Origin of the sequence: Vibrio frigidus (assembly GCF_042465995.1) — a bacterium.
Lineage (GTDB): Bacteria > Pseudomonadota > Gammaproteobacteria > Enterobacterales > Vibrionaceae > Vibrio.
This window is the reverse complement of the sequence record NZ_JBCDMC010000009.1, coordinates 115,343-173,013: the sequence shown is the minus strand read 5'-3', so window position 1 is coordinate 173,013 and position 57,671 is coordinate 115,343. Positions and strand designations below refer to the sequence as shown.

The following is a 57,671-nucleotide window of genomic DNA, read 5'->3' as shown; positions in this document are numbered from 1 at the left end:
CAATACGATGAGAATGTGCGCTACGAAAGTATCGTTGACCAAATTCGTAATGACATGCGTCACTATATTAAGTTGATGGTAGAAGGTTCGAATATCTGTGATATCGGTCATAGAGATTGGGCCCCAGTCCCGTTGTTATCCTCATTTATCAGCGACTGCGTCGAGTCGGGTAGAGACATCACTTATGGCGGAGGTCGCTATAATTTTTCTGGAGTCCAAGGTATTGGCATTGCGAATTTGTCCGATTCCCTGTTCGCACTTAAACGCTTCGTATTTGAAGAAAAACGCCTGTCTTTTGCTGATTTCATTACGGTCCTCGATAACAATTTCGACGTAGAAAACGGTAAAATGATTCGTGCTCGCCTAACGAACAAATATGAAAAATACGGTAACGATATCGACGAAGTAGATGTTATTGGTGCTGATTTACTGCGCGTTTTCTGTAAGGAAGTGGAACAATATGACAATCCACGTGGCGGCCAGTTCACACCGGGTTCGTATACGGTATCAGCTCATGTCCCTTTGGGTGCAATGGTAGGTGCGACGCCAGATGGGCGACTTTCTGGCGAACAGTTAGCCGATGGCGGTCTTTCGCCTATGCTTGGTAAGGATCACCAAGGGCCAACCGCCGTGCTTAAATCGGTATCAAAACTCGATAACTACTTGCTCTCTAACGGCAGTTTACTGAATGTTAAATTTACTCCGTCAACACTAGATGGCGTAAACGGCCTGTCCAAATTGGGTGATTTTTTGCGCGCCTTTATGAAACTAAAACTGCAACACATTCAGTTTAACGTGCTCAATGCAGAAACATTGCGTAACGCGCAGGAAAACCCAGAAGATTATGCAGGATTAGTCGTACGTGTTGCAGGTTATAGCGCCTTCTTCGTTGAGTTGTCGAAAGAGATCCAAGACGACATTATTCAAAGAACATCTCATGAGTTGTAATTCAAGCATCAGGGCTGAGCAGTTGGTAGACAACGCATTACCTGTTGGGCATATCTTCAACATTCAACGTTATTCACTGAACGATGGAAAAGGTATCCGCACAGTCGTGTTCTTTAAAGGCTGCCCTCTTCACTGTCCATGGTGCGCCAATCCTGAATCACGCGCTCATCAACCACAGAAGATTCGCCGTGAAGCAAAATGTATTCACTGTGATACTTGCTCCATGGATGTAGATGAATGTCCAAGTGGCGCAGTTGAATTGGTTGGGCATGACATGAGCTTGAACGAGTTACTAAAAGAGATTGCCAAAGACGAAGTGTTCTACCGCTCTTCTGGCGGCGGAATTACCCTATCCGGTGGGGAAATACTTTCTCAGGCGCCTTTTGTTATTCAGCTACTTGGAAGACTGCGTGAATTGGGTTACCACACAGCAATAGAGACCTCAGGTCAGGGCAGTAATGCTCAGTTACAGAGGATAGGTAAACTGTGTGATGAAGTGCTGTTTGATTTCAAAATTATGGATCAGAAACTCGCGAAACAGGTGACTGGCATTAATCTCGAAAAGGTATTACAGGGGTTCACTCAATTGGTGCAAAGTGGAGTAAAGGTTATCCCACGCTTACCACTTATCCCAGGGTACACACTCAATATTATCAATGTGGATAAAGTGCTTAGCTTTATCCAACCATTTGGACTAGAAGATATCCACCTATTGCCGTTCCATCAATATGGCGCGAGTAAATACCAAACTCTACATATGGAATACGCTCTTGAAAGGGTGGCGGTTCCTACCACAGACGAGATCGCTTCTATACGCAGACACGTAGAGGCTCATGGTTACAACGTTACCATTGGAGGTTAATAATGAAAAAAAGAATTCTTATTACAGGTGCAAACGGCTTCTTTGGCACCCGGTTCATAAATAAATATCAGCATAAATTCGATATCATTGCGACAGATGTTGAGCGACTTGATATCACCAACGCGACACAGGTGAACAAGATTTTTTCAGATGAGAAACCGGATTATGTTATCCATGCGGCCGCCATTGCGGTAACGGATTTTTGTAACAAACACCCGGATGTGGCGTATCAAGTAAATGTTCAAGGTGCAGTTAATGTCGCAAAAGCATGTAAAGAAACGGGTGCCAAACTTGTGTTTATAAGTACTGAACAGGTATTTAATGGCAACCAAGAATCTGGACCCTACAGCGAAACCGATACACCAAATCCAGACACGGTTTACGGTCAGAACAAACTTGAAGCGGAAGCGGAACTCAAAAAGGTCTTAGATACGATGTGGATTCTTCGCTTCACGTGGATGTTTGGATTACCGGAACGAAACACTAGCATTAATCCGAATGTATTATGGAACACGCTTCAAGCCCTAATCAATGGGGAAAAAATGTCTGAACGTCGCAACGAGTTCCGTGGGCTTACCTATATCCACGAACTAATCGAACAGTTTGAGATGATATTTGACATTCCATATGGCATTTATCATACCGGCGCGCACAACCCAAACAGTCGTTATGACATTGCCGAACACATACTAACGGATATGGGGCAGTTGCCTCGACTCAATGAGTTATTGGAAGCCGCAGATGCACCAAAAACACGCGATGTGCGTTTAGATACGTCCAAATTGGCAGCCCAAGGCATCGTCTTCACCGAGAGTAAAGCCGCGATTACTCAATGCTTAAAAGAATTCGGTTTCAAAAAATAAAATCTATACAATTCAAACGGAGATATCAACATGATTTACTTTTTAGATACAGCCAACCTTGATGACATCAAACGCGCGGTTGATCTCTACCCTCTTGCGGGAGTAACAACAAACCCAACGATTATTTCCAAAGAAAATAAGCCGTTGAAAGAAATTATTCTAAACATCAGAGAAATAATAGGTTCAAACCGCTTACTGCACGTGCAGGTAATGGGAAAAACAGCAGAAGTCATGTTACAAGAAGCCGAAGCACTACGAGCATTTGACTCAGATTTGTATATCAAGGTTCCCGTGACACCTCAGGGTATCAAAGCAATAAAACTGATGGCTGAGAAAGCGATTCCGGTTACTGCCACAGCTATTTTAACACCTCAACAAGCGTTGATGGCCGCCGTTGCAGGGGCAAAGTTTTTAGCCCCTTACGTCAACCGATTAGACAACATTTGTACTGACGGCGTTCAGGTAGTGGCGGAAATAACGCAGCTGCTTAAAATCCATAATTTGAGCGCAAAAGTATTGGCAGCTTCGTTTAAAAACGTTCAACAGGTACATGGCGTCGCGAAAGTTGGCGGGCAATCAGTAACTATCGCACCGGATGTTTTTGATCTTCTTCTTAATCATCCATTGACAGATTCTGGCGTTGCCGGGTTCACTGCAGACTGGGAGTCAGTATACGGTGAAGGCAAGACGGTACTGGATGTGCTTTAATCCACAATGGCACAGACAAAATCTTACTAAATAAATCAGAACATTAAAAATAGAGGTATACTGGAGGTATATCTCTATTTTTTACGGATGAAAATGAATATAGTTGCAGTTACAGCTTGTATCAGTGGTGTCGCCCACACCTACATGGCGGCGGAGTTGATAGAAAAATACTGCCAGAAAAATGGCATCAAAATAGTCGTAGAAACACAAGGTGCATTGGGTACAGAGAACCTTCTTTCTGTAAACGCTATTCATGATGCAGACGTTGCATTGATTATTGCCGACATTAATATAGAGGGGGACGACCGCTTCATGCATACTCGCCAGATCCGTAGCAATATATCAACGTTTCTACGTAACCCAGATCGCATTTTTAGCCTGTTAAATAAGGCGTATAACTCACCACCAGATACCGTTATTTCACTTTAGTGAAGAATAAATGAATAGCGTTTCAACCGTAAATAGTGCATTAACTGTGGCTACGATATTGAGTCCTATAATCAGACGGTGAGCGAGCCGTTTGATTTCGAAATACACGACAGAAATAATTGCTGTCCGCAAACCCACAACGATGTGCCACCTCTTTTACTTTCATATCGTACTCTTTCAGAAGAAACTTTGCCCTTTCCAAACGAATATGGTTGAGATGTTCATTGAACTTGATTTTCCCTTCTTTTTGAAAAAGCTGAGAAAGGTAATTAGGGGATATATAGAACTGTTCCGCTACCGAATCACGAGTGAGCGGTTCTTGGTATTTCTGTTCAACATAATCTCGTACCGCCTCAAATAGTGCCTTACTTCGTGAGAGGGTTTCAGGAGGATTAACTTTAAGATCGTTGATATGGCTAAGTAATGACGCAACCAATAATTTTGTTGTATGCTTGTCCTCCGTGTGTCGACGCAACTCTTCCAGCGACTGCAATATAAAAGTACCGGTTCTTGGTCCTCGTCGCTGAACGTTGTCCTTAAACACGGTATGAAAACTTTCGCCATCCCACCGCAACACACTTATTCCAAAGTTTTGCTTACCTACCAACACATTCAACATCGTCACGGGTTCAAACCAATGGGGTTTATTCCAACAATCGCATGGAATATACAAAACATCCCCACCCACCAGTGTATGTTTTGTTTCTAAGCCAGTGTCATTCCCCATTTCCATTACAATCGAGCCTTTAATCACCATTTCCAAACGCTGAAAATGTACCTGATAGGCCAATTCTGGTGGTTCGGGTAGGTTACTGGCGAAAAACACCTTGCCAATCTCCGTAGGCGAATTTGAATAATTTGACAGTAACTTGTCTAAAAACTGTGTTGGAAGTAGATGGTCTGGATTCATTTTAAACTTATGGATAAACCACTCAAAAGGACGGATTTCAGTTTACAGGAATTGTATATATTTCACTGCGTCAGGGAGCATAAAAAGCGATAAAGATTATACGGATATTAAAACCGATAAGAGATGCAAAGAGGGTAAACACTCTTGCATCTATGGCCTGTATCGACGGACATACTAGACGCAGCTATACTTCTAATAGCCACTTTTGGGCTGTCGTTAAGCGGCTTGATGTTAAGGATGTTAACCATTTCTTTTGATCCTGTTGTGCGATATCTTTTCTATCAATATAAAGTCCATGCAATACCCTCCTGCGAGTCCCTAGCGCATTCGTCGTTCCGCCATGCCATGTGTGCGCATTAAATATCATGACACTTCCCGCAGGGCATTCAAGAATCACTTCGTCAGGATGCGCGCCATTCACATCTTCAAGCACCTCATCCGGAAGATCGGGTCGAAGGTGGGTGCCAGGAATGATGCGAGGTGCACCATTTTCTTTGCTCAAATCATCGAGCGCCCATATTGAATTAACAAGATGCACATTTGGAAAGTCTGGTCTTGCCTTTTTCCAATCAGCGTGGAGAGGTTGATGACCACCATCCGCATGAGCTTCACGTGCGTTCAAACTCGATATTTTGAACGCACCCGAAAATATATGTTTGCACGCTGCCAGCACAATAGGATGTGTCCAAACCTTGTCCCAAACCGTTCCTTTATTAATAAGATTGGCGATTCGAGTTACCGTTTCTTCTTGATGATGCTCAATAGCGAGTTGGTCACCTTCCTTCTCTACCAAAGCGTCAAAGGTTCTACGCATCTCATCTAACCAGATTTCATCGATAACATTATGGATAACCGTAAACCCATATAGATCAAGTTCCTCAATCATCTTAGAGGTCAATACCATATTTGCACCAAGTGCATCGAGATAAGATTCTGCCGTATTGTTCATAATGTACCTGTAGAGTTTTTTATCATTGATTTATAAGACTGAACTCGCGACAAAAAGAAAAGCTATCGCGTAATAATAAAGTACTCAAACGGCAACGATAAAGAAGCAGGCATATTGTTCGATTTACTGGATATTTGTTGAGTTGTAAAGAAAATGTGAGGTAACAGTTCACGTTTCTGTAATGAGAAACTGGCTAGTAACCTCACTACCAGATGTTGTATTTTTTATTCACAAGAAACAGAATAAAAACCTGTGCACCTTATTCTATTTCCTTTGATTTTTTCACGATATAAAATTATCGAACTACAAGCTTTCAGACATTACTTGGTCGATGATTTGCATGGTTTGATTAAAATAAGGATTGTATGTCAGCCTTGCGTATACCTTACCTTCCTGGCGATAGCCCCATGCAGAAAACCAAACGTTCCCTCCATTTAAGCAGGATGCTTCTCCTTCTTCCGTTTGACCATTACTGCAAATACGCTTGTCTCCCTTGATTCCATAGTCAGGATTCTCGGGGGAGAAAAGCAGCCCCATATGCGAACCATTTGAGATCTGAGCGGTATCTAATTTCATCGTTAGTTGGATTGCACGGCTGTCTTTTAGAGGTGTTTCACCTTGCCAAATTAAACGATTATTCGGGTTGACCATTTTATTGGCAAAGGTTGCTTGTACATATTGGGTATCGATGACGCTGTCGCCTTCACTCATAATGATAAATACGGGTTTGGTATAAGCTGCGTCTTCTAAGTCATCTCGGACTGCTGTTGATGTCTGATAATACACCGCAGCACCATTCATCGGTACAGAGTTATATCGCAGGTAATTATCCTCAGGGTCTTGATCAGCCCAAGTGATGAAATGACTTGCAAACTCCGCGTATTTAACGACGGAAGATTTAGGTTGAAACGCGGGAGAGAAAAGCAATAGCCCTTTGATCGACGGGTCACTCATCGCTTCTGACGTAACTAAATTCGCGCCAGTCGAATACCCGCCAAGCCAAACTGAATTGTATTCTTGTTTAAGTAAGCCTATATGATGATCGACCACACCCTGCCAATCGGACAAACTAGGCAGAATCAGGTCCCCCACTTTACTTCCATGCCCGGGTAACAACACGGTCCGCACAACGTAGCCACGCTCTGCAAGATGTTTCGCTACATCGATAAAAGAATAGGGTGAATCACCAAGGCCATGTACCAATAAAACCGCCTGTCCATTCGGGTTTTCTGGTCTGATTTCATAGGGTGCATTGGCAAAAACCTCTTTGTCTTTATCATCGGTGACAAACACGCGGTTGTCATTAAGCCATGATTGCGTCTCTTCAACATACTGTTCAAAGCTCGATTGAGAATAGCTAGGCAATGACTCGGAGGTACTATAGCTTGGGTCACTAGGCGGATTCGTACAGCCCAATATAGTGACTGACGTTGCTGCACACAGTAAGAAAGCGAAATGAGTTATTTTAGGCATTTATTGTCTTTTCCCACATTATCTTTTCCTACACTGTTTCGCAATTGTCTTAGATGGTCGTTTATTTGGACAGTTTCTCTTCATATTCGCCTTCTATAATCCTTTCTGACGTCGGATTATAACCTTGATTTTTCATTTTTTTTTCGATTTGCTTACCTGCAATCAACGCGGCCACAGTTAATGGAACAACAAGGATTAAGCTACTGAGTAGAGCAATAAAGCCGGCCATTAATACAAACGCTGTTACGAATATTTTTTTCATATTTACCTCTCTATATCCTGTTTGTCAATATAGCTTACAAAAGATGAATGCAACATGAATGAAGTGTTTACCTTTCTGTTTTCGCATTTAGCAAATATGCGTAATGTTGTCTATGTTTATTGTAGATGTAACTTCAGTTGCATTAAAACTAAAATTATAAATATAACGTCAGGCTTAAACATTATGAATAAAACAGAAAAAATAGAATAGAAGAAGAAATAGAAATCTCCGAAAACGAAGAACTCGTCTCAACCACTGATAAAGAAGGCGTCATCACATATGCAAATAATGATTTTTGTAGAGTATCCGGATATCACATAAGTGAGCTTCTTAATAAAAATCACAATATGATACGTCACCCCGACATGCCCAAAGCGGCGTTTAAGGACCTGTGGGGTCACCTAAAGAATGGTCAAGCATGGAGAGGGGCCGTGAAAAACATCTGCAAAGATGGACGATATTACTGGGTTGATGCTTTTGTCACGCCTATTTTTGAAGAAAATAAACTCGTTGGGTATCAGTCGGTTCGTCGGAAGCTTTCAACTGAAGTAAAGCGTCGCGCCATAAAACTATATGCCGTGGCTGATAAGGGTCAGCACCTTACATCCAATATTCGTCTTACCACCAGACAAAGGATAATCTCGTTATTTTTTGTTACATTGGGGGCCGTAATTGCCGGATTTTATGTCAGCCCTCTGGCTACGTTAGTTATACCGTTTGCGACCATAACGGTGCTTTATCATGAGCTATTTGTTCGTCAGAAGTTCTACGATGAGCTGAAACGCGATTATGACAGTATCTCCCGTCTCGTCTTCTGTGATGACCAAACCAATTACGCAGAATACCACCTCAAAATGCAGCAAGGTCGAGTCCAAACGATCATAGGTCGCACGCAGGATAGCAGCAGCAGTTTACTAAAACAGGTACATTCCTTAGAGAACGCCTCTGAAAGTACGCATATCAATATCGAAAAAGAAACACTTGAAATAGAGAATGTGGCTTCCGCCGTTGAACAGATGGTCGCGACGATAGAAGAAGTTGCTCGCAATAGTGCCACCACGCTGGATCAAGTCCTTTCAGCAAACAACACCTGCCAAGAAGCGGACACGTGGAGCAAAAAAACTCAACATCAGGTATCTGCGCTTGTCGACGAGGTAGAAACGTCATTCGAGTCTGCTGAAAATCTGTCCAAGAAACTGACCAGTATTGCCGCCATCATGTCAGAGATTCAGAGCATTGCTGAGCAAACGAATCTACTTGCACTGAATGCTGCAATAGAATCTGCTCGTGCCGGACAATATGGACGGGGATTTGCTGTCGTGGCCGACGAAGTAAGAACACTAAGCCAACGCACTCAAAAAGCGACCGAAAATATTCAGGATTCAATGGGGAGCGTGATGAGCTCTGTTGCCGAACTTTCTGAAACCATGAAACAAGGTCAAAGTGTCGCTCAAGTTTGCATCGAATACACGTCCAATACACAAAGCAAAATTGGCGTACTATCGAATGTAATGCAGCATATAGAAGATGCGGCAACCCAGATATCCACGGCCACCGAACAGCAGTCGGTCGTCGCAAATGATATAAGCCAAAACGTCGCGGCTATCCGAGACTCTTCACAGTGTAACTTAAAAGAGGTGAACGAAGTGGCTGGGCTTACTCGTAATATTAAAGGTAAAGCACAACAACTTGCATCGTTGGGGTTATCTTTTCAAAAATAGCCTACCAATACGGTTGTTTTAGAAGTAGAACTCAAGTACGAATTGTTCCTAATGAGGGTACTGTCAACTTATGTGATTGTTGTTAAGTTTTCAGTACCTTAAATGAAATTTATTATTCCCTATAAACCTTTTATCGTTTAGGTCATGTGTCAATAAGAGAATAAAATTTGTAGGGGAACTATTGCTACTATTTATTTTACTCGCTCTTCAAACCATACGTTTTAAATTTATCTAACACTATTTTCATTTCTTCAGTTGATAATTCGGGAACATCCGACTGAATAGAAAGAACGTGCAGATACAGCTTCGCTAACACCTCGACCTCATTTGCCAACCACAACGCTTTTTCTAAGTTAACTTCCATGGCTAACATGCCGTGATGCTGCATCAAAAAGGCTTTACTCTCTTGGATTCCTAATGCCACATTATCGGCTAACTCTTGAGTACCGAAGGTTGAATACGGTATGCACGGAACATGGTCTGTCCCTGTCACAGCGACCATGTAATGTATTGCGGGTATGGCACGGTTTAATATCGACACCGCCGTCGCATTAACCGCGTGATTATGCACCACGGCATTCAGCTCGGGTTTGGCTTTAAAGCAAGAAAGATGAAAATGCCATTCACTCGACGGTACCTTATCAGCTTCCGCTTTACCGTCATTATCTACATACACAATCATGTTAGGCGTTAGCTTGTTATATGGAATACCACTTGGTGTTATTAGCATGCCTTTTTTATAACGGGCACTGACATTCCCTGATGTACCCTGGTTCAAACCAAGTGCTGTCATTTCTAAACACGTATCTATAATTTGCTGTGATAGCGTTTCACGGTTCATAACATTTCCTTAAAAGGGGCAGGAATGCCCCATGAAAAACTAGACATAAGTAGGTTGTTTAAGGTCAGCAAATAGTTCTGAGAGTGCCTTCTCGCTTGCTTCACAAACACCACGTTCGGTAATTAACCCCGTGACGTAACGTGCTGGTGTTACGTCAAACGCATAATTCCCACATTGCGTTCCCTTAGGTGCGGTATTAACCCAGCGACACTGACCGTCTGAATCCACGCCATACACATGAGATTGTTCTTCTCCTGAGCGCTGTTCAATCGGAATTTCATTGACGCCATCAAACACGGTAAAATCGATGGTTGGTGAAGGTAAAGCGACATAAAAAGGCACATCATTATCAAACGCAGCAAGCGCTTTTAAATAGGTACCAATTTTATTACACACATCACCATTTGCTGTCGTACGATCCGTACCGACAATGCACAAATCGACTTCTCCATGCTGCATCAAATGACCACCAGCATTATCGGCAATCAACGTATGGGGAACACCATGTGAACCTAACTCAAAGGCCGTGAGTAAACCTTGATTCCGAGGGCGTGTTTCGTCGACCCATACATGAATGTTGATACCCGCTTCATGTGCTTTATAGATGGGTGAAATGGCCGTTCCCCAGTCAACCGTCGCTAACCATCCTGCATTACAATGCGTCAAGACATTAACGACCGACCCAGCGGGTTTATTCTCGGCAATTTTTTTAATGATCGCCAAACCGTGCTCGCCAATTTGTTCACATAATTGAACATCTTCATCTGCAATTTCTGCCGCGAGTTTATAGGCAGCCTGCTCACGTTCGGTTGATACAATTTTGGAAAGGTGTCTGTTAACCCTGTCCAACGCCCATTTTAGGTTGATCGCCGTGGGTCGAGTGTCTATGAGCACATCATAACAGGCTGTTAAATTCTCATCGCTTGGGTCTTCCTTCATACCCAGAGCCATACCATAAGCGGCTACAGCACCAATAAGAGGTGCACCACGGACCCACATTTCTCTAATTGCCGTGGCAGCAAGCTTCATCGACGTTAATTGAATGGTTTCTAATTCAAATGGAAGTTTAGTTTGATCGAGTATTTCAACTGTTCGACCATCTTCTGCCATCCAGACGGTTCGATAATGTTGACCATTAATCTTCATAGTGACCTCTTAACACTGTTCTGCGTAGGATTTAATAGATGCAAAATTTTGATAATTTTTCGCATTTAACATGAGTTCTCGCGCGAGCTTCAACGCCTTACGTTCACAGCAAGCTCGTTGCTCAGAATCAGGCAACTCTTTAAAGTCAGCCACACCAGCAAAGCCGATGATACGACGGTTTATTTCCATCCCTGCGTTTACAAATGTGTCTTCCAACAGGGTAGCCAAAAATTCGTTTTGAGCTGTCTCTAAAGCCTGTTGCCCTAAGCCGCTTTGATATAGCGCTACAGGGTAAGCTTCACCGTCTATTTGGTTATTCCACAGTTGTTTAAAGTGAGCCACAAAGACGTCCCACGTAATATCCATTTGTTGAATTAACCACTGTTGATATTCTGCACATTTTACTGGATTGGACTCCCAAGCAGGCCTTGCAAAATACGCCATGAATAAGTTGCCCATATAGTTACCGATATCAAAGGCCATCGGTCCCATAAAGCCAAACTCGGGGTCAATCACTTTCACGTCTGTATCTGTGACCATAATTGAACCAGAATGAAGATCGCCATGTAACAAGGCTTGAGATTCAGTCATGAATTTATATTTATAACGCATAGCAACCTGGATCATCTCTTGATCCTGCCAAACTCGTTTAACATCTTCATCGAGTTGTGGTGAGGTCCAGTTATTGCGTTCTGCGTCATAATAAGGTTCGGTGAAGATGAGATCTTCCGTGATTTTACACAGCTCATGGTTGAGCGAAAACTGAGACACTAATTCTTTTTTGTTCTTCGCATTCATCCCTAAGTCAGAAGTGTAAAACAGTGTTTTGGCCAAAAATAAACCCACGTTCTCAGCGAGACTTGGGAAACATTTTCCAGCGATGAGTTCTTTTCGTAATATGACGTGCGGTGTAAGATATTCCATCGCGAACACGGCCATATCAGGGTCATAAAAATACACTTCTGGGACAAGGTCATGGCTCGCAAAGCGAGCTTCAATTTCGAGCACATTAAATTCAAAGAATGCTCGTGTTAAAGATAGCTGCCAAGCTTCTCCCGCCGCGCGTACGTATGGCAATGCTTGTTTTACAATAATTGATTGCTCTAACCCTTCAACAATAAAGACGAGATTAAGGTTACCGTCACCCACTTCCTTAACTGTCCATTCGTTTGGTAGCCCACCTAACTGAATAGTTTCAGGCAGTTTTTTTTCTAAATAGAACGGTAATGACTCACAGTTCTGCGGTACATACCCTTCTGGTACGATATTCGACATAGCGACCATCCTTTAAAATTGTTGGTGTCAAAGTGGTGAATATCTCACCACTTATCAACCGTTTTTGTAACGCGTTAGCTTGTTGCAATGATTAATTTGGCATTGGCATCCAATCTGGAACCAGTACAGTAGACTTCGAGAATGATGGGATCTTGCTAACTAGGTCATCCATATTTTTGATATTTTGTTCGTTCAACATCTTTTGAGTGATTAATACTGGCGGTACAGTAACCTGTTTTTCTACCGATTCGCCCTTCATTAACATTGCTAAGGCACGTACGCTTACTTCACCCATTATCGATGGATTTGTCGCGACAGTGGCTACCCATGCGCTGTCTTTTTCTCTCATCGCTTGAATATCTGAGTTAGAAATATCAGCACTGTAGATTTTTATCTTGTCTGACAAACCGCCTTCATCAACCGCTATTTTTATCCCTTTTGCAAATTCATCATAAGGTGAGAAAGCGACCGTGATCTCTGGATTGGCTCTAAAAACCGCCGCAGCTTGGTCAGCAACCTGGTTAGGGATAGGATTGTTCATCGTACCAAAACGAGCAACTTCAACGATGTTTGGATATTTATCTTTAAACTCTGTAAATACCTCATCTCTGCGGTCAAGTGGTGGAATACCAGGAACATAAACGTACGCGGCTTTCCAATCTTGTCCGTTGTCTTGAACTGCTTGCTCTAATGAAAGACGAGCAATTAGATAATCATCCTGATTGATTTGAGGAATCTCTGGGTTGTTTACATTGACATCAAATGCCACAACCTTAATACCATTTTGCACGGCCAAATCGGCAAGATCTTTGATTGAATCAGTAAAACCATGTTGTAAAACAATACCGTCGTAACCTTTCATGATGGCCTGTTCTAATTGGTTACGCTGTAAAGCGGCATCCTGTCTTGCATCATAAACATCAACCTTAAGACCTAATGCCTGCGCTTGACGTTTTACCCCTTTTAGATAAAGTTCTGGAAAATCACCTTGAGATAGGTAACGAACATGAGCAATCTTCATCTCTTTTCCTTCAAAAGGAGACGTCGGTTCTGCATTAACAGCCGTGGTACCCAATGCCCCCATAATAGAGACAGCCAAAGCAATTTTTTGTAGGGTTTTCATTATAATTTCCTTATTTTTATGCACGTTTGTTGGATAGGCCGAAGGTAAACATTAATGCTGCTACCAAAACTAAGCCTTTTATAAAGTCTTGTGTGTAATAGGGAGTATTCATCATGGTTAAGCCATTAAGCAGCACACCAACAAAAAGTGCACCAATAGCTGAGCCCTGCGCATTAGGTCTTGCCGCACCTAACACTGCAAAGCCGATAAGCGCACCAGCAACGCCATCCATTAACAGTGAATTTCCGGAACTGACATCACCACGTCCGATACGAGCCGCCAATAAAATGCCACCGATTGAAGCGAAAACACCGGATATAACGTAAGCAACATAGCGATAGAGTTTTACTCGTGCTCCGGCAAGTTTTGCGGCTTGTTCATTAGAGCCAATGGCATACATCACACGGCCATGGCGCGTTCTTTCTAAAAAGAGATAGGTGATGACGGCCAGTATTAACATAATGATGACAGGAACAGGAATAATATCGAAAATTCTCGCTCGACCTAGGAACAAGAAGCTTTCAGAAAAAGAACCTGTCGCCGTTTCGCCATCGCCCAGGCTCATGCCCGCAGAAATAGACCGTCCTTGGGTAGGGATAAGTTGCAACCCAAGTAACAAAAACATCATGCCTAACGTTGTGAGTAGGTCCGGAACCTTCATCTGTACCGTCATAAACCCATTAATTAAACCAACCACGACCCCCACGCCAATGGCCGCAAGTATCGCCATTGTGGTTCCACCATCAAATACCACCATGACATAGCTCGCGGTCATCATCGAGAAGGCCGCCGTTGAACCAATGGAGAGGTCAAAACCATCAACTGCCAACGTTGCGGTAACACCCAACGCAAGAATCGCTACGATGGATACCGATTGCAGGATGATCATCATATTGATGGTGCTGAGAAATGCAGGTTCTGCCAGTGTGAAAATAACGAGCATTAGAGCAAGCAAAATCAAAAGACCATATTTAATCGCGAATTCACGCATATCTTTCATTGGTAATGTCCTCTGTTGAGTGTGGGGATTCATCATACGGTTCAGGCGCAGCAGCGATCTGGTTGATGAGGCTTGGCATGTGGATCTCATGAATAAGATGTTCACCAACCATATTGTTGTGGTTAAACACAATGATTCGGTCCGCGATTTCTAGTGCTTCTTCGACATCGGTACATACAGCAATAGTGGTTCGGTCTTTCGCAGTCGAACGCAAGAGCTGACCAATTTGGCGTCGAGAAGAAATGTCGACCCCTTGAAAAGGTTCATTCAGTAAAAGTACTTTGCAGTCATTCAGCATCCATCGAGCGACCATCGCCTTCTGTTGGTTTCCGCCTGACAACGTCAATATCAACTCTTCTTGATCAGTGTATTTTACTTTGGTCGTTTCTATCGCTTTACTTACCTGTTGCTTTTCAGCTTTTCGGCTTATAAACCCGAATCTGGAGAACGATTTTAGAAATGGCAAACTCACATTCTGTTCGATAGAAAAATCAGGAACGAGCGCGTTGTTCCCCCTATCCTCTTGCACCATGTAAACACCGCTATCAATTGCATGATGAGGACCGATAGGTGACCATGGTTTCTTTTCTAACTTCAATTGGCCGCTGACAAACGAATTCATTCCGAAAACACCTTCAACGACAGATGCACAGCCAGAAGAAAGCAACCCTGTCAGTACGACAATTTCACCTGTTTTAAAATGCAGGTTAAAAGGAAGCGATTTTGCGTCGAGTTGGACCCCTTCGAGATCAAGCATCGCTTTGTCACCTGCTACGTAGGAATGGCGAACCTCGCCAACGGCGTGACCAAGCATCGAATCCACAGCACCGTCATAATCAAGTGGTGGTTCAAACCAACCAACAATTTTCCCTTCTCGCAATGCGGCAATTTGGTCGGCAAGCAAACGGATATCAGACATTCTATGTGAGATATACACAATCGCGACGCCTTGCTCTCGCATTGTTTTGACCGCTTCAAATAGTTTGACGGCCTCTGTCTCTGACAAACTCGATGTCGGCTCATCCAAGATCAGTAATTTGGGTTTATCGGAAATAGCCCGCGCAATCGCAACAAGTTGCCTGTCTGCCTGAGATAACTCGGAAACCTGTGTATCGAGAGCGACATCTAACCCGATCTTCTCTGCTAATGGTTTAGCCTGTTTATGCAGTTCTTTTTTAGAGATGAATGTTGAAAATCGTCCGTCGCAAAGTTTGTCTAAAAGTAAATTTTCCGCTATAGAAAGATCTTGAACAACACCGTCATTGATAATTTGATGGACCGTAATAATGCCCGCATCTCTCGCACTTTGAGGGTTACTTATATCAACGGTTTTACCATTAATGATTACTGTCCCTTCGTCCGCGTGATAAACGCCACTTAAGATCTTAACCAACGTAGACTTTCCGGCGCCGTTCGCGCCCAACAACGCCAGTATTTTTCCACCGTCTATATTAAAGCTCACATCATGTAAGACAGTATTACTACCAAATTTCTTTTTAATCGCTCTAATTTCAATTGCATTGACTACATTTGACATGGAGCACTCCATTTATCCGTGAATGGATTTAACAAAAGTAATCCTAACGCATCAAATGTAAAGTAAACTGTGACAAGACTAGCAGTTTAAAAAATGACCAATAAATAGAGCATTAATTGGTCATTTTTTTGAACTTAGTCAAATATTACGCCTTTTTGTAAAATGACACAGGCATAGGGCCGTAGATCATTGGTGGAAATAATCAACTGGCATTCCTTGCTTTTTTTATAAAACTCGTTCCGTTCAAGAAAAAGATGATTATGTTCTGACTCCTCAGACCGTTCGACTGTCTTTATAAAATCTTGTGCTGCATCAGTAAGTTGCCCACCATCATCTTGCGCCATAATGCGGACGGGTGTGGGAGTAAAAGCATCGAGTGGAACATGTTTCAAGATGGCTTCTAACATCTGTGAACAATCGACCCCCAGCATTGGAATGTGTTTAAACTGACTATTCGATGTCGCAGGGAAATTGGCGTCAACAATCGCCAACGTGTCTCCGTGGCCCATCGATTGTAAGCTATAGAGTAGATCTGCACTAAAAAGTGGATGAATATGTTTAAGCATTTTCTTTACCTTTGTATTTACAGAAATTCAAATGTATATTAGAGTCGTTATTACATCAAGTGGTTAACTTGTTTCTAAAATGATAAATTACTCACTGATAAAAGTCCGACCACGTATCGATATCCAAAATGAGAAGAGGTATAGCTGATGACAAGTTCAGAGTTAAACAATATCAGCGCATTTAATAGTGATCCCGTTCTCCATGCGACGTGGCTTTATTATCAAGAAGGACTAAGTCAAACCGACGTTGCCAAATTGATGGGCGTCTCACGTGTCACGGTTGTCAAATACTTACAGACAGCGCGTGAAAAAGGATTGGTGCAGTTTGATCTCGATTTAAAAGCATTTTCTTCCATAGAACACGCCTTAAAAATCAAAGAGAAATTCCAGTTAGACAGCGTAGTTATCGTGCCGGATGGCGAACAAACGACACAACATGAAGACTCCAAACTGATGCGTGAACGTCTAGCTAAAGCGGGCGGTATGTATCTAAACCAGACGATTGAAGATAACGACATTCTAGGCATAGCATGGGGGAGAACAATACATCAAATGGGAAATGTGATGACACCTAGGCAGTGTAAGAATGTCACTGTGTTGCAAATGCTCGGTTCGATGCCCTCTCAACCCGACTTTACTACCATTGAATCGTCTTCTCAGATTGCTAACAAACTTTCAGGAAAAGTCATCAGCTTACACGTACCCGCGGTTGTATCCAGTTCGCGTTTAGCCGTAGAACTGCAAGCCGAACCGATTATTCGCTCCAACTTCGAAGCCTTAACGAAATGCAATAAAGCGTTATTTGTTGTCGGTAACGTTTCGGAAGAGAACCCATTAATTCGAGTCGGCGTTATCTCTAAAAAAGAGATGCAAACATACCGTGAAATGGGCGCAGTCGGTGTTATCTGTGGTCGTTTTTATGACAGGTATGGACAACCTGTTGTTGCCGAGGTTGACCTAAGAGTTTTAGGCATAAATCTCGCACAGTTACGACAAATTCATAGCCGAATTTTTGTTGCCGGTGGTCAACGTAACTATGCAGCAACGCTTGGGGCTATTTTAGGGGGCTACGTGTCCGACTTGATGATTGACGAAGGGACAGCAGAGTACTTATTGGCCTGCGATGCTTCAATGGCATAATTCAATTAGAGACATTACGCCTTTCTTTGATATTGATGGATAGATACCATTCTAAAGATTTATGTATTTGGGTGCATTCTGAACACCTCCTTCCCGTACCAATGCAGCACAACTGCCGTAGAGTTATCAAGTATTACGATGAAATAGCCTATTCGTGTCATTCAATGTTTACGCCTTTCGTACTGATTGTCTCAATTCAGTACGACTTGATTCCCAAAAAAAGTTATTTTTATCCTTAATGATAACAGTCAGATCATAGTTATTGACACTATTATCGGATACCGAGTAACTAAGCTTGAAATAACTTTCATTTTAATTAAATATATCTGTCCTATTGTTTTGGTGAATGATTATGAGAGAGTTATCAGAAGTTGGGTCTTTTTTGGAGTTCCTTGGTGATGCTATTCTAATCGCCGATGACGCCTCTAAAATTGTCTATGCGAATTCAGCCTGCTGTGCGCTATTTGGTTATTCTCAATCAGAATTAACGTCAATGCGAATTGACGACCTAATACCTGCGTCCTCTGCAGAAAATCATAGGCATAAAGTTAAGCAGTACATTCATAAAAAATCGCCTGCTAAAGCGATGCGTTCTAGAGCTCTCTTGCCTTGTATCAACGTTAAAGGACAACAATTTCACGCCAAGATATCCATTGCCTATATTGAGATCAGCAATGAGCTTCACGGCATCGCGACGATACAAGATTATTCTGATGTTGAGAGTGAAATTAACGAACTAAAAAATAGTGCGAATACCGATGCTATCACTGGTTTAGCCAATAAAAGGTCTCTACAACACTTATTAGAAAATGACTATTTTTCCAAATGGTCATCAAATTCTATCGGTGTTGTCTACTTTGATTTAGACAAATTCAAAACCATAAATGATACATTAGGTCATCATATTGGCGACCTATTACTGGGTGAGTTGGGTTCAAGGTTAAATAGTATGTTGCGAGCAGATGACTATGTTTTTAGGGTCGGAGGTGATGAGTTTTTAATACTATTCAAGATCACCAACGGCTATGATCCTCTCTATGAATTAGAAGCCATTAGTAAAAAAATCCACAACGTTGTATCGCAACCTGTAACCATTGACAACATCAACAAGCGTCTTTCGGTTAAAGCAAGCATAGGTATCGGTGTGTATCCACAAGATAATGAAGACCTATCACTACTTATCTCATTAGCGGATAAAGCGATGTATATAGCAAAATCCACTGGAGCCAATTTTTCTCTAGTGAAAGAATTAGATACCGTAATAAAGAAGCGCTAATAAATAGCGCCACTCGTTCCCCTTTGTCACCATTTAAATTGACGGTACCATTCTCTGGTTGTTATTTAATTGTTCAGGGAGTCTTTATCCTTTGCCTCAATACTATGACCGGAATGGTTCAAGATTTTTGTGACTCCTTTTTGTAAAATCAAATTATTTGGATAGGTTATAATATTGCCATCCTCATGGCGAATAAGTACATGAAACATGGTGATATCTATGAGTTCTCCACTAACATCCGCATCTTTTTCAGCCACTTTAATCATGTCTCCTATTCGGTAAGGAAATACGAAAAAAATGAGAATACTCGCGGTTAAATTACTCAAAATAGACCATTGAGCAAAGAGTGCGACACCTAACACTGCGAAAACTGACGATAAGAAAAGAGAAATATCCCCAAAGCCGATACCTAAAAAGATCGTAAAAATCGCACCAAATAACCCTAATGAAGCAACATTAAATGATTTGATCACAAACTGTTTTCTTTGTAGAGAAACTCGCTTGTTATCCGCCAGTCTCTCCAGCCATTTTAGGGCAACCTTTCTTGCAATCCGAAAACTGACTAAAAGTAATATACCAATGACGACCTGTTGCAATAAATAACTATTTTGTATGTAATCAATCATTCAACTACCTAGATGTAAGACTTTGAGTGTTTATAAGCATAACGAATTATTGGTTTCTCGTCATGTATCAGTAGAACGCTATCTTCATGAAGGTATATCAAACCTAGATAATGCTTTGTATTTGACCCAAACTTTCTCAAGGCAAGAACGAGCTAATTTGGGGTTCCCAATCACTTGTACGAAATGTTCTTCTTCTAAGTTTTCAGGAAGGAGATACCCGACCTCTAGAGCGTACATTGTGTCTCCCCAATAGGTCAGCAACTCTTCTTCCGCATAAGAGAACGCACCTGACTCTGCAAATCCATCAGGGAATATCTCTTCGTCTTCGAAGCATTTTTCTCCCATTCTTAGCGTTATATGTCCCATAGCCCTATTATTAAGTTAGTAATTAAACAGATAACTAATAACAGTATTTCAACGAAAAATATAACAAAAGTTTTAAGTCAAGTTAATAGAAAAAATTTGTTAATCACCAATAATTAATTGACAAAAAATATTTATCTTTTTAATAAAAATAATTATTTGAAGTTTTTATTGGCGCGCATCAACTTAAGGAATAATATAAAAAAATCATAATCGGCCCATTCTCAAAATTTGAGAATGCTCCTTAATTAATTAATCAGTCTACCATCGAGTAATATGAGTAATACAAACGAAAAGATATTTCTTATCCTAGACCAAATAGCTTCCTATGAAAAAGAGGTCAGTATAAGAAGACTTAGCGAAGACTTAAATATGCCTTTGAGTAGTTTGTATCGCTATATAACCTTGTTAAAAGACTGGCGCCACATTGAAGAAAACCTGTACACAAAAAAAATTTACATTGGATCGATGTCCTTAGCTTTGGCTAGGAGTCATGAAAAAGCAAAATTGGAATATCGAGAGTATGAGAATGCTTTAGAGCGATTGAGTGTCGTTACTGGTGAAACGTGTATGTTTATGGTACCAGCGGGATACCACGCTTTATGTACCGTGTGTAAAGAAAGTAAAGAGGCGCTTAGATGCACATTTGAAGTAGGACAAACACAACCGTTAATAAAAGGGGCCTCGTCAAAAGTTCTACTCGCAAACTTGCCTAGAGAACGACAAGAGAAAGTGGCTACATATTATAAACTAGATACTTACGACCCCCATTGGAAACTATCTATCAAAAAAACCAAATATGACGGATTTTCAATAAGTAAGTCTGAATACAATACGGGTGTTATTGGAATTAGTGTCCCAATTATCCGCAAAAATACGTTAGTTGGCGCTATTACTGTTATGGCACCGAATGAGCGAGCGAGGACTGGTTTTGAACGAGTTATTCAAGACCTAATGAATGAAGCATCAATCCTGAATGGGAATAGATAATGTTTAAAAATATGGTTGAGCGCTTTATTAAAAGAAGATCTCACATCCGTAACAGGCAAATCGCACTTGTTGGTACTTGTTTCAAGTCTTCCGAAGAAGAAGATTTGCTATTTGAGGAAGCAGAAGAAGCCATTGAAAACACCTACCATTGGTATGCTAAAACCGATTTACCTTGCACGCTTCCGGTAAAAAATGGAGGGTACTTTCCTATCACAAATTCAAACATTATCGAAAGCATGGCGTTTTCTCAGTATATACATGCCTTACTTGAACAAAAGACCTTACCCGTCATTTTTTCAAATAGTTGTGAAAGTTTCATTGAATGCCTAGCCGCTTATGATACTGGCGATATTGGTGTCATCAACATCAACCACAGAGTAGACCTAGTCAATAAACTAAGCTTTATCCCGATGCAGGGGTATGCCTCCATTCTCACTCAAAAGTCTGATATTAATATGTTGAGTATTGGTGTATTTGAAGACTTTCATACAACACCAGAGCTAAATTTAGCGAAAAGTATGGGGGTTGAATGGCTCAACAGCACTGCTTTTTATTCAACGTCACCATCTATATACGAAGAACTCGATATCTTTCTCTTTAACCATAATGCTATTGCTTTAAACATAGATTTAAGAGCGATTGTTCGAGGAATGACTATAAAGCCACCTTACGCAATTGATTTAGATTTGTTGCTGTCAATTGTCAGCCGATGTATCCATTCAAACAAGGTCGTACTAATACAGCTGACAGGAGACAACGACGCACTAATTTTTGCGAAAGAAGTACAATCTGTATTAAATATCATAAGAAAAAAAATGGAACATGAATTCTACCCCGCATAAGAAAGATGAGTATGAACAATAGCAATATAACCATAGAAATTCTTTGTCGAAAAGATAGATATTATTTGCTTTCAATTATTCATTTTTGGCCTTATTTTCGCACCATATTCAATCCCAAATAGTTGGAAAATTAACATGCGTATTGCCATCTTATCTCGCAACAAATCTTTATATTCTACTCGTCGTTTAAAGGAAGCGGGCGAAGCTAGAGGTCACCAAGTCGATATAATTGACACATTGCATTGCTATATGGATATTACCAGTAGCAATCCTAAGGTTCGTTATCACGGCGAAAGTTTACCGCCTTATGATGCAGTGATTCCGCGCATTGGCGCGTCCATCACTTTTTACGGTACCGCTGTCGTCAGGCAATTTGAGGTGATGGGCACTTTTTGTATCAACGAATCTGTCGCGATAAGCCGTTCTCGTGACAAATTGAGGTCACTACAACTTCTATCACGTAAGGGGATTGGGCTTCCAAAAACAGGTTTTGCTAGCAAACCAGACAAAATCCAAGACCTTATTAAGAATGTCGGTGGAGCGCCTGTTGTTATCAAGCTACTTGAAGGGACTCAAGGTATTGGCGTTGTTTTAGCTGAGACAAATAAAGCCGCCGAGAGTGTTATTGAAGCATTTATGGGACTAAAAGCGAATATTCTCGTTCAAGAATTCATTGAAGAAGCCGGCGGTGCCGATATCCGTTGTTTTGTGGTTGGTAACAGAGTGATTGCTGCGATGAAACGTCAAGCTGGAGAAGGCGAATTCCGTTCCAATCTGCATCGAGGGGGCTCAGCTCAATTAGTACGTCTGACAAAAGAAGAACGTCTTACCGCGGTTAACGCAGCGAAAGCTATGGGTCTCAACCTCTGCGGTGTTGATATTCTGCAGTCAAACAGTGGCCCAGTCGTTATGGAAGTCAATTCATCTCCCGGTCTAGAGGGCATAGAAACCGCAACAGGAAAAGATGTTGCAGGAATGATTTTTGATTTTATTGAAAAAACGGCGAAACCAAATGCAAATAAAACTCGAGGAAAAGGGTGATGGCAAGCCGTCTATCGATAGCAGGTACTGAGATTTTAGCTGGTACAAAGTGCCAAATTAATATTCCAGTGGCCAAGTTATATACCAACACGGAGCTGTCCATTCCTGTTCATGTGCAAAGAGCTGTAAAGAAAGGACCAACTGTATTCGTAAGCGCGGCAATACATGGTGATGAACTAAATGGTATCGAGATCATTCGCAGACTAATAGAAGCAAACTTGAACATAATCCGAGGAACATTAATTCTCGTTCCAATGGTCAATGTATACGGTGTGCTTAATCAAAGTCGCTATCTGCCAGATAGAAGAGATCTAAATCGGTGTTTTCCTGGGTCAGCGAAAGGGTCATTAGCGGCAAGGCTTGCCCAAGATTTTATGCAAAATGTCGTAGAGCATTGTGATTACGGAATTGATATACATACAGGCGCCATTCATCGTTCAAATCTGCCCCAAATTAGGGCCGATTTGAGTGATGAAAAAACACTAGAGCTTGCCCAAGCATTTGGCGTTCCAGTGTTACTCAATTCTGTATTGAGAGATGGGTCTCTTCGAGAGGCCGCCACGAACAGAGGAACGCGTATTCTATTGTATGAGGCAGGGGAAGCACTGCGTTTTGACGAGCTGTCTATCCAAGCCGGGTTTAAAGGTGTTCAAAAAGTATTAATGGGGCTCGGACTCCTTCGAAAACGTCCGAGCAAACGGAAAATTGAACCTTACATCGCCAATAAGAGTGATTGGATAAGAGCCGCAGGTAGTGGGTTTGTTCATGAATTTGTGAAACTTGGAGAACAAGTGGAAAAGGGACAAATTCTTGCTGAGATTAACTCACCTCTAGGAGAGTTGATTCATAAGGCCGTATCTACGCGTTCAGGGATCATAATCGGCAAGCAGAATATACCTTTAGTACAAGAAGGTGATGCCATGTTCCATATCGCCTATTTTGGCAAAGACGAAAATGATGTCGCCGAACACATTGAAATGATGCACGACTCTATAATTTTGTAAGATACAAATATTGCTTAACAGGAAAACCAATGGACAGACTGATAATTGGAAACCTCGAACTATGTTGTTTGCCAGACCTAGGGATTTCAGACTTAGAGGTTCGTGTGGATACCGGAGCCAAAACATCCTCTATGCATGTAGACAACATTCGTCGGTTTCGCAAAAAGGGTCAACTCTATGTAGAGTTTGACCTACATCCGGATATCTACAACATGGAGAAAACGGTAAAAACATCCGCTCCGGTCGTCGACTCACGAAAAATAAAGTCTTCAAATGGCGAGTCAGAACAGCGAGTTGTGATTAGCACACTTTTCTCGATTGGAGGGCGTTCTTGGCCTATTGAAATAACACTAACCAACCGTAAAGAAATGAGTTACCTAATGCTATTAGGCCGCGAAGGCATGGGGGATCGCGTTTATGTTGATCCCAGCAGAGCCTTCACATTAGTAGACGATTCTGCTGACACAAAATCAGGATAAATTTAAGATGACCGACTTTAATCAATTGCAGATTACAGAGAATAACCCAGAGTTATTGGCTGAATTTATTAGCGCAATGGGATCGTCCGTTGACCTGAGTTTTCTTAAAAACTATCAGGATGCTGAGCTGGCCAATATATTGGAGTCTGTCAACCTTCAATACAGGCTACAAATTGTAGAAGTGATCCCAGCGGATCGATATTGGACAATTGTAAACTTCTTACAATACGATACTGCTAAGCATATCCATCAATCACTATCTGATGAACTTGCCGTTGAAAGACTTTCATGTATTAGCGAAAATGATGTCATTACTTTCTCCGACTTCTTGCCAAACGAGTTTGTTGATGAGTACCTTCTTACACAAAGTGAAGCAACTGTTGCCTATATTCAACAAGCATTGTCTTATGAAGACGACAAAGTCGGGCGATATGTTGAACCCTTTTTTCTGGTCGCTAACGCCAAGAATAGTGTTGGTCGGATCAAAAATGAGATCTTGAAAAGAACAGAAATACCTATCCGTCTTATCATAGTAAGGGATGCTTTAGGGATAGTTGGCACTGTTGAACCAGAGGTATTTTTAACTCAAGAGAATGAGACAAAGTTAAGAATATTGGCGGTTGTCACGCCCGTTCTCGAGGATACTCAAGATATTAAAGAAGTCAGTAAGCAAGTCTCTATTGATGGCAATACTCGTTGGTTTCCCGTTTTATCTGAAGGAAAGATTATGGGAATAATGTCTATGACCACTATTGCTCTCACCTTAAGAGAATTAAGCTTACAAGCGGTTGTCGCTGAGAATGTAAAAAGTGAAGAAGACCTCTTTACCCCTCTAAAAGTCGCGACAAGATTACGGGCATTATGGCTAGTTATAAATTTGGTCACCGCTTTTGCCGCATCAGCAATCATCGGTATTTTTGAAAACGTTGTCGAACAGGTCGTCGCTTTGGCTATTCTTATGCCAGTCGTTGCCAGTATGGGAGGGATTGCAGGAAGCCAAACTCTCGCCGTTGCTATACGAGGCATTGCACTGAATCACTTACACCAAAGCAATTTACGGCTACTTGTAAACAAAGAGGTGAAAATTGCACTAATTAACGGTGTGGTAATGGGGTCAGCTATCGGTGGTATTGTTTACTACGTGTTTGACTCAGTGGAGCTTTCATTGATCATCTGTTGTGCGATCTGTGTAAACAGCTTAGCGGCGGCATTGTCAGGAACCTTGATTCCTTTCACGCTTAAGAAGCTAAACATAGACCCTGCGGTAGCGGGTTCAGTGGTTCTCACAACAGTGACGGATGTCGTTGGGTTTCTAGTATTTCTCGGGTTAGGTGCTATCTTTTTGGTATAAAGTTATGTCTAATTACTACACTTTCAGTAATACGTAACGACATAAACCTAGAGAGAATGCAATAGTGGACGTTAGAGTACTAAATACATTTCTAGAATTGGCTCGTGTCAGACATTTTGGCCGAGCCGCAGAAAACCTTCATATTACCCAAGCAGCTGTTAGCGCAAGAATTAAACAGTTAGAAAGCTACTTTAGTACTGTATTATTCACCAGAGACAGAAACAATATTAAACTAACCTCTTCAGGTGAACGGCTAATTGGTTATGCCGAAGTCATGGTCAAAACTCTTCAACAGGCCAAGTATGAGTTATCTTTAGAAAGCTCTAAAGCACTCCAACTTACGATTGGTGGTACCCCCAACATTTGGGATGCCTATCTACAAAATTGCCTTAGTATTGTGACCGATGAGTTTCATGGATATGGTTTTAACGCGGAAGTACTGAGCAGAGATCAGATCAACAGAGGGTTAATTGAACGCACATTAGATATCGCGTTTGCATTCGATCCCTTAAAGGCCGAAGAACTAGAGTGTAAAAGAATCGCCGATCTAACTTTGGTTCTGGTCTCGACCATTCAGTGCGATGTCGAGAAGGCGCTTGCCGAAAGATACGTATACGTAGATTGGGGTACAGCGTTCTCTTCCGAACATGCTGATAGGCATCCCCATATAAATGCCCCCTACCTAAGAACATCAACAGGTAGAATCGCGTTAGATTTCATTTTAGAAAAAGGGGGCTGTGCTTACTTACCGGCATCGGTTGTTGAACCTTTTCTAAATTCTGGACAGTTGATACTGGTAGACAATAGCTTAAATTGGCATAGACCGTTATACCTAAGCTATAGAAAGAAAAGCACCTCTATCGAAGCCATTATTGCCGTCGAAAAGCTTATTCATAAAATTGAGCCTTCCACGGCCTATAGTTTGGTGCAGGCCGGAGAAGCAGAAAACATTGAAGTTCAGAGCGAATAATTTTTCGCTCTACCTGTTGATTTTAGACGACTTTCAATTTCTCATACCAGAGCGTCATAAAGCGCTCAGTGATTTTTTGTTCCAATGAATGCGCTTCTTCCGTTGGGCAAAAAATAGTAATTGAGATCACTTGGTTGGCCACATCGGTTGTATGAATATAAATAAACGGTTCAATTGATGTCGCTTCAATCTCTAATCGTTTACTGATTAAATTAGAGTAACGAGAAGCAACGTCTTGAAATGGGCTTATTAATTCTGCAATAGTTTCCATAATTGGTGTTTTAAGTTCGAATAAATTAACATTATTTTCACGTACTATGGAGAAACTGTGCATTACATACCTACGCATGAAGTTCAGGTTAACGACTGGCTGAATGAGTAAAACGCTATTCATTACCGTAATAGACTTACCTGTATATGTGTAGCCGTTTTCCAAATCTACCTCTAATAACCGGAATTTTATCCAATCGATATCAGACACCTCACCACAATGGCCGTTCACCTCAATCCAATCCCCTACTCTAAATGGACGGTTTGTCACCCATGAAAAGAAACCCAGAAAACACTGCAGCAACTCTTTCGTGGCAATGACAATTGCCACAGTGAATGCCGCGACAGAAATTGCAAAATTCTGTAGTTCAGAAAGCCAAACAACCGCTACGCCAATAACCAAACCAAGGTTACTCAAGTTTCTGGCAACACTGATCCAGTTTTTATGCCTCTCTTGTAAAGGACTATTGCGGTGTCGAATAGCCGCAATCCAGAGATATTTTAGTGACAACACACCAAATATCAAAACGAATGTAATAATCATTTTTGGCGGCATAGGGATTTCGGATATCAGCATTTTCAGGCTCAAAATATTAGGTTATTAGGTACAGGACGTAAACGCCGTGATTATAATTAAACGACTCGCATTGTCATCATAAAAAACCCTTATTTTCAATACTCTAAGTGAAAATATTTCTATTGAAACGATTGAAATATTTTGTCGATCATCGTCTTGATTGATGACAAAATATTTTTGTCGTCATGAGTTAAATTATTTGCTTTATTTTTATTGATATACGAAATATCGTTCACTCAACAGCACTGATTTACGATTTTCAAGGGCAAATAAATGATTGATACTGATATTAGAATTGGAGAGAAACGTTTTTATGATAACAACGTATTTTCTCGTGGATTTGGTAAATCTGGGGACTTCACTGTGGAGGAAGATTATCTTCTTAGTTCATATGGTCAAACATTGCTTGCATTAGAAGAAAGTGATATTTCTCCCATCAATGCAGAAGAAAGGCATTTCATTAAAGTATTGCAGAATCCTGGCAAAGCAAAGACAAAACTGGAAAGAACATGGCTCAAGTACATTAGACTGGCAAGGGGAAGGAAAAACTTTCATACCTTGAATGGCAGAAGCAAACACTATGAAATATACGAAAAAAGTTATTCCGATGACTTGGAACAAACCTATGAATAATATGACCCAATTTGTTCATAAAATGATGTGTTGAAGAACTAAATAATTAGAGCGCATGGGCTAACCGACAACCAACGCGCTCACAATGAATAACTGACAACGACCCCTGTAGAAATCGTTGCCGTAAGGTAATTAGGCAAAAACGTTTTGTTTTTATCAATAGAATTGAAATCTGCTCCGGCTCGAAAACCAATATTGTCTGTCACCGCGATTACCCATGACACTGAAAAACTTCCTCCTTGGTCCTCTAACACTCAGGTGAGCCGCCTAGGTATTTTCGACTCCCGTAGTACTTGGCTACGCCAACTTCAAATTGCAGCGACATTTTTGGAACATCAACCAATTGATATTGGCCACCCATCCGATAGGTCTGTATTTGGTCTTCATCAATAGACAAAAATTCAGCGGATAACTGTCAGGAAAACCGTGTCACTATTTCTATGACGCCATGTCGAATAATACGAGAATGCTTAAATAGAATATTTTTCACAAAACACGTCAGAAAAAACGCTTCGCTGCGCAAAATATCATTAATTCATGACATGAATAGTTTAGTGATGTATTCGATTGCATTTTACGGTTCAGAACCCAGATAACAAAATAAGGCAAATAATGCGTCACTCACTAATAACCATTCTCTTTTTAAGCAAAGTGCAATTTGGTTGTTTTTTCGCCAAAATATCGTAAAAATATGGATAAATTGACTCCGTTTGCCAGCTTAATATTACATCCATTGGCTAACTAAGGTATAACGAAGCTATGAAAATACCTAAGAGAATACAACCTCTCGTTGACGATGGCTTGGTCGACGAGGTGAAGAGCCAATTAATGAGTGGCAAAGAGGCTTCTGTGTACATAGTACGCTGTGGCGATATGATCCGTTGTGCCAAAGTGTACAAGGAAGCGAATCAACGCAGCTTTAAGCAAGCTGTCTCATATAGAGAAGGCCGTAAAGTCCGTAATAGCCGTCGAGCTCGAGCCATGGAAAAAGGCTCGGGGTTTGGTCGTGAGCAGCAAGAAAAAGTATGGCAAAGTGCTGAAGTCGATGCATTGTATAAACTCGCGGCCGCAGGCGTTAGAGTGCCAGAACCTTATGGTTGCTTTGATGGGGTTCTGCTTATGGAATTGGTCACCGATGACGATGGATACGTTGCTCCAAGGCTAAACGACGTCACCATGTCTGCTGAGCAAGCCATTGAAGACCATCTCGTCATGATGTCTTACGTGGTTAAAATGCTTTGCGTGGGATTAATCCATGGTGACTTATCCGAGTTTAATGTGCTGGTCGACGAATATGGTCCTGTGATTATCGATCTACCGCAAGCCGTGGACGCCTCTGCCAATAACAACGCCGAGTGGATGCTAGAACGTGATATTAACAATATTCGTGATTACTATGGCCAATACGCGCCAGAGATACTGACCACCAGTTACGCCAAAGAAATTTGGGCTCTATTTGAGAAAGGCGAACTCACGCCGGATCGTGAGTTAACTGGTACATTCACGGAGAGTGATATCGATGCTGATATTACCGTAATAATGCAAGAAATTGATGCCGCCCGAAATGAAGAGCGATACAAACGAGAGCGCATAAAAGAGGCGAAGGAAGGTGTCGACGAAAGCAAATTTAATTGGACTGATGGCGATTAAGATATCGCGAAGGCAAACAAAATGAACATTAAGATAGCCGTTATTCTAATAAGCATAACCCTGTTATTTGGATGCTCAAGCACCAAACCTTTACTAGGTATAAATGAGGGCAAGCTCACACCTTGCCCTAGCACACCAAACTGCCTAAATAGCCAAATCAATGGTGACGACAAACATCAGATTGAATCCATTGTTTACGCAGGAACGTTGACTGAAGCACATACTGCTCTTGTCCAGATACTTAAATCTGAAGATCATACTAAAACCATAGAAATTGAAAGCAATTACATCCATGTTGAATACACCTCCACTTTTTTTCAGTTTGTTGATGACGTAGAGTTCTACTTCGTAGAAGAGCGTCCTGACAAGACACAAATACACATTCGATCTGCATCCCGAATTGGACGCTCAGACTTTGGTGTAAATCGAACACGTATTGAGCGTATTCGAGGAAAATTCAATCCACTATAAAAAATTATTGTTTATCTCATTGGTATCGAGAGATCGGATATTGCCCAACGTCGTTTCCGCGATGTTTTGCAAAGCATCCTCGGTCAAAAAACCTTGATGCCCAGTAAATATGACATTATGACAAGCAGATAATCGACGGAATACGTCATCCACGATAACGTCATTCGACTTATCCTGAAAAAATAGATCCTTTTCATTATCGTAAACGTCCAGACCTAACGCGCCTATTTTACCAACTTTCAACGCTTCAATTGCGGCAGACGAGTCCAACAACTCTCCTCTACTGGTATTGATTATCATGACGCCATCGCGCATTTTTTGAAACGCTTCGCCATCTAAAAGATGATAATTTTGTTCAGTCATAGGGCAGTGTAAAGAGATGATATTGGCCTCTTTAAAAATCTCGTCCAACGAACAGTAGCGAGCGCCCAACCTTATAGCCTCGTCGCTTGGGTAAGGGTCGTAACACAATATATCCATCCCTAACCCATTCAGAATTCTCATTGTTGCTAATCCAATCTTTCCTGACCCTATGATACCTGCCGTTTTCCCATGAAAATTAAAGCCAACCAGTCCTTCAAGTGAAAAGTTCGCATCTCGTGTTCTCTGATAAGCTTTGTGAAAGCGCCGATTTAACGTCATCATAAGGCCCACGGCATGCTCAGCAATTGACTCCGGTGAATAGGCGGGAACACGAGCAATTTTCATATCTATGCTCTTCGCTATCTCTACATCTACGTTATCAAAACCCGCACACCTTAGAGCCACTAATCGCACGCCTTCTTGGCTAAGCCTTTCGAGCACTGGTTGTGATAGATCATCGTTGACAAATGCGACGACGACTTCACAACCTTTCACTAAGGCGGCTGTTTTAGTGGTCAACCTAAAGTCATAAAAATAAAATACAAACTCGTCTTTATCGTTTAACAGTTCAAAGGATTTTTCGTCATAAGATTTACTACTAAAAAAAGCTATATGTTTCATGTTTTTCCCCAAACTTACACTGAAAACTGCACATGTCCGCGCAATACTCGATGAGTTCATTCGATTAGCGTTACGTTCACAGTACCCCATCAGAATGGTGGGTGCAAAGGTTCTCATTACACGCAAAAGTACGACCATTTCCAAATCACCACCGCAAATAAATCTATTTAGCTCACTTCAGACTCGATTCACTAAAAGCCATGTATTATCAGGCTTATACAAGGTTATATTGCAGAATGGTAATAGATAATCGATCAATAAAATCGATAGGATCACACTTTGATTGTGGGAAAAATTGTTTCCCTTGCTCCCGCTAATTAGAAGCGTGACAATCCGCTTCATAAGAGAAAAGGAATAAAGATGGATAGGCAAGAATTTATTAGATCAGTCAATACTATTGATAACTTGACTGAATCAGACAACAGAATTATTGAGCACTTTATTGCCCAATTCGAAATGCTACCTTTTGCCAAAATAAATGACCTATGCCATCAGATTGGAATTGGAAAGGCAACACTTGGTCGATTTATACAACGCCTTGGGTTCCATGGATTTTTAGATTTTAAAAAAGCAGTTTCGAATGACTTGATTATTGAATTAAGTACGCCAGTAGATCGCTGTAACAATACCAAAATAAACAATTCCACATCCCAACTAATAAAAGAACATCAAAAAGAAATACTGGATAATATCGAGAAAACGTATCAATCAATCGATGTCTTAAATATAGATAAAGCCACAGATCTAATTCTCAATCCACAAGGCAAACTTTATGTCATTGGAAGCGCGTCCGCTGAAGCATTAGCCAATTATTTCTATTTATTAGCGCGTTATCTAAGAAGAGACGTTATTTTACTGAACGCAGACTCGTCTACACTGCCACACCAACTCGCAGACATTAACGAAGATGATACGCTGTTAGCCATGTCTTATCACCGATTTTCAAGTACCACAGTTAAGGTTGTCCGTTGGTTTAGTCAGGTTGGTGGTAAAACCGTTGTTATGACCGATCAAGAGGTTAACCCTTTCGTATCTTATAGCGATATCCAAATCGTCGTTGCAAGCGAAAGTAGTACTATTTTTAATAATCGTTCTGCAGGGCTTTCCATTATCGAACTCTTAATTAAATGCATGTCCAACCGTACAAATAACAAACAAAGATTTGATAAAATGGAAGACATTTTTAAAGAGTTTAAAATATTTAAAAATTAACACTTAATTTAATCGCGTTTATACATTCGAATTATATCAATTTAATTTGAGAGATAAACACACCCAAAATTAAGTTGACAGACAAAATTAATTAATTACAAGGATAGAAAAATGATTACTTTATTAGCACTGCCGGTTATTTTTTCCGTCGGTTATTTCGTAGTAAAGAAATACAATACTCAAGCAGTATTGTTTTTGGCTGGATTAACGATGATCGCACTCGGTGTTATCGATGGGAATCCAGATTTCATGCCAAAAGGTGGTGCGTCAACAGGATCCGTTATTGTCGATTTTTTTGAGGTGATCAAAGTCATATCTTCATCAACACTCGCTAAGCTTGGTCTGATTATCATGGCTGTTGGTGGGTTTTCTCGTTACATGAGCCACATTGGCGCTGCTAATGCCCTCGTTCAGATCGCGACGAAGCCATTATCACGTATCAAAAATCCGTACGTTGTACTTGCTATGGCGTATGTTATTGGTCAGTTGATCAATATATTTATACCAAGTGCGACCGGGCTTGCTCTATTACTATTGGTTGCTATGTACCCCGTTTTGGTCGGTGTTGGGTGTAATCCAGCGGCAGCCGCGGCGGTGGTTGCCACTACTGGTTGTCTGGATTTAGGCCCAGCGTCTTCTGCTGCAAACAAAGCGGCGGAAATATCCGGTATCGATGTTGCCACCTATTTTGTCAGCTATCAATTGGTCGTCTCTGTTATCGCGATAATAGTGATCGCAGTATTACACTTTTTTTGTCAAAAACACTTTGATAAAAAAGACGAAGAAAATGGCATCAAACACGATTTCAACGTGGAAAGTAAGGATCATCGAAAAGCGCCGAAATGGTTTGCCATTCTTCCTGTCTTACCTCTAGCCCTTCTACTTACCTTTAGTAAATTTGCCATTACCAGTGTCAAAATTGATGTGGTTACCGCAATGTTTATTGCTTTATTCGTCGCGATGATATGTGACTATCTCTACACAAGAGACGGCAGAAAAGTCTGCGCATCCCTTAAAATATATTTAGAAGGTATGGGGGCGGTATTTGCAAGTGTTGTTAGCCTTATCATCTCGGCAAAAGTTTTTGTTACGGGCCTTTCAACAATTGGGTTTATCGATCTGTTATTGGACAGTGCAGCCAGTGCTGGTTTTGGCTACATTGCAATGGTGCTCGTTCTTGTCACGATTATCGCCATTGTCACGTTACTTTCAGGTTCGGGTAACGCATCATTCTTTAGCTTTTCTAACTTAGCACCTGATGTTGCTGCACAAGTAGGAACCGCAGCGGCAACTGTGGCACTTCCAATGCAATTGGCGTCGGGCCTAATGCGCTCTGCATCACCGGTTGCTGGTGTCGTTATAGCTTGTGCTGGTGTAGCAAATGTATCACCAATGGAACTGGTAAAACGTACTGCCATCCCTATGGTTGGTGGCCTTATCACTGTTTTGGTTTGTTCTCAGGTTCTACTTTAGATAGCCTATAGCAGGAGCATGCTCCTGCTATTAACGACACAAATAACAATCATAAGATGTAAATATGGAAAATATTACCGACCGGTTTCTTCGCTATACCAAAATCAACACAACAACAAACCGTGAACTTGGCGCGCAAGGAGTCATGCCTTCATCGCCCGGCCAGTTCGAATTAGCAACCCTACTCAAGGCTGAACTTGAAGCGTTCGGACTTGACGAGATCACGCTAAGAGATTCCGCCATACTGACGGCCACCTTACGCGGGAATGACTCTAATGTACCAACGGTATCCTTTTTTGCGCATCTCGATACCAGTGCTGAACAATCGAACGATACCAATGCTCATATTGTTAACTATCAAGGTGGGGATATTGAACTCAGCAAAAAGATTTGGCTCAAAGTATCAGAGTTTCCTGAGCTTGCTCAATATGAAAATCAAGACATCATTGTCACTGACGGAACCAGTCTGTTAGGTGCGGATGATAAAGCGGCCATTGCCGCCATTATGGACATGCTGCAGCACTTCACTTCATTAAAGTCAAAAGGAGAGACCTCCTTAAAACATGGTGATATTAAAATCGCCTTTTTACCCGACGAAGAACAAGGGTTAAGGGGAGCGAAAGCATTCGATGTCGAATCATTTGGTGCTGATTTCGGCTATACTCTTGATTGCTGTGGTATTGGTGAGTTTGTTTGCGAGAATTGGAACGCGGGCAATGCTGAAGTGCGTTTTGTTGGTCAATCAGCACACCCTATGTCTGCCAAAGGAAAACTTAAAAATTCACTGCTTATGGCACACAAATTTATCAGTATGTTACCCGCAGGAGAAGCGCCGGAATATACAGAAGGAAGAGAAGGATATTATTGGGTTAAAGAGCTGTCAGGTAATAGCGCTTCCACTCTACTTAAGCTCGACATTCGCGATTTCTCTCAAGTAGGGTATAAAAAACGCATGGCCTTTCTTGAACAGCTCGGTCAAAACTGTCAGTCACTTTGGGGGGAAGAATCCGTAGAATTAACGTTAATGGATCGCTACGAGAATGTGGCTAACAGTCTTCAAGGCACTCAAAATTATCCCATCGCTATTGCCAAGCAAGCCTATCAGGACAACGGCATTGATATGAAAACGACACCCATGAGAGGAGGCTACGACGGCGCTGTACTCTCTCAAAAAGGACTCCCCTGTCCTAATATTTTTACCGGCGCCCACAATTTTCATTCAATTTATGAATACCTTCCTGTTCAGTCTTTACAGGCCGCCAGCAAGGTTATTCAATCAATTGTCATCATTACCCAACAGCATATTGAAGCTCAAAGCGACGCTGTGACCTAGGAATTAATTTATGAACATCATGTTATTTAGTAACGGTAAGATTGCCGGAAACACAATGCTATTAGAGTTCGGTTTTTCATGGCTAAAGCCAATGATCAAAAAAACCAATGCCAAAAAACTATTGTTTATCCCATACGCCATGATTCGTGGACATTATGACGACCGCACTCAGCAGCTCAACGATGGCTTGGGTCAATTTGGATGTGAAGTAACTGGAATTCACACATGCGATGACCCCATTGCAGCAATTAAAGAATGCGACGGTATTATCGTGAGCGGTGGTAACACATGGGTACTGAATAAGATGATTCACGACCAAGGTTTGGTTGGGCCTCTTCGAGACGCAATAATCAAGCAAGAAAAACTCTACATAGGATGGAGTGCTGGCACCAATATCGCTTCACCAACTATCCGTACCACCAATGATATGCCAATCGTAACCGCCGCCATTTTGCCTTCGTTGAACTTGGTACCATTCCAGATCAACCCGCACTACATTGAGGCAAGTGTTTCAGGGCACATGGGAGAAACGAGAGATGAAAGGATTGAAGAATTTTTGATCCTAAACCAACACGAATTTGTCATCGCCATCCCCGAAGGTTCCATGTTGAAAGTAGAAGGGAAAAAACTCTCATACCATTCTGTAGAAGAGAGAAAACTTAAAATATTTGCCCATGGTAAGCCAGCTCAGTCAGTCGACTGTGACAGCGATTTAACTCACTGTCTAGACCATAGTTGCTAAAGGCATAAAGGGTTAATTATAGAGTACAAAACCATCACATAGGCTGAGCACCTAACAGCCTGTGTGATTGAGGTGAATAGATAATACCAAACTGGAAAAACACTCAACTCGCTCACAGACTGACTCCGCTAGATATCAAATACATATTATTCAATCTTGTAGATGATCTTCTATCAACATAGTACCTGCCCCAGTATTGGAAATCGGAATATGATAGTTGCTATGAAGCAGCTCAATATTGTCCGATAATACACCACGCATACCCATCCACATGATAAATTCAGCGCCCTGAGCACCGCCTTTCTCAATCAGATCTAGAATGGAAAACTCGGTCAACTCTTGCGGATTATCTATAATTTTATCCATGCAATAAAGATCGAATTCTTTATTGATAAACCCAGCTCGCTCGCCGTCGAGTTGATGAGATAGTCCACCAGTGCCAAATACCACAACCTTCAGGTCTTCATCATAATCACGTACTGCATCACCAATAGCACAACCCAGGTCGTAGCAGCGTTTAGGGGACGGCATGGGATGCTGTTCAACATTGATACAGACGGGGATCACCTTCATATGCGAATAGCGATTACCCGGCCACATTAACTGCATTGGCACGGTTAAACCGTGGTCAACTTTCATCTCCTGACAGATCGTAATATCAAATTCGTTAGCCACTAATTCATTACAGATATGCCAAGAAAGGCCAACATCTCCAGGTACGGGAGGAATCGGCTTGATACCCCAACCTTCATCCGCGTTGACGTATTGATGGGCTGCACCGATGGCAAACGTCGGTTTTTTGTCAATAAAGAACTCAAGTCCGTGATCGTTATAAAATATAATGGCAACGTCCGGCTTCTTTTCATCCAGCCATTTATGAATCGGAACATAGGCAGCAAAAAAAGACTTCCAATAGGGTTCATTTTGCAGCTTTAGATCGATAGCTTTTCCTATCAATGGAATATGAGAAGTGGTGATACCACCTATAATCTTAGCCATACTAATCTCCTGCACTTCTTAGAAGTTCGTTAAATTCTTCAAGAGACATACCCGTTTGTATTGCCCCAATATCTTGCATATTTAGCCCTAGAATGCCGACAAACTTAGCCAAATAGTAAATACTGCCACCTTCTTCTAATAGCTTTAATACATCCCTATTTTTAATCGCTTCTTTCTGAGCAGGCGATAAATTAAACCTGTCGCAATAGGCCGTTTCATCGGCCAGAAACGCTTCTCGATCTGGGGCGTTATTAAATGAATAGCACATTTTATTAAGACCATAGCCTTTCCGCGCCATCGTGCCGTCAAACATGATTGTGCCCGGTATTACTTTGTCCGTGTTCAGATAAGACGTTCTCTTCTCTTTCATTACTTGCTCCAATAAAGACGGTTAGGGTTGTCAATCAGCAGCTGTTTTTGCAACGCTTCCGTTGGCGCTATCATCGCAATAACGTCGACAAGTTTTCCGTCATCGGGAACATGAGACCTCATATTAGGGTGCGGCCAATCCGTTCCCCATAACACCCTATCAGGAAATCTTTTAACCAGTTTTTTCGCAAAAGGGACAACGTCGCTATAATCTGGTGGTGTTTCTGTTAGCCGCTCTGGACAGCTCACCTTTGTCCAGATCTTTGGGTTATCTTCCATTAATTGAATAAACGTATTGAATCCCTTGGATTCAACGCCTTCAGATACATCTGGTCGTCCCATATGATCAACAACTATCGTGGTATCTAGTTCGATTAAAAAAGGGGCAATGTCGTCAAGATCAGAGGCTTCAAAGTAGACCACTATATGCCATCCGAATGGTCGAATCTTAGCGGCAATATGCCGATAAACATCTCTTGGTGTCGAATCTACGAGTCTTTTTACGAAATTAAATCGAACCGCGCGCACACCGGCATCATGCATCTTTTGAATCTCTTCTTCACTGATCGATTCTGAAACCACCGCGACACCTCGGGCGAACTCACCCGCTGTTTGCAACGCATCAACCAACGCACGGTTATCTGTGCCATGACACGACGCTTGAACTATCACGTTTTTTGAAAAACCTAGAAAATCTCGCAACCCAAAAAGTTTATCTTTGGGCGCATCACAAGGGGTATATTTCCTCTTTTCAGAATAAGGAAATGTCAGCGCAGGACCAAACACATGGCAATGCGCATCTACCGATCCTTCTGGCACTCGAAACGTTGGTTTGGCCGGACTAGGGTGAAATGGTAAATAGTCGGAATCCATAATATGTCCTTATAAGTTAATAACCTCTAATCCAACTAAAGGTTGTCACGTTCACATTGTTGATTGAAGGCTGTCCCAGTATTTCTCCAACGCCTTCCAGTTACCATTTCAATTTTCAGTACAGATATTAGTTTTTGATATAGCTTGCCGTTTAGGTAGCACAATTATAGTGAACTTTTTAAAATGGTGCTCGGCCGACAACCCAAGAATAGACAATAAGTTAAGCTCGAAACGCCCCTAAGTCGAACCATCTAATGCCTCTATTTAAAAAATGAATGGCTATGTTCAATTTTTAATTATTCTGCACTAAGATGTATTGGTACTTTAGACGGACTATTTTACGAAAGATGGCAATCTAAAAGGAATTGACTATGAAAGTTTGTGTTGTGGGCGCCACGGGGGCATTTGGAACAAAGCACCTTGAAGCTATCGCGAATATCAATGATGTTGACGTTACTGCACTCGTTGGAACGGAGCTAGACAAGCTTGAGCTATTGGCGAAAAACCACTCAAACCCATTGGTAACAGATGATCTGGCGGTGGCGTTAGAACGAGAAGATCTCGATGCCGTTATTTTAGCCACGCCGACCCAAATGCATGCCAGTCAAGCAATCCAATGTCTTGAAAGCGGCAAACATGTTCTGGTTGAGATTCCAATGGCTGATAATATTGAGGACTCTCGACAATTGGTTGAGGTTCAAAAATCAACCGGACTCATCGCCATGGCAGGACACACCCGGCGCTTTAACCCAAGCCATCAATGGATCCATAATAAGATTAAAACGGGTGAACTGAACATCCAACAGATGGATGTGCAGACCTATTTCTTTAGACGAACCAATACCAATGCGAAAGGTGAACCAAGAACGTGGACGGATCACTTATTATGGCATCATGCGTGTCATACCGTGGATCTGTTTCAATATCAGACCGGTGAAACCGCTTCAAAAGTACAAGCCATACAAGGGCCTATTCATCCCGATCTTGGTATCGCAATGGACATGAGCATCGGCCTTAAAGTGCCTACAGGCGCCATCTGTACACTTTCTCTTTCATTTAATAATAATGGTCCATTTGGCACTTTCTTCCGCTATATCTGCGATGAAGGCACCTATCTTGCCCGCTACGATGATCTATTCGATGGTAATGAAAACCAGATAGACCTCAGCGGTGTGACTGAGTCGAACAACGGCATTGAGCTTATCGACCGGGCGTTTTTTGACGCCATTCGAACAGGCAAAGAGCCCAACTCTAGTGTGGCTCAGTGTTTGTCCGCAATGGAAACGTTACACAAAATAGAACAACTTTTAGACTAAGGAGGAGCGGAATGTCTTCAATAACATTCACGGAAATGAAACCACGTTTTATCGGTCCATTTTCATGTAATCCAGTCGGTCTGGGTTGCATGAACCTTTCTCACGCCTACGGTAATCCACCCGACGAGAAAAGTAGTATACGCTTGCTCAATAATGCGTTAGATATGGGCTATAACATGTTAGACACCGCGGCTTTATATGGTTTTGGTGCCAATGAACAACTCGTCGCAAAAGCAGTAGGCCACCGACGCTCCGACTATTTACTCGCCAGCAAATGCGGGATGTTTAAAGGAGCAGATGGTAAAAAGGAAATCAATGGCCGGCCAGAAACCATCCGTAGGACCTGTGAGGATAGCCTTAAAAGGCTCAATACCGATGTGATTGATCTCTATTATCTGCATCGCTGGGATAAAAGCGTCCCCATTGAAGAGAGTGTCGGCGAGCTATCCAGACTGGTGGATGAAGGAAAAATTCGTCAAATAGGATTGTCCGAAGTCTCGTCTGAGACATTGACCAAAGCACATTCAACTCATGCTATTGCCGCCGTGCAATCAGAATACTCGTTATGGACACGCCATCCAGAGATTGCCGTATTAGATAAATGTATCGAATTGGGTACAGCATTCGTCGCGTTTAGCCCGGTAGGCAGAGGCATTTTGACCGGTAACATCACCGACCCAACAAGTTTTGCCTCCAACGATATTCGTCATGCAATGCCACGATTTAATCACGAGCACTTTGCCCATAACCTAGCGTTGGTTAAAAAGCTCGAATTACTTGTCTCACCTGATATCAAAAAATTCGACCCTGCCAATATGATCACTCTGGCCACCTTGGCGTTGTCATGGTTACTCGCAAAAGCGGACAATATCCATGTCATTCCTGGCACAACCAACCTTTCTCATCTGCAAGAAAACATCCATGCGGCACAATGTTCAATCTCCCCAGACTTGATTGCTGAGATGGGTAACATTATCAACCAGAACACGGTTTCGGGACAACGCTATAATCGCGCGACTCAATTAGAAATAGATACGGAAGAATTTGCTTAACGACAAGTAAGCGTAAGCGAACGATAAAGCCTTACTCGTTGAACAAGGCCTTATCGTTTAAACAAATACGTTTCCATCAAACAATTTCCGTGCGGTTCTTAAAATTGCAGAATTTTCCACTCTACCTTCATTATCCAGATCGAGTATCACCGTCGTTTCGCCAATAGGATGTTCAACCGATATTACTTTATGATCTCCATCCGGTAATTTGGATAACATATAAGCGGGTGAGGCTTTCAATGTACAAGCCGTCGCCACACTCACCGCACCTAATACACCAATAGAGGCATGGCATCGGTGAGGAATAAAGGTTCTTGTCGAAATGGTTCCTTTATTTGCCGGGCTTATTAGCGTCATTTTAGGCACCGATTTATGCGTCACATCCCCTAGATTCATTAAAGGCCCCACTTGCAGACGGATAGACTCAAGCTTGGCTTTCAATGACGCATTTTTATCCAGTGTCTCTCGTGATTCAGTTCCTGACAAACCAAAATCACTGGCCGCTAAAATGACCACGGGCATCCCATTGTCGATACAGGTGACGTTAACACCTTCTATCTCGTCGACTTCATTACCCGTCGGAAGCAAACTACCACAGCTTGATCCTGCCGTATCCTTAAACGTAATTGGAATCGGGCTAGAGGTACCCGGAACACCGTCAATACAGACGTCCCCATCGTAAACCACCTCTCCGTTCAGTGTCTGAACGGTTACTATGGCAACCTGTCCGGTATTCTCCATGTAAATCGAAACTGTCGTTATCTCGCCAATGGTTTCAACCAACCCTCTCTCGATTGAAAAAGGGCCGACACCAGACAAAATATTGCCGCAATTTTGAGCGTCAGATACCACCGCTCTGTCAACAAACACCTGAAGAAACAGATAATCGATATCAACTCCGTCCCTTTGTGATTTTTTAATTACCGCCACTTTAGATGTTAATGGGTCGGCACCACCAATACCATCTATCTGTCTGGGGTCAGGTGACCCCATCACTTTTAACAGCAATGCGTCTCTTTGCTCCGTATCTTGAGGTAGGTCTTCAGCTAAAAAGTACGCCGCTTTTGACGTGCCTCCGCGCATCCAAATGCATGGAATGGATTTAGACATATTTAAGCCCTTTCTTTTTTAATCGGGAGCGCATATTGTATATATCCAGTCCAAGTTCACCGTTCGCCATTCGAATCCGTTTAACCTCTTCTCTTTCTTCTCGAGCCAATGCTTCCGCCAATACGACTTCGGCTTCTTCTCGCCTTACAACAACAACGCCATCATCGTCAGCGACAATAACATCACCTGCGTTGATCCATTCATCCGCGCAGACCATTACCGTATTCACTGACCCTAATGTCTCTTTGATGGTGCCTTGGGAAAAAACATGTTTCGACCAAACGGGAAAATTCATCTCTCTAAGTACACGCGTGTCCCTTACTCCCCCATCTATAATCAAACCTTTTACACCACGAGCCTGAGCGGATGTTGCTAACAGGTCACCAAAAAAACCAAAATTCGATGGAGATGTGGGGGCGAAAACCATAATGTCACCACTTTGGCACTGCTCTATCGCAACATGCATCATCCAGTTATCACCAGCCGCACCTGAGATAGTAATCGCAGACCCAGCCACGGATACATCCTGTTGGATGGGACGTAAATGGTCAGCAAGGAGACCACGTCGACCCTGAGCTTCATGCACGGTTGCCACACCACATTTTGCTAAACCTTCAATGACTTTAGGGTCTGCTCTTTCAATACGTTGTACGACTACGTTCTCTTGCATCACATCTCTCCTTTACTGAGTGTTGCTGGCTATTGCCTATTTTTTATTTCAATCTAGATTTAGATTTTTAAGCGACTGAATACACGACGAGCATTCCCTTCAAAAATCAGGATTTTTTCTTCGGCGGATAGTTTTTCGTTGTTGTCGATATAGCGCTTAGTATCATCAAAATAATGCCCCGTTTCTGGGTCAATACCACGAACAGCACCAATCATTTCAGAGGCGAATAGAATGTTTTTAGTCGGTATAATATCGAGCAATAAATCGATGCCTTTCTGATGGTAGACACATGTATCGAAGTAGATATTATTCAGGGCTGACTCTTCAAGCGGTGCAAAGCCTTGATCTTGCATCAAGCCACGAAACCTTCCCCAGTGGTAAGGTACTGCGCCCCCACCGTGAGGAATGATAATTTTTAATTCTGGAAAGTCTTTGAATACATCCGACATGACGAGTTGCTGGAAGCCCGTCGTATCCGCCCCGAGATAATGCGAACCCGTCGTATGGAAACAATCATTACATGAGGCACTCACATGGATCATCGCAGGTACGTCTAGTTCGCACATCTTTGCATACAGCGGATAAAATGATTTATCCCCTAACGACGCATCTTGCCAAAATCCACCCGAAGGGTCCGGGTTAAGATTACAGCCGATAAAGTCCATCTCTTCCACACAACGCACTAACTCTGCAACTGACTTGGCAGGGTCTACACCTGGTGATTGCGGCAACTGAGCGACAGGGGCGAAATTTTTCGGAAAAAGGTCACACACCCGACGAATTAAGTCATTCTGATTTTCAGTCCAATATTGGCTCGTGTGTTCATTGCCAAGATGATGCCCCATCCAACTTGCTCGCGGAGAAAAAATGGTTAGGTCGGTACCACGTTCTTGTTGCAGTCTAAGTTGATTGGTTTCGATAGATTCAATAATTTCATTATCAGAGACAACGAATTGCCCATGGCGACCTTTAAACGTAGGATCCTTTGAAATCGCCTCTTTTTGCTTTTCACGATAATCTCCAACTCCCGGAGGCGTTGTTGTGTAATGTCCATGGCAATCGATAATCATAATCCGCTCTCTTCCGTTCGTTTTACCACGCATTGTGGCTTCTTCATTGTTTTAGTATCAATTTGTGACGTGGAATTGGCTATTTCAATTTGCTTACATTGCTATTAGTTTTTGCTATAGGCTATGCTAAGTAGGCGTACCAAATGGAGATAAACGTGAAAGATAACATTCAAAATATCAGGCACTTAAGGGCATTTTTTGCCATTACTGAATGTAAAAGTATTAGCAAAGCAACAGACGTTGTCTTTCTGTCCCAACCCGCGATTACCCAAGCGATTTCAAAGCTCGAAACCGCATTAGACACCTCTTTGTTCGATAGAAAGAGCACAGGAATGTACACAACTCAAAGCGGTGACATTCTCGCTAACCGAGTGTCGCGTGCATTGGATATCTTGCGCGAAGGGATCCGAGAATCCATAAAGTATGGCAGTGAGAAAAAAGGGGCGAATGCCCAATCGCTCCTGAGCCTTATCACCACAACGCAACTTAAGGCGCTGATAGCAATATCGTCAGCAAAAAGCTTCAGTAGCGCAGGCCGTGAAGTCGGTGTTTCTCAATCATCTCTGCACCGTTCAGGTAGAGATCTAGAGAGCCTATTAGGGGTAATACTGTTTGAAAAAACCAGTTTCGGCATTAGCCCAACCAAAGCAGCGCTGGCATTAATGCGCGCGGCAAAATTGGCTTTTTCTGAAATTAATCAGGGCAAGGTAGAAATCAGTGCACTCAATAATATCGAGATAGGCCATATGTTTGTCGGCAGCATGCCGTTGGCAAGAACGTCTATTTTACCCAACGCCATTATTGAATTTACCCATCAACATCCCGACTTTAATTTCAGTATTTACGATGGTCCCTATGATGACCTGTTGTCTCATTTAAGGTTCGCAGACGTCGATATGCTGATTGGCGCATTGCGCTTTCCTTCACCTAGCGAAGATGTCATACAGGAAGAACTTTTCTCTTCGAATGTCGTCATTGTCGCCCACCCCGATCATCCCTGTGTCTCTGATAGCCAATTAGATCTGGAAAAATTGTCTCGCGGGTCGTGGGTCATCCCACGTATAGGGGCGCCAACCCGTACTATTTTTGAAAATTTGTTTTCTGAAGCAGAGGTGCCGGCACCGATTAAGATCGTTGAATCAAATTCACACATTCTTATTCGTTCTCTGTTACAAGGAAGCGAGCGAATGACGATGATCTCTGAGCATCAAGTACAACAAGAGCTTGATACTGGTCTTCTCTGTGTTGTGCCATTTAAGATAGAACACGCCAATCGTCCTATCGGTATTACCGTTCGCAAAGAGTGGAAACCCACCGCAACGCAAAAACAGTTTTTAGATATTCTGAAAGAAAAAGGGAATAAGTTGGCAGTGGAATAGCAATGATTGGATAAAAAAATGGCCCTAACAATCGTTAGGGCCATTCTAAATAAAGCATTACACTCTACTGTTTTTTGTGAGAAACAATAAAGTCACGATACTTCATGTCCTCTTCAAGGATATGTTCTTTGAGCCAACGTTGCAGATAACTGTTTACCGAATCACCGACGATAAAAGGACTTTGTGGAAATCTGGCATACATCGAACGTATGGTTTTAAGCCACTCTTCAAATGCTCTATGCTGAGCCAGATGTTCATCCAATCCTGGAAAATTCACCTGCTTCATATAGACTTCTTCTTTACTAAAATGCTCTTCGGTATAGTGCTTCAACCTATCCAATATCGAATTAATGTAACTGTGGCTCATATTGGCGGTACTTAGCTCATCTATAAGCTTGAATAGCCCTTTGTGATCATCATCAATTGCTTCGTCTCCAACGCTCAGATCCTTGGTCCATTGAGTACTCATCCTACTTTCTCCCTATAATAGTCCCACAGCCAGCGCTGGAAATAGAATAATAAGTCCCAGACGAACCACATCAGACAATACAAATGGGAAAACGCCTTTAAAAATATCTTTGATCGGAATATCCGGTGCGACTGACTTAATCACAAACACATTCATACCCACAGGCGGAGTAATCAACCCAAGCTCTACCGTAATAACCGCGACAATGCCAAACCAAACAGGGTCAAAACCAGCCGACTCTATAAGCGGATACACGACGGGCACGGTAAGCAATAGCATCGCTAAACTGTCCATCACGCAACCAAGAAGAATAAACAGAGCTAGAACGCAGAAAAGGACCATATAGGGCGACAACTGCATACCTTCAACTATCTCTACAAGGGTAAAAGAGATTCGAGATACCGACAGAAAATAACCAAAGATTTCCGCACCAATAATCATGAAAAATATCATTGCCGACATAAACAATGTCTCTTCTACCGCTTCGCGGAAACCTTGGAATCGCATTCCACGGAAGATGGCAATAAAAAAAGTCCCTGCGGCGCCTATAGATGCGGCTTCAGTAGGCGTAAAGAACCCGCCATAAATACCACCAATAATCAAAGCAAATACGCTCATAAATGGGGCGAGCCCTTTTAGACCGATTATTTTTTCTCTTAACGTGGTTTTGTCCCCGGGCTGAGCAAGATCGGGATAGAGCGAAACAACAATGGCAATAGTGATGCAGTACAATGCTAAGCCTAATAGACCCGGAATGACACCCGCTATAAACATATCACCTACGGACTGTTCCGTGATCAGAGCATAAAGTAGTAACGCAATGGATGGCGGGATCATAATACCCAATGTACCACCAGCGGCTAGCGTGCCAGAAGCCAGTGACTTCGCGTAACCGTTTTTCTCCATTTCCGGCAAGGCGACTCTCGACATACTCGCCGCGGTTGCCATTGATGAACCAGAGATAGCAGAAAAAATACCGCAGGAAGTGACCGCGGCTAACGCCATTCCACCTCGCCAACTACCAAACATTTTCCTCGCGCCATCAAACAGTTCTTGAGACATCTTGGCTTTTGACGCAAAAACACCCATTAGAATAAACATAGGAATGGGACTGAAGCTATAGTTGGAAAGCGTTTCGAATGGGCCACTATCCAGAATGGCTAATGCCGGCTCAAAAGCGATGATGATGCCAAATCCGACGAATCCCGTCGAGGCCATCGCAAGCGCAATTGGCATACGAAATGCGATGAATCCAAGCATGGTAAGGATACAGATAAATCCTATTAATGATGCACTCATCTCGGCAGTTCCTCTCTTCCATGAATAAATAGATTCAATGATGATAACAGGGCTGTGATGGCTAGAACTGCGGTTGCGAATGATGATATACCGTAAAGGTAACCCAACGGTATCAATAGATCCTGAGTTGTTTCACCGGACATTTCCGCCTCTTCGATCGCGCAGTAAAACCGATAACTCATTCCTGAACCCAATAAAACAAAACCAAGAATATAAAAACCTTCGAGTGTCGCTTTAGTACGTGTCTTGAGTGTATCTGTAAACAAATCTACGATAACCTGCGATCGCCCTAGCGAATGAGGCAAGGCAAACAGTACAACAATCAACAATCCATATTTAATCAGCTCGACACCACCGATGAACGTGATATCAACTGAGCCATTGGTCGCTTCAAAAAGACTTCGACTTAACACATCAAAAAGAGTGACAAACATCATGCAGATTAGCGTGGTACCACTGATCATATGCATAACAAAGGTCAGACGTTCCATCACTCGATTTATCACATTCATAGCCTACTCCTTAAAGCTATTGACCCAAAAGCCCATCGTTATTTAATCTGATGGGCCACTAGTATGACTTACATAGGGCAAGATTCTGACAACTCAAGTGCACGCGCGTATACTTTTTTAGCCGGCAAACGTTTTTTCTCCAGAGATTCGATGTACTCTTCGGTTGCTTGGTCTAGCACGGGTTTCCAAGCTGGATTGTTCGCACCACCTTCAACCGTGTAAATTTCATGCCCCATTTTTACCGCTTGAGCACGACCTTTTTCATCCAAATCATCAAATACTTTCGCCGCTATCGCAGACCACGCTGCACCTGAGTTATCATCAATAACCTTTTGTAGGTCTTTTGGCATCTTGTTATAAACGTTTTTGTTCATCGTCACGACAAAAGCAGCCGTATACAAACCACCTACTTCAGTATGCTTAGGGGTAAGTTCATTTAGACGAAATGAGTATTGGCCTTCCCATGGCAACATTACGCCATCGATAACACCACGTTGAACCGATTGATAAGAAGACGGCGCTGGCATACCTACGGGCTGAGCCCCTAGTCCTTCCAGTAATTTTGCCACAACAGCAGTTGGTCGGCGAATACGAAGACCCTCTAGATCGGCTGGTGTTTTAACCAGTTTTTCGGTCGTATTAATATGACCCGGTCCATGAGTAAACAAGTACAATGGCTTAGTTTTTTTGTACTCGCTTGAGATCAACCCTTCATCATACAGCCCTTGTATTACACACGAACCGTTCATTGCATTTTTTGAAACACCCGGTAACTCAACAATTTGTGTCAATGGGAATTTATTGGCAGTGTAACCTTGTACTGTGGCAATAATATCCGCAATACCTTTTGAAGCCGAGTCATAAAGCGCTGGCGGTTTGGCTAAAGTAGAAGAAGGGTAGAAATCGATTTTTATTCGGCCATCAGAATCACTCTCAACTTTGTCTGCCCATACTTTAAAAATATTTTTATGGGGACCCGCAACCGCTGGGAAAAAATGGGCAAATCTAAGAGTATACTCTGCGGCTTGTGCCGGTGCCTGCACCATCAGTACGGTGGAGATGGCTAGTGCTGCCGTTAAAATCTTCTTTTTCATATAAACATCCTCTATCTCGTTCGAGTTATCAAACTCACTGTAAGCCAAATAAATCTCTTCCTTTATATTAGAACAACTTATGCGATTTCACGTTTTAACAAGTAACCGATTAACCGCTAGTTAATAAGTTAACAGTTTACTGCTAATGTGAACAATTCGTTAATTAAATTGGCTATTCATTTTTTACATAGCAAAGTAATTACCCTCGCATAAATGACAATTAATCTATTGTTTTCATTGATAAAAAACTACACCAATAAAGATTAATGAGAAAATGAGACGATGATCTCATTGTAAAAAAGACAAAAAAAATGCCATTCATTATTGAAATGGCATAAGACGTAAAAGTAACTAGGCACTCGAATCAGGAATGCCAACAAGGAAGGGTTGGACGATTAGTTTCGTGCTATTTCAGGTCTTCGTAATCCAAACCTACGTACTGCTCTGCAATGATTTTTTGACCGTCGGATTGGTGGAGGAAATAATCTAACTCTGAGCACATCAACTTACTAAAAATTCCGGCATCGGTGTTATCTACCTTAAGGTCACCAAACTCATGCAACATATTGGTCATCCACCATGAGAATCGCTCACCATGCCAAATCCGACGCAGACAGATATCCGAATATTGTTCGATACCGGAAAGATCATTTTCTTTATAAATTCGAGTCAGTACCTTGTAAAGTGTCGCAACATCAGACGCCGCTAGATTCAACCCTTTGGCACCAGTGGGAGGAACAATATGCGCCGCATCTCCCACCAAAAATAGTTTTCCATATTGCATTGGTTCACAGACAAACGACCTCAAAGGCACAATGCTTTTTTCTATGCTAGGCCCCGTTTGCAATTTATCTGCAGATTCCTGAGGTAGGCGCCGTTTTAACTCATCCCAAAAACGTACGTCACTCCAATCGTCAACAGTGTCGGTTAACGGTACTTGTAAATAATAACGAGAGCGCGTAGCCGAACGTTGACTTGCTAAAGCAAAGCCTCGTGGTGTTTTACTATAAATAAGCTCTTCACTGACCGGTGGCGTATCACTTAACAACCCCAACCAACCGAACGGATAAACTCGCTCATATTCTTTGCGAACCGTGTCTGGGATAGTGGGTCGGGATACGCCGTGGAAGCCATCACATCCTGCAATGTAATCACACGTTAATTGATACTTAGTTCCTTGATATTCGAATTGAATAGCGGGGGACTTTGAATCAGCACCCACTATTTGGCTGACCGGTGCATTGTAATAAGTCGTCATACCACTTTCACTACGAGCATCCATTAGATCTTTTGTTATTTCCGTTTGACCGTAACAGGTAACCACTTTCCCCTTGGTCAATGACTTCATATCGATACGAGTTGTTTCACCATCAACACAGATCTCAAAGCCGTCATGAATGTGCGCTTCTTTATCCATTCTCTTTGCACATCCTGCTTCGCGAACCAAATCAACAAAGCCTTGCTCTAATATACCAGCTCGAATTCTAGACAGTACGTGGTCACCAGAAACACGCTCTATGATAATATTATTGATCCCTTGCTTATCTAGGAGCTGGCCTAATAGTAAACCTGAAGGACCTGCACCGATAATCGCAACTTGTGTCGTAATAATTTCCATTTTGTGGCCTATCCCTTATCTAAATCACCCTTTAATCATCTATGATTGTTTTACGATTTCGAATTCATTAAATAAGAATATTCTTGTACTTTATCGTCAAAACGGGGAATAGGCCATAAATGGACACGCAGGATCTGATACCTAAGTTTTTCCTCTACGGAGAAAATCACGATCACGATGACTCAGAATTTGTGCATATAGAATCTATTGCTGCACGAAGTGAAAAAGCGCAATGGAACATAAAGCCTCATCTCCATGGCAAATTGTTTCAATTGCTTTTTATTCTCCAAGGTAGCTCTGAGATTCACCTTGATAATAAAGACTATGTTATCAAAGGAAACGGTGCCGTCATTATTCCTTCAGGCGTCGTGCACGGCTTCACATTCTCTCCCCAAACTCAGGGTTATGTTCTTACCATTGCCGAGCCTTTAATCAACCAATCTGCAAACTCTCGAGCGGTCGACTTTCTTAATTTTGTGACCTTAAAAGCGCGGGTTTTGCACTTCAAACAAGACTCACAATTTCTTAATCAATTCGCGACCTACTTAGACACTATGTTGGAGGAATTTCAGTCTTTCTATTCAGGGAAACGCTATTCGATAGAGTGGTTGGTTAAGATGACCTTGATGACCTTGTATCGTGAGATAGAGACCCATGAAGAAATAGAAAATTCGAGGAACATTAATCCCAAGTTATATCTATTTAATAACCTAATTGAGGCCAATTTCCCTCAACAATGGCCGGTTTCGCTATATGCCGACACACTGGGTATCTCCGTTTCAACCTTAAATCGGCTTTGCCATAACGAAAAAGGAGATACGGCTAAACAGATCATTAACGAGAGGATGTTCATTGAAGCCAAGCGTTACCTTATTTACACCCAAGCGAATATAGACCAAATCGCCTATCGATTGGGCTTTGAAGACCCGGCCTATTTTTCTCGTTTCTTCAAGAAAAAATCAGGATTAAGCCCCAAAAAATTCAGAGACATCAACCCATTTGAAACGCAGTATTAGGCCTGTCTATATTTCAAACAATGCGTAGTATCCATAGCCAACAATCAGTGCTGGAAATGCAGAATAGAACGTAGCCGCAAGCGCAGCACGAGGGGCCAAAGCGATTGCAGGAAATAGCGCGTCGCCGTCATTGGATATGGCGTTTGCAATTTGAGTAGACATAGGAACCGCCCCTGAAATGTACAAACTTGTGACCAATATCTGGGGTCCACAACCCGGAAGTAATCCAACCAACAAACCAACTAAAGGCATCCATACCCCCCAACCAGAAAATAACTCTGCGAGATCAACGTTTGAGAATACAGTAATCATTTCGAAAGCTAAAAATGCACCTATAACCCATGCCGTCACGAAGTTGGTATCTTGAGCCGTCTTCTGTAAAGGGTGCGACGTGATACATTTTTTGTCTTCAGACACGCTCGATTCATAATCTTTTATTTCTTTGGTAAAAGCCCATAACGTCATGCAGGTAATGATTGCAATTGTCCCTATCCACTCCATTGTTTCTTCCGGCAAGCCAATAAGCTGGTTGATATTTATTTGAAATGAACCAAGCAAGGCGACAACAGTGGCTGGCAATATCAATATACCCCAAAATTTTCCTTGTAAATTTATTGCCGTTTTTTCAAAGGTACTGTGATGTTTTTCATTGTTGCTGCGAACGGAATCCGTTTTAGGCTTAGGCCTTAAGAAGTCATCACGGTGTATAGCATTAACGACCAACCCTGACAATGTACCTACTACGACTCCAAGAACAATAACACTCAGCCCTACTTTAGGTTCACTGGCGAGTAGCAGAAAAGCAGCGTCACCCATAGTCGACGTTAATACAGCAACGACAGCACCAAACCCAACTCGACCACTAACAAATTGAGTGGTCACTATGATGGCGCCTCCACAACCTGGCATAGCCCCAAGCAAAGCAGAAAATAACACCTGATAATGCCGAGAGCTATTGTATAAACGAATAACACTGTTCTCTCGATTCATAAAAAGAGAAATATAGTGATAAAGCGCTAAGGTAAAAGCAACATAAGCTGATACAGCCCAAAAAGCGTCCGCAAGCGTCTTTACCGCAATATGTCGAGTAGCGTCGGTAAGCAATAATGCGATTAAAAATGCGGGCAACAGTGCTCTTTTGTATTTAAAACTGAATTGAGAGCCCTTCACCTGATGACTTACGGTTCTTTGAATAAGAGTAGTAATCATAATTACACCAAGAGGAATGATAATGGTTATCATTATATGCGAATGATAATTATTCGCAACAAAAGATATTGATCTAGCTTACTCTTTTGTAATTTATGTTCAAATAATTCTTCACAATCTCCAAATCGATGCTACATTGAGAATGATAATCATTAACATATGAGGATTAAAATGAATATCTTAGATAACCTACCGTCGATTGTTTCTTTACCCGTTGAATATAGAGATTCTCCTAATAGTGAGCGCCATCATCGGGAGGTAATATATCTTCTAGAAAAAAAGCTCACGAGCAATCCTAAGTGTGTTCAATCTCTTCGAGAATGGATTACGAGTTATCATGAGTTAGCATCCATACACCAGCAAAAAGGCGAGTTAGAGACCGCACAAAAATGTTTGCTCATACCGCACCAATCTATGCTCTATATGGCTGATAACAATAACGGTGATGAAGATATAGAACTAATAGCCATAAAAGCAATCAATACGACACTGCCACCATTGTTGGAGTTTGCTAAAGTGTATCCGCCTTGTGAAAATTGCATGCAAAAACTACGGTCACAACTTGCTATCATCACTAATGATGATACGAAAATTCATTGATCCGCTAAATTTCTCATAAAACAGTTTACAGTCGCATTTAAAGATGCATAATGCATGCATCTTTAAATGTTTTGGATTTCTTCATGCACATCACTCGATATACGGACTATTCATTGCGGGTATTGATCTATTTAGCAATCAATAATCAGCAACTTTGTACTATCAGTGAGATAGCAGATAGTTACGGCATATCGAAAAACCACTTGATGAAAATCGTGCAGAAACTCAATTCTCAGGGGTACTTATTAGCCACTCGTGGAAAAAATGGTGGCATTAAATTAAACCGCCCCGTTGGTGAAATAAATATTGGTAGTTTAGTGAGAGACATTGAAGACAAAAATAATCTCGTCGAGTGTTTTGGTGAAAGTAATCAATGTGTGATAACGCCAAGTTGTCAGTTAAAAAATATTTTCTCACAAGCTCAAGAAAATTTTTTCAAAACGCTCGATGCTTACTCTCTCGAGGATATCATAGGCAATAATAACAAAACGTTAGCTGAATTATTGACCATAAAAATAACCTAATTGAACTACTTTACTTCTAATATAATCGAATAATTGGACCATCAACATGATGAATATTTCCGAGCCAGACAATAAAAAAACAACCATAGACACTCTGCCATTTTTAGAATTTGCGTTTCGACCTTTCTTTTTGCTTGGCGCTCTATTTAGCATTATTAGTTTATTGGTTTGGAATGGTGTTTTAGGCGGTAATATTGTTGTAAATCTTTATGGTGGTAGCCTTTGGTGGCATATGCACGAGATGCTATTCGGTTTTACGACTGCCATTATCGTTGGTTTCTTACTAACCGCAGTTCAGAACTGGAGTGGCGTCAGAGGGTTAAATGGAAAAGCCTTACTTGGCTTAGTGTCGGTTTGGATAGCGGCTCGTATTGCATTTTTCTTTCCCGAACAACTCCCTAATATACTCATCGCTGCCATTGACCTCGCCTTTTTGCCTTTAGCGGCAACGGCTCTGGCTTACCCAATTATTAAAGCAAAACTGTGGCGAAACCTGATCTTTATACCCATTTTATTGGTTATGTCGATAAGCAATGTCCTTGCTCATTACAGCGTTGCAAGCAGTGATTATCTTCTATTAAGCAAAGCCAGTACTTTTATGGTGCTTCTTGTGACATTAGTGATGTGCATTATGGGAGGCCGAGTCTTCCCAATGTTTACGGCAAACGGCACACAAACGACGCGAGTGAATGCAATCCCAACCATAGAAAAACTGTCCATTGCCAGTATTTTAATCGCCGTCATTGTAGGTGCAGGCTTTGTTGAGCTTCCATCTATCGTCGTGGCGATTATATTCTTTTGCGCTAGCGCTATTCATGCAGTTCGTGCGTTCAGGTGGCGGATATGGGTGACATTTAAAACCCCATTAGTATGGTCTTTACATCTTAGTTACTGGTGTATTGTGATTGGCTTATTGATGTTTGGTTTATCTGAAATCACGACAACTGTGAGCCACAGCCAAGCTATCCATGCCCTGACCGTTGGAGCAATGGCTTCTATGATTTTGTCGATGATTTCTCGCGTTTCTCTCGGTCATACTGGTCGAATAATCATTGTTGGAAAAACCATGATCGTGGCATTTGTTGCCATCCTTCTGGCGTTCATCATTCGCGTATTTGGCATTTACTGGTTAGAGAGCTACACCCTCGCTCTCACGTTGGCGGTGACTTTCTGGACCTTAGGGTTTGGTTGCTTTGTCTTACTCTATCTGCCTATTTTGACGAAACCCAGTGCGAAACGATAACGTCTACTTTTTATAAAATTATAGGTAACAAACACACCTTAAGCTGTTTACAAATTTACTTGAATTAATTGGAGAATATTATGAGCTGTTGCGGACAATGTGGTGGAAGCGAGCCAGAAGAAAAGAAAAAAGATGAAGCAGAAAAACAAGAAGAAGAAGAGTAACTTTTAATCTTTGTTATTCAAATAGATAAAAACCAATCACCAAAAGGTGATTGGTTTTTTTGTTTGTGGAGTACCGGAATGAAATACTCAGTATTAAAGCCAAGCAGTATCGTTGATTCGGTCTTTATTAAGTGACCAAGCCCTTACTGAAGGGTAGAACTCACGAGCTGACTCATCTTTTCTATGATCACCGATTTTTCATGACGGCGACTTCTTGCACATATTTTAGCATCATCATTACAAACCATGCATCGACGCCTTGGCAGCGACATACTGTCTCTGGAAACCGCAACACCATTTCTATCAATAATATCAATATCGAATAGACGGCCCAGAGGATGACTATCTTCGATATCCACCATCTGAGCTTTCAATTCAAGTGCGGTGATATTGCTGGCCGCAGCGATAAACTCCAAACCAGTGTTCGCTTCAAAACGTTGAGGCTCAGTCAAAAAAACAGATGAGCGTTGGCAACATTCAACAATCGCTTCAATACCTTGCTCAAATGCAACCGTAGACAAGGTATTAACCTTAACCTCGCCCACCATATTAATGGTGAAACTAATTAGAGGAAGAGAGTGTTTATTCAACCACTCTCTTTGTCTTATTCCCCGTTGTTCTCTAGAGTTTAATAACTGCTCTAGAGAAACGGGTTCGCCTGAATACACTGACTACTCTTTAATTTGTTTGATGGTGTCAATAACAGAACCGTCACGGTAACGAATATAACCAACAACATTATCTGAATATTGAATCGGCTTGCCTTTGCCAGTGAGTAACTCAGCTCTTTGCTGAAGCTCTTCTATTGAGAAAACTGGAATTCCAGACCGAGCTAAACGAGCTTTGACATCGGTTCGAGCCGGATTGACAGCCACGCCATGATCGGTAACCAGTACATCGATTTCTGTTCCTGGAGTAATGATATTCAGCACCTTATTCACTACCGTCGGAATACGACCGCGTACTAATGGCGCCACAATGATGGTTAAATTCGCCGCCGCCGCGGTATCACTGTGACCACCAGACGCGCCACGTATAACGCCATCAGAACCAGTAATAACATTGACGTTAAAATCTGTATCTATTTCTAAGGCACTCAACACAACCACGTCCAAGCGATCAACCACCGCACCTTTTGAAGATGGGTTAGCGTATTGATTGGCCGAAATTTCCATATGAAGAGGGTTTCGGGCCAATGAGTCTGCGGCACTTGAATCGAATGACTGCACATCTAACAGCGTTTTAATTAGCCCTTTTTCATGCATGTTCACCATCGTTGATGTAATACCACCCAGTCCAAAGCTTGCTGTCACCCCTTTTCGTTCCATCTTCTCTTCCAAGAAACGAGTCACCGCTAACGATGCACCACCTGAGCCTGTCTGTAACGAAAAGCCATCAAAAAAGTGCCCTGAATGCTCGATAACTTCTGCCGCTTTACGGGCGATAAGTAACTCACGAGGATTTGTTGTTAAACGAGTCGCATCACCACCAATTTTGGATGGGTCACCAACCTCCTCTACTTGAACAATGGCATCAACTGTATCCTGACCAATTGAAGCCGGCATGTTAGGGAATGGTACGATTTGCTCGGTAAGTATGATCACTTTTTTAGCGTGTTCTGCATCAACCTTTGCATAACCCAACGAACCACAGCGTGATTTGCCCGTCGTTGCGTTCGCATTACCAAACTCATCACAGGTAGAAACTCCTAAAAAGGCGACGTCTATATCCAACTCGCCCGATTTTACTAGGTGTACTCGACCACCATGGGAATGGATGTGAACCGGTTCCGCTAAGATACCTCTAGAGATTTCTTCAGCCAAATCACCTCTAATACCAGAGGTGTATATCTTATTTACAACGCCATTTTTTATATGGCCTATGATAGGAGAGTGAATGCTGGACAGTGAACTCGATGCGAGCGTTAAGTTTTTAAAGCCCATTTGAGCAAGAACATTCATCACCATATTGATGATTTTGTCACCACCTCGAAAAGAGTGGTGAAAAGAGATCGTCATGCCGTCTTCTAGTCCAGACGCTCGTATCGCGTCTTGTAAAGATTCATGAAGCTTACGACTTTTTTTTGTCTCTTTGTTAAGCAAATGCGGCGTAATTTCGTGCGCGTCAGTAAAAGGTCTCATAGCAAGCTGGTCCAGTTCTGTTTGTGGATTATTGGCTGTTATTTCGTTATTTGTCTTCATTACCGTACCCTACTGTTTGATACCAGACTCGGCACGTTTCAATGTTAAATGCGCTCTTTCAATAATTGGACTATCGACCATTTTACCGTTCAACGAAACCACTCCAGAGCCCATTTCTTCCGCCTCCTCCGCCGCTTCGATGACTGCGTGTGCGTGATCTATTTCTTTTTGAGATGGCGCAAAAACATTATGCAATATTTCGATCTGACGCGGATTAATTAGCGATTTACCATCAAACCCAAGTGATTTGATGTGCTCGGCTTCGTTCAAGAATCCTTCTTCGTTATTCGCGTCAGAATACACTGTGTCGAATGCCATAATTCCCGCCGCGCGAGCAGCCTGTAATATAGAACAACGCGCAAACAACAATTCGGTGCCTTCAGCGGTTCGTTCTGTTCTCAAGTCACGAACATAATCTTCAGCACCTAACGCTATACCGATCAGTCTTTTCGATCCAAAAGCAATATCAACAGCATTGTTTATACCCATCGCGGATTCAATAGCCGCCAACATTTTAGTACTACCCACCTCTCTTCCAAATTCTCTTTCTGCCGCTTCAATCTCGGCTTCCATATCTATTACGTCTTGAAGTGAGTCCGTTTTGGCTAACCGTACAACATTAACGCCCGCTTTCACCACGGCCTTTACATCATCACGTCCAAACGCCGAGTCGAGCCCATTAACGCGGACAACGGTTTCTACATCTTGATATAGAGGGTGCTGAAGCGTATTCATCACTAACATACGTGCGGTATCTTTCTCACGTATTGAAACGGAATCTTCAAGGTCGAACATAATCGCGTCAGGTGTGTAGATAAATGTATTGCTCAACATCGCCGCGTTT

60 protein-coding genes (2 of these 60 running past the window's edge) are annotated in these 57,671 nt (G+C 42.0%); 30 read left to right on the top strand and 30 right to left on the bottom strand.

The window, feature by feature from the left end; translation table 11 throughout:
- The 5 genes from AACW90_RS16645 to AACW90_RS16625 form a co-directional block, all read left to right on the top strand.
- Positions 1–948, top strand: partial view of a formate C-acetyltransferase gene (locus AACW90_RS16645; protein ID WP_390236692.1) — the final stretch only. The gene continues 1,353 nt to the left of window position 1, outside the view; the window shows 948 of its 2,301 coding nt (coding positions 1,354–2,301); the start codon falls outside the window, past its left edge; the stop codon is at positions 946–948.
- The gene (locus AACW90_RS16640; protein WP_390236690.1) at positions 938–1,810 is read left to right on the top strand and encodes a [formate-C-acetyltransferase]-activating enzyme; all 873 of its coding nucleotides are present in this window, start codon (positions 938–940) and stop codon (positions 1,808–1,810) included. The genes AACW90_RS16645 and AACW90_RS16640 overlap by 11 nt, the downstream gene beginning before the upstream one ends.
- Positions 1,811–1,812: 2 nt before the next feature.
- Complete coding sequence (locus AACW90_RS16635; protein ID WP_390236688.1) at positions 1,813–2,673, top strand: SDR family oxidoreductase; 861 nt, start codon at positions 1,813–1,815, stop codon at positions 2,671–2,673.
- A gap of 30 nt (positions 2,674–2,703) precedes the next feature.
- Entirely contained in the window at positions 2,704–3,381 is a 678-nt protein-coding gene (locus tag AACW90_RS16630) for a fructose-6-phosphate aldolase (protein WP_390236686.1), read from the top strand.
- Between the two features lie 93 nt (positions 3,382–3,474).
- The gene (locus tag AACW90_RS16625; protein ID WP_390236684.1) at positions 3,475–3,810 is read left to right on the top strand and encodes a fructose PTS transporter subunit IIB; all 336 of its coding nucleotides are present in this window, start codon (positions 3,475–3,477) and stop codon (positions 3,808–3,810) included.
- A 40-nt stretch (positions 3,811–3,850) separates the two neighbouring features.
- Here the strand turns inward: AACW90_RS16625 and AACW90_RS16620 are convergent, their stop codons facing one another.
- The 4 genes from AACW90_RS16620 to AACW90_RS16605 all read right to left on the bottom strand — a co-directional run bounded on the left by AACW90_RS16620 (position 3,851) and on the right by AACW90_RS16605 (position 7,404).
- Positions 3,851–4,720 (bottom strand): helix-turn-helix transcriptional regulator, encoded by an 870-nt coding sequence (locus AACW90_RS16620; protein WP_390236682.1) that lies wholly within the window; start codon positions 4,718–4,720, stop codon positions 3,851–3,853.
- A gap of 184 nt (positions 4,721–4,904) precedes the next feature.
- Positions 4,905–5,669, bottom strand: a complete 765-nt coding sequence (locus AACW90_RS16615; protein WP_390236681.1) for a phytanoyl-CoA dioxygenase family protein — start codon at positions 5,667–5,669, stop codon at positions 4,905–4,907.
- A 303-nt stretch (positions 5,670–5,972) separates the two neighbouring features.
- Positions 5,973–7,142, bottom strand: a complete 1,170-nt coding sequence (locus AACW90_RS16610) for an alpha/beta hydrolase (protein ID WP_390236679.1) — start codon at positions 7,140–7,142, stop codon at positions 5,973–5,975.
- A 61-nt stretch (positions 7,143–7,203) separates the two neighbouring features.
- Positions 7,204–7,404, bottom strand: a complete 201-nt coding sequence (locus AACW90_RS16605) for a hypothetical protein (protein ID WP_390236677.1) — start codon at positions 7,402–7,404, stop codon at positions 7,204–7,206.
- Positions 7,405–7,610: 206 nt separating this feature from the next.
- On the opposite strand from AACW90_RS16605, the gene AACW90_RS16600 reads away from it, so the two are divergent.
- Positions 7,611–9,125: a methyl-accepting chemotaxis protein gene (locus AACW90_RS16600; protein WP_390236802.1), complete on the top strand. Its 1,515-nt coding sequence runs from the start codon at positions 7,611–7,613 to the stop codon at positions 9,123–9,125.
- Between the two features lie 196 nt (positions 9,126–9,321).
- Here the strand turns inward: AACW90_RS16600 and AACW90_RS16595 are convergent, their stop codons facing one another.
- The 7 genes from AACW90_RS16595 to AACW90_RS16565 form a co-directional block, all read right to left on the bottom strand.
- The gene (locus tag AACW90_RS16595; RefSeq protein WP_390236675.1) at positions 9,322–9,966 is read right to left on the bottom strand and encodes an L-fuculose-phosphate aldolase; all 645 of its coding nucleotides are present in this window, start codon (positions 9,964–9,966) and stop codon (positions 9,322–9,324) included.
- A gap of 39 nt (positions 9,967–10,005) precedes the next feature.
- On the bottom strand, positions 10,006–11,112 hold the full coding sequence (gene mtnA / locus AACW90_RS16590) for an S-methyl-5-thioribose-1-phosphate isomerase (protein WP_390236673.1): 1,107 nt from the start codon (positions 11,110–11,112) through the stop codon (positions 10,006–10,008).
- Positions 11,113–11,121: 9 nt separating this feature from the next.
- On the bottom strand, positions 11,122–12,387 hold the full coding sequence (mtnK, locus tag AACW90_RS16585) for an S-methyl-5-thioribose kinase (RefSeq protein WP_390236671.1): 1,266 nt from the start codon (positions 12,385–12,387) through the stop codon (positions 11,122–11,124).
- A 91-nt stretch (positions 12,388–12,478) separates the two neighbouring features.
- A complete protein-coding gene (locus AACW90_RS16580) occupies positions 12,479–13,510 on the bottom strand; it encodes a substrate-binding domain-containing protein (RefSeq protein ID WP_390236669.1) in 1,032 nt (343 codons plus the stop codon).
- A gap of 16 nt (positions 13,511–13,526) precedes the next feature.
- Positions 13,527–14,510 (bottom strand): ABC transporter permease, encoded by a 984-nt coding sequence (locus AACW90_RS16575; protein ID WP_275137182.1) that lies wholly within the window; start codon positions 14,508–14,510, stop codon positions 13,527–13,529.
- A complete protein-coding gene (locus AACW90_RS16570; protein WP_390236666.1) occupies positions 14,494–16,047 on the bottom strand; it encodes a sugar ABC transporter ATP-binding protein in 1,554 nt (517 codons plus the stop codon). The genes AACW90_RS16575 and AACW90_RS16570 overlap by 17 nt, the downstream gene beginning before the upstream one ends.
- Before the next feature lie 134 nt (positions 16,048–16,181).
- Positions 16,182–16,613: an RbsD/FucU family protein gene (locus AACW90_RS16565; RefSeq protein ID WP_390236664.1), complete on the bottom strand. Its 432-nt coding sequence runs from the start codon at positions 16,611–16,613 to the stop codon at positions 16,182–16,184.
- A 147-nt stretch (positions 16,614–16,760) separates the two neighbouring features.
- On the opposite strand from AACW90_RS16565, the gene AACW90_RS16560 reads away from it, so the two are divergent.
- Complete coding sequence (locus AACW90_RS16560; protein ID WP_390236662.1) at positions 16,761–17,753, top strand: sugar-binding transcriptional regulator; 993 nt, start codon at positions 16,761–16,763, stop codon at positions 17,751–17,753.
- A gap of 352 nt (positions 17,754–18,105) precedes the next feature.
- Entirely contained in the window at positions 18,106–19,029 is a 924-nt protein-coding gene (locus AACW90_RS16555) for a sensor domain-containing diguanylate cyclase (protein ID WP_390236660.1), read from the top strand.
- Between the two features lie 65 nt (positions 19,030–19,094).
- On the opposite strand, the gene AACW90_RS16550 is transcribed toward AACW90_RS16555, so the two are convergent.
- A complete protein-coding gene (locus tag AACW90_RS16550) occupies positions 19,095–19,655 on the bottom strand; it encodes a mechanosensitive ion channel domain-containing protein (RefSeq protein ID WP_390236658.1) in 561 nt (186 codons plus the stop codon).
- Between the two features lie 84 nt (positions 19,656–19,739).
- On the bottom strand, positions 19,740–20,021 hold the full coding sequence (gene maoP, locus AACW90_RS16545; RefSeq protein ID WP_390236655.1) for a DUF413 domain-containing protein: 282 nt from the start codon (positions 20,019–20,021) through the stop codon (positions 19,740–19,742).
- Between the two features lie 273 nt (positions 20,022–20,294).
- Here maoP and AACW90_RS16540 point away from each other — a divergent pair, with 273 nt between their 5' ends.
- The 7 genes from AACW90_RS16540 (at position 20,295) to AACW90_RS16510 (ending at position 26,695) form a co-directional block, all read left to right on the top strand.
- Positions 20,295–21,008 carry an IclR family transcriptional regulator gene (locus AACW90_RS16540; RefSeq protein ID WP_390236653.1) on the top strand — a complete coding sequence of 238 codons (714 nt, stop codon included), beginning with the start codon at positions 20,295–20,297 and terminating at the stop codon, positions 21,006–21,008.
- Positions 21,008–21,850, top strand: a complete 843-nt coding sequence (locus tag AACW90_RS16535) for a hypothetical protein (RefSeq protein ID WP_390236651.1) — start codon at positions 21,008–21,010, stop codon at positions 21,848–21,850. Before AACW90_RS16540 ends, AACW90_RS16535 begins: the two co-directional genes overlap by 1 nt.
- A 135-nt stretch (positions 21,851–21,985) precedes the next feature.
- Positions 21,986–22,891 (top strand): 30S ribosomal protein S6--L-glutamate ligase, encoded by a 906-nt coding sequence (rimK, locus tag AACW90_RS16530; RefSeq protein WP_390236649.1) that lies wholly within the window; start codon positions 21,986–21,988, stop codon positions 22,889–22,891.
- Complete coding sequence (locus AACW90_RS16525) at positions 22,891–23,895, top strand: succinylglutamate desuccinylase/aspartoacylase family protein (protein ID WP_390236647.1); 1,005 nt, start codon at positions 22,891–22,893, stop codon at positions 23,893–23,895. Before rimK ends, AACW90_RS16525 begins: the two co-directional genes overlap by 1 nt.
- Before the next feature lie 29 nt (positions 23,896–23,924).
- The gene (locus tag AACW90_RS16520) at positions 23,925–24,374 is read left to right on the top strand and encodes an ATP-dependent zinc protease family protein (RefSeq protein ID WP_390236645.1); all 450 of its coding nucleotides are present in this window, start codon (positions 23,925–23,927) and stop codon (positions 24,372–24,374) included.
- Between the two features lie 7 nt (positions 24,375–24,381).
- Entirely contained in the window at positions 24,382–25,725 is a 1,344-nt protein-coding gene (locus AACW90_RS16515; RefSeq protein ID WP_390236643.1) for a magnesium transporter, read from the top strand.
- 64 nt (positions 25,726–25,789) lie between these two features.
- Entirely contained in the window at positions 25,790–26,695 is a 906-nt protein-coding gene (locus tag AACW90_RS16510; RefSeq protein ID WP_390236641.1) for a LysR family transcriptional regulator, read from the top strand.
- A gap of 22 nt (positions 26,696–26,717) precedes the next feature.
- Here AACW90_RS16510 and AACW90_RS16505 read toward each other — a convergent pair whose 3' ends face one another.
- Positions 26,718–27,542 carry a mechanosensitive ion channel family protein gene (locus tag AACW90_RS16505; protein ID WP_390236639.1) on the bottom strand — a complete coding sequence of 275 codons (825 nt, stop codon included), beginning with the start codon at positions 27,540–27,542 and terminating at the stop codon, positions 26,718–26,720.
- 273 nt (positions 27,543–27,815) lie between these two features.
- Between AACW90_RS16505 and AACW90_RS16500 the strand changes: the two genes are divergently transcribed.
- From AACW90_RS16500 to AACW90_RS16485, 4 genes are all read left to right on the top strand, one after another.
- Entirely contained in the window at positions 27,816–28,175 is a 360-nt protein-coding gene (locus AACW90_RS16500; protein WP_390236637.1) for a MaoP family protein, read from the top strand.
- A 147-nt stretch (positions 28,176–28,322) separates the two neighbouring features.
- Positions 28,323–28,568 carry a hypothetical protein gene (locus AACW90_RS16495; protein WP_390236634.1) on the top strand — a complete coding sequence of 82 codons (246 nt, stop codon included), beginning with the start codon at positions 28,323–28,325 and terminating at the stop codon, positions 28,566–28,568.
- A 366-nt stretch (positions 28,569–28,934) separates the two neighbouring features.
- Positions 28,935–29,825, top strand: a complete 891-nt coding sequence (locus tag AACW90_RS16490) for a PA4780 family RIO1-like protein kinase (RefSeq protein ID WP_390236631.1) — start codon at positions 28,935–28,937, stop codon at positions 29,823–29,825.
- Between the two features lie 21 nt (positions 29,826–29,846).
- On the top strand, positions 29,847–30,296 hold the full coding sequence (locus AACW90_RS16485) for a DUF1499 domain-containing protein (protein ID WP_390236628.1): 450 nt from the start codon (positions 29,847–29,849) through the stop codon (positions 30,294–30,296).
- Here AACW90_RS16485 and AACW90_RS16480 read toward each other — a convergent pair.
- On the bottom strand, positions 30,291–31,280 hold the full coding sequence (locus AACW90_RS16480; RefSeq protein WP_390236625.1) for a 2-hydroxyacid dehydrogenase: 990 nt from the start codon (positions 31,278–31,280) through the stop codon (positions 30,291–30,293). The two genes, AACW90_RS16485 and AACW90_RS16480, sit on opposite strands and share 6 nt — an antisense overlap.
- Before the next feature lie 360 nt (positions 31,281–31,640).
- Between AACW90_RS16480 and AACW90_RS16475 the strand changes: the two genes are divergently transcribed.
- The 4 genes from AACW90_RS16475 (at position 31,641) to pepE (ending at position 36,040) form a co-directional block, all read left to right on the top strand.
- Positions 31,641–32,492, top strand: a complete 852-nt coding sequence (locus AACW90_RS16475) for a MurR/RpiR family transcriptional regulator (protein WP_390236621.1) — start codon at positions 31,641–31,643, stop codon at positions 32,490–32,492.
- A gap of 111 nt (positions 32,493–32,603) precedes the next feature.
- Positions 32,604–33,965 (top strand): C4-dicarboxylate transporter DcuC, encoded by a 1,362-nt coding sequence (gene dcuC / locus AACW90_RS16470; protein ID WP_390236617.1) that lies wholly within the window; start codon positions 32,604–32,606, stop codon positions 33,963–33,965.
- Between the two features lie 64 nt (positions 33,966–34,029).
- Positions 34,030–35,298, top strand: a complete 1,269-nt coding sequence (gene pepT / locus AACW90_RS16465) for a peptidase T (protein WP_390236614.1) — start codon at positions 34,030–34,032, stop codon at positions 35,296–35,298.
- Positions 35,299–35,308: 10 nt separating this feature from the next.
- Entirely contained in the window at positions 35,309–36,040 is a 732-nt protein-coding gene (pepE, locus tag AACW90_RS16460) for a dipeptidase PepE (protein ID WP_390236611.1), read from the top strand.
- 150 nt (positions 36,041–36,190) lie between these two features.
- Here the strand turns inward: pepE and AACW90_RS16455 are convergent, their stop codons facing one another.
- Genes AACW90_RS16455 through AACW90_RS16445 form a run of 3 tightly spaced genes read right to left on the bottom strand, consistent with a single transcriptional unit; the run spans position 36,191 to position 38,281 of the window.
- The gene (locus tag AACW90_RS16455; protein WP_390236608.1) at positions 36,191–37,039 is read right to left on the bottom strand and encodes a class III extradiol dioxygenase family protein; all 849 of its coding nucleotides are present in this window, start codon (positions 37,037–37,039) and stop codon (positions 36,191–36,193) included.
- A 1-nt stretch (position 37,040) separates the two neighbouring features.
- Positions 37,041–37,409: a protocatechuate 4,5-dioxygenase subunit alpha gene (locus tag AACW90_RS16450; protein ID WP_390236605.1), complete on the bottom strand. Its 369-nt coding sequence runs from the start codon at positions 37,407–37,409 to the stop codon at positions 37,041–37,043.
- Positions 37,409–38,281, bottom strand: a complete 873-nt coding sequence (locus AACW90_RS16445; RefSeq protein WP_390236602.1) for an amidohydrolase family protein — start codon at positions 38,279–38,281, stop codon at positions 37,409–37,411. The genes AACW90_RS16450 and AACW90_RS16445 overlap by 1 nt, the downstream gene beginning before the upstream one ends.
- Before the next feature lie 371 nt (positions 38,282–38,652).
- Between AACW90_RS16445 and AACW90_RS16440 the strand changes: the two genes are divergently transcribed.
- Together AACW90_RS16440 and AACW90_RS16435 are read left to right on the top strand one after the other, a co-directional pair.
- Positions 38,653–39,597, top strand: coding sequence for a Gfo/Idh/MocA family oxidoreductase (locus AACW90_RS16440; protein WP_390236599.1), 945 nt, complete (start codon positions 38,653–38,655; stop codon positions 39,595–39,597).
- Between the two features lie 35 nt (positions 39,598–39,632).
- Positions 39,633–40,649, top strand: a complete 1,017-nt coding sequence (locus AACW90_RS16435) for an aldo/keto reductase (RefSeq protein WP_390236800.1) — start codon at positions 39,633–39,635, stop codon at positions 40,647–40,649.
- 57 nt (positions 40,650–40,706) lie between these two features.
- On the opposite strand, the gene AACW90_RS16430 is transcribed toward AACW90_RS16435, so the two are convergent.
- Genes AACW90_RS16430 through AACW90_RS16420 form a run of 3 tightly spaced genes read right to left on the bottom strand, consistent with a single transcriptional unit; the run spans position 40,707 to position 43,499 of the window.
- Complete coding sequence (locus AACW90_RS16430) at positions 40,707–41,759, bottom strand: 4-oxalomesaconate tautomerase (protein ID WP_390236596.1); 1,053 nt, start codon at positions 41,757–41,759, stop codon at positions 40,707–40,709.
- Positions 41,752–42,429, bottom strand: a complete 678-nt coding sequence (locus AACW90_RS16425) for a 4-carboxy-4-hydroxy-2-oxoadipate aldolase/oxaloacetate decarboxylase (protein WP_390236593.1) — start codon at positions 42,427–42,429, stop codon at positions 41,752–41,754. Before AACW90_RS16425 ends, AACW90_RS16430 begins: the two co-directional genes overlap by 8 nt.
- A gap of 59 nt (positions 42,430–42,488) precedes the next feature.
- Positions 42,489–43,499 (bottom strand): amidohydrolase family protein, encoded by a 1,011-nt coding sequence (locus tag AACW90_RS16420; protein ID WP_390236798.1) that lies wholly within the window; start codon positions 43,497–43,499, stop codon positions 42,489–42,491.
- 155 nt (positions 43,500–43,654) lie between these two features.
- Here AACW90_RS16420 and AACW90_RS16415 point away from each other — a divergent pair, with 155 nt between their 5' ends.
- Entirely contained in the window at positions 43,655–44,878 is a 1,224-nt protein-coding gene (locus AACW90_RS16415) for a LysR family transcriptional regulator (protein ID WP_390236590.1), read from the top strand.
- A gap of 64 nt (positions 44,879–44,942) precedes the next feature.
- Here AACW90_RS16415 and AACW90_RS16410 read toward each other — a convergent pair whose 3' ends face one another.
- The 5 genes from AACW90_RS16410 to pobA all read right to left on the bottom strand — a co-directional run bounded on the left by AACW90_RS16410 (position 44,943) and on the right by pobA (position 49,870).
- Positions 44,943–45,347 carry a bacteriohemerythrin gene (locus AACW90_RS16410; protein WP_390236587.1) on the bottom strand — a complete coding sequence of 135 codons (405 nt, stop codon included), beginning with the start codon at positions 45,345–45,347 and terminating at the stop codon, positions 44,943–44,945.
- Positions 45,348–45,359: 12 nt separating this feature from the next.
- Positions 45,360–46,646: a TRAP transporter large permease gene (locus tag AACW90_RS16405; protein WP_390236584.1), complete on the bottom strand. Its 1,287-nt coding sequence runs from the start codon at positions 46,644–46,646 to the stop codon at positions 45,360–45,362.
- Positions 46,643–47,158 carry a TRAP transporter small permease subunit gene (locus AACW90_RS16400; protein WP_390236580.1) on the bottom strand — a complete coding sequence of 172 codons (516 nt, stop codon included), beginning with the start codon at positions 47,156–47,158 and terminating at the stop codon, positions 46,643–46,645. Before AACW90_RS16400 ends, AACW90_RS16405 begins: the two co-directional genes overlap by 4 nt.
- A gap of 68 nt (positions 47,159–47,226) precedes the next feature.
- Positions 47,227–48,252, bottom strand: a complete 1,026-nt coding sequence (locus AACW90_RS16395; protein WP_390236577.1) for a TRAP transporter substrate-binding protein — start codon at positions 48,250–48,252, stop codon at positions 47,227–47,229.
- A 406-nt stretch (positions 48,253–48,658) separates the two neighbouring features.
- Positions 48,659–49,870 carry a 4-hydroxybenzoate 3-monooxygenase gene (gene pobA / locus AACW90_RS16390; protein WP_390236575.1) on the bottom strand — a complete coding sequence of 404 codons (1,212 nt, stop codon included), beginning with the start codon at positions 49,868–49,870 and terminating at the stop codon, positions 48,659–48,661.
- 119 nt (positions 49,871–49,989) lie between these two features.
- On the opposite strand from pobA, the gene AACW90_RS16385 reads away from it, so the two are divergent.
- The gene (locus AACW90_RS16385) at positions 49,990–50,886 is read left to right on the top strand and encodes a helix-turn-helix domain-containing protein (protein WP_390236574.1); all 897 of its coding nucleotides are present in this window, start codon (positions 49,990–49,992) and stop codon (positions 50,884–50,886) included.
- A 6-nt stretch (positions 50,887–50,892) separates the two neighbouring features.
- Here AACW90_RS16385 and AACW90_RS16380 read toward each other — a convergent pair whose 3' ends face one another.
- Complete coding sequence (locus tag AACW90_RS16380) at positions 50,893–52,095, bottom strand: putative manganese transporter (protein WP_390236571.1); 1,203 nt, start codon at positions 52,093–52,095, stop codon at positions 50,893–50,895.
- Between the two features lie 171 nt (positions 52,096–52,266).
- Here AACW90_RS16380 and AACW90_RS16375 point away from each other — a divergent pair, with 171 nt between their 5' ends.
- From AACW90_RS16375 to AACW90_RS16365, 3 genes are read left to right on the top strand one after another with little or no spacing between them, the layout of a single operon-like run.
- A complete protein-coding gene (locus tag AACW90_RS16375) occupies positions 52,267–52,695 on the top strand; it encodes a DUF2753 family protein (RefSeq protein WP_390236570.1) in 429 nt (142 codons plus the stop codon).
- Positions 52,696–52,745: 50 nt separating this feature from the next.
- Positions 52,746–53,219, top strand: coding sequence for an RrF2 family transcriptional regulator (locus tag AACW90_RS16370; protein WP_390236568.1), 474 nt, complete (start codon positions 52,746–52,748; stop codon positions 53,217–53,219).
- Positions 53,220–53,265: 46 nt separating this feature from the next.
- Complete coding sequence (locus tag AACW90_RS16365) at positions 53,266–54,462, top strand: NnrS family protein (RefSeq protein WP_390236566.1); 1,197 nt, start codon at positions 53,266–53,268, stop codon at positions 54,460–54,462.
- A gap of 307 nt (positions 54,463–54,769) precedes the next feature.
- Here the strand turns inward: AACW90_RS16365 and citX are convergent, their stop codons facing one another.
- The 3 genes in view from citX to citE are tightly spaced (at most 9 nt apart) and all read right to left on the bottom strand, a layout consistent with a single transcriptional unit that may run on beyond the window.
- Positions 54,770–55,294, bottom strand: coding sequence for a citrate lyase holo-[acyl-carrier protein] synthase (gene citX / locus AACW90_RS16360; RefSeq protein ID WP_390236564.1), 525 nt, complete (start codon positions 55,292–55,294; stop codon positions 54,770–54,772).
- Positions 55,295–55,297: 3 nt separating this feature from the next.
- Positions 55,298–56,827 (bottom strand): citrate lyase subunit alpha, encoded by a 1,530-nt coding sequence (gene citF, locus AACW90_RS16355; protein WP_390236562.1) that lies wholly within the window; start codon positions 56,825–56,827, stop codon positions 55,298–55,300.
- Between the two features lie 9 nt (positions 56,828–56,836).
- Positions 56,837–57,671, bottom strand: partial view of a citrate (pro-3S)-lyase subunit beta gene (citE, locus tag AACW90_RS16350; RefSeq protein ID WP_390236561.1) — the 3' portion only. It continues 44 nt past the right edge of the window; 835 of the gene's 879 nt are visible here — the last part of the coding sequence; its start codon lies off the right edge, out of view; it ends in the stop codon at positions 56,837–56,839.

Excerpts from the sequence above, each read along its gene's own strand:
- AACW90_RS16610 (WP_390236679.1), bottom strand. The coding sequence starts at position 7,142 with ATGCCTAAAATAACTCATTTCGCTTTCTTACTGTGTGCAGCAACGTCA.
- AACW90_RS16395 (WP_390236577.1), bottom strand. The coding sequence starts at position 48,252 with ATGAAAAAGAAGATTTTAACGGCAGCACTAGCCATCTCCACCGTACTG.
- AACW90_RS16480 (WP_390236625.1), bottom strand. The coding sequence starts at position 31,280 with ATGAAACATATAGCTTTTTTTAGTAGTAAATCTTATGACGAAAAATCC.
- AACW90_RS16405 (WP_390236584.1), bottom strand. The coding sequence starts at position 46,646 with ATGAGTGCATCATTAATAGGATTTATCTGTATCCTTACCATGCTTGGA.
- mtnK (WP_390236671.1), bottom strand. The coding sequence starts at position 12,387 with ATGTCGAATATCGTACCAGAAGGGTATGTACCGCAGAACTGTGAGTCA.
- AACW90_RS16505 (WP_390236639.1), bottom strand. The coding sequence starts at position 27,542 with ATGCTGATATCCGAAATCCCTATGCCGCCAAAAATGATTATTACATTC.
- AACW90_RS16410 (WP_390236587.1), bottom strand. The coding sequence starts at position 45,347 with ATGAGTACTCAATGGACCAAGGATCTGAGCGTTGGAGACGAAGCAATT.
- AACW90_RS16640 (WP_390236690.1), top strand. The coding sequence starts at position 938 with ATGAGTTGTAATTCAAGCATCAGGGCTGAGCAGTTGGTAGACAACGCA.
- AACW90_RS16450 (WP_390236605.1), bottom strand. The coding sequence starts at position 37,409 with ATGAAAGAGAAGAGAACGTCTTATCTGAACACGGACAAAGTAATACCG.
- AACW90_RS16605 (WP_390236677.1), bottom strand. The coding sequence starts at position 7,404 with ATGAAAAAAATATTCGTAACAGCGTTTGTATTAATGGCCGGCTTTATT.
- AACW90_RS16385 (WP_390236574.1), top strand. The coding sequence starts at position 49,990 with ATGGACACGCAGGATCTGATACCTAAGTTTTTCCTCTACGGAGAAAAT.
- AACW90_RS16570 (WP_390236666.1), bottom strand. The coding sequence starts at position 16,047 with ATGTCAAATGTAGTCAATGCAATTGAAATTAGAGCGATTAAAAAGAAA.
- AACW90_RS16440 (WP_390236599.1), top strand. The coding sequence starts at position 38,653 with ATGAAAGTTTGTGTTGTGGGCGCCACGGGGGCATTTGGAACAAAGCAC.
- AACW90_RS16490 (WP_390236631.1), top strand. The coding sequence starts at position 28,935 with ATGAAAATACCTAAGAGAATACAACCTCTCGTTGACGATGGCTTGGTC.
- AACW90_RS16595 (WP_390236675.1), bottom strand. The coding sequence starts at position 9,966 with ATGAACCGTGAAACGCTATCACAGCAAATTATAGATACGTGTTTAGAA.
- AACW90_RS16580 (WP_390236669.1), bottom strand. The coding sequence starts at position 13,510 with ATGAAAACCCTACAAAAAATTGCTTTGGCTGTCTCTATTATGGGGGCA.
- AACW90_RS16540 (WP_390236653.1), top strand. The coding sequence starts at position 20,295 with ATGAGTAATACAAACGAAAAGATATTTCTTATCCTAGACCAAATAGCT.
- AACW90_RS16370 (WP_390236568.1), top strand. The coding sequence starts at position 52,746 with ATGCATGCATCTTTAAATGTTTTGGATTTCTTCATGCACATCACTCGA.
- AACW90_RS16615 (WP_390236681.1), bottom strand. The coding sequence starts at position 5,669 with ATGAACAATACGGCAGAATCTTATCTCGATGCACTTGGTGCAAATATG.
- AACW90_RS16400 (WP_390236580.1), bottom strand. The coding sequence starts at position 47,158 with ATGAATGTGATAAATCGAGTGATGGAACGTCTGACCTTTGTTATGCAT.
- rimK (WP_390236649.1), top strand. The coding sequence starts at position 21,986 with ATGCGTATTGCCATCTTATCTCGCAACAAATCTTTATATTCTACTCGT.
- pobA (WP_390236575.1), bottom strand. The coding sequence starts at position 49,870 with ATGGAAATTATTACGACACAAGTTGCGATTATCGGTGCAGGTCCTTCA.
- pepT (WP_390236614.1), top strand. The coding sequence starts at position 34,030 with ATGGAAAATATTACCGACCGGTTTCTTCGCTATACCAAAATCAACACA.
- AACW90_RS16575 (WP_275137182.1), bottom strand. The coding sequence starts at position 14,510 with ATGAAAGATATGCGTGAATTCGCGATTAAATATGGTCTTTTGATTTTG.
- AACW90_RS16420 (WP_390236798.1), bottom strand. The coding sequence starts at position 43,499 with ATGATTATCGATTGCCATGGACATTACACAACAACGCCTCCGGGAGTT.
- AACW90_RS16560 (WP_390236662.1), top strand. The coding sequence starts at position 16,761 with ATGACAAGTTCAGAGTTAAACAATATCAGCGCATTTAATAGTGATCCC.
- AACW90_RS16455 (WP_390236608.1), bottom strand. The coding sequence starts at position 37,039 with ATGGCTAAGATTATAGGTGGTATCACCACTTCTCATATTCCATTGATA.
- mtnA (WP_390236673.1), bottom strand. The coding sequence starts at position 11,112 with ATGAAGATTAATGGTCAACATTATCGAACCGTCTGGATGGCAGAAGAT.
- AACW90_RS16425 (WP_390236593.1), bottom strand. The coding sequence starts at position 42,429 with ATGCAAGAGAACGTAGTCGTACAACGTATTGAAAGAGCAGACCCTAAA.
- citF (WP_390236562.1), bottom strand. The coding sequence starts at position 56,827 with ATGAAGACAAATAACGAAATAACAGCCAATAATCCACAAACAGAACTG.
- AACW90_RS16435 (WP_390236800.1), top strand. The coding sequence starts at position 39,633 with ATGAAACCACGTTTTATCGGTCCATTTTCATGTAATCCAGTCGGTCTG.
- maoP (WP_390236655.1), bottom strand. The coding sequence starts at position 20,021 with ATGGGACATATAACGCTAAGAATGGGAGAAAAATGCTTCGAAGACGAA.
- AACW90_RS16375 (WP_390236570.1), top strand. The coding sequence starts at position 52,267 with ATGAATATCTTAGATAACCTACCGTCGATTGTTTCTTTACCCGTTGAA.
- AACW90_RS16550 (WP_390236658.1), bottom strand. The coding sequence starts at position 19,655 with ATGATTGATTACATACAAAATAGTTATTTATTGCAACAGGTCGTCATT.
- dcuC (WP_390236617.1), top strand. The coding sequence starts at position 32,604 with ATGATTACTTTATTAGCACTGCCGGTTATTTTTTCCGTCGGTTATTTC.
- AACW90_RS16555 (WP_390236660.1), top strand. The coding sequence starts at position 18,106 with ATGAGAGAGTTATCAGAAGTTGGGTCTTTTTTGGAGTTCCTTGGTGAT.
- AACW90_RS16630 (WP_390236686.1), top strand. The coding sequence starts at position 2,704 with ATGATTTACTTTTTAGATACAGCCAACCTTGATGACATCAAACGCGCG.
- AACW90_RS16535 (WP_390236651.1), top strand. The coding sequence starts at position 21,008 with ATGTTTAAAAATATGGTTGAGCGCTTTATTAAAAGAAGATCTCACATC.
- AACW90_RS16620 (WP_390236682.1), bottom strand. The coding sequence starts at position 4,720 with ATGAATCCAGACCATCTACTTCCAACACAGTTTTTAGACAAGTTACTG.
- AACW90_RS16485 (WP_390236628.1), top strand. The coding sequence starts at position 29,847 with ATGAACATTAAGATAGCCGTTATTCTAATAAGCATAACCCTGTTATTT.
- AACW90_RS16430 (WP_390236596.1), bottom strand. The coding sequence starts at position 41,759 with ATGTCTAAATCCATTCCATGCATTTGGATGCGCGGAGGCACGTCAAAA.
- AACW90_RS16565 (WP_390236664.1), bottom strand. The coding sequence starts at position 16,613 with ATGCTTAAACATATTCATCCACTTTTTAGTGCAGATCTACTCTATAGC.
- AACW90_RS16475 (WP_390236621.1), top strand. The coding sequence starts at position 31,641 with ATGGATAGGCAAGAATTTATTAGATCAGTCAATACTATTGATAACTTG.
- AACW90_RS16520 (WP_390236645.1), top strand. The coding sequence starts at position 23,925 with ATGGACAGACTGATAATTGGAAACCTCGAACTATGTTGTTTGCCAGAC.
- AACW90_RS16365 (WP_390236566.1), top strand. The coding sequence starts at position 53,266 with ATGATGAATATTTCCGAGCCAGACAATAAAAAAACAACCATAGACACT.
- pepE (WP_390236611.1), top strand. The coding sequence starts at position 35,309 with ATGAACATCATGTTATTTAGTAACGGTAAGATTGCCGGAAACACAATG.
- AACW90_RS16515 (WP_390236643.1), top strand. The coding sequence starts at position 24,382 with ATGACCGACTTTAATCAATTGCAGATTACAGAGAATAACCCAGAGTTA.
- AACW90_RS16445 (WP_390236602.1), bottom strand. The coding sequence starts at position 38,281 with ATGGATTCCGACTATTTACCATTTCACCCTAGTCCGGCCAAACCAACG.
- AACW90_RS16635 (WP_390236688.1), top strand. The coding sequence starts at position 1,813 with ATGAAAAAAAGAATTCTTATTACAGGTGCAAACGGCTTCTTTGGCACC.
- AACW90_RS16500 (WP_390236637.1), top strand. The coding sequence starts at position 27,816 with ATGATTGATACTGATATTAGAATTGGAGAGAAACGTTTTTATGATAAC.
- AACW90_RS16625 (WP_390236684.1), top strand. The coding sequence starts at position 3,475 with ATGAATATAGTTGCAGTTACAGCTTGTATCAGTGGTGTCGCCCACACC.
- AACW90_RS16525 (WP_390236647.1), top strand. The coding sequence starts at position 22,891 with ATGGCAAGCCGTCTATCGATAGCAGGTACTGAGATTTTAGCTGGTACA.
- AACW90_RS16380 (WP_390236571.1), bottom strand. The coding sequence starts at position 52,095 with ATGATTACTACTCTTATTCAAAGAACCGTAAGTCATCAGGTGAAGGGC.